52 protein-coding genes (1 of these 52 cut by a window edge) are annotated in these 55,363 nt (G+C 72.4%); 30 read left to right on the top strand and 22 right to left on the bottom strand.

What is annotated here, in order from left to right; translation table 11 throughout:
* Positions 1 to 107: 107 nt before the first annotated feature.
* Together ACWEJ6_RS22515 and ACWEJ6_RS22510 are read right to left on the bottom strand one after the other, a co-directional pair.
* Positions 108 to 314, bottom strand: a complete 207-nt coding sequence (locus ACWEJ6_RS22515; RefSeq protein ID WP_358293814.1) for a 4-oxalocrotonate tautomerase family protein — start codon at positions 312 to 314, stop codon at positions 108 to 110.
* Positions 315 to 606: 292 nt separating this feature from the next.
* A complete protein-coding gene (locus ACWEJ6_RS22510) occupies positions 607 to 1,341 on the bottom strand; it encodes an SDR family oxidoreductase (protein WP_452425916.1) in 735 nt (244 codons plus the stop codon).
* 111 nt (positions 1,342 to 1,452) lie between these two features.
* On the opposite strand from ACWEJ6_RS22510, the gene ACWEJ6_RS22505 reads away from it, so the two are divergent.
* The 3 genes from ACWEJ6_RS22505 (at position 1,453) to ACWEJ6_RS22495 (ending at position 5,484) form a co-directional block, all read left to right on the top strand.
* Positions 1,453 to 2,157 carry a TetR/AcrR family transcriptional regulator gene (locus ACWEJ6_RS22505; protein WP_387666605.1) on the top strand — a complete coding sequence of 235 codons (705 nt, stop codon included), beginning with the start codon at positions 1,453 to 1,455 and terminating at the stop codon, positions 2,155 to 2,157.
* A gap of 421 nt (positions 2,158 to 2,578) precedes the next feature.
* A complete protein-coding gene (locus ACWEJ6_RS22500; protein WP_452425914.1) occupies positions 2,579 to 4,930 on the top strand; it encodes an alpha/beta hydrolase in 2,352 nt (783 codons plus the stop codon).
* A gap of 98 nt (positions 4,931 to 5,028) precedes the next feature.
* Positions 5,029 to 5,484, top strand: coding sequence for a GNAT family N-acetyltransferase (locus ACWEJ6_RS22495; protein ID WP_452425912.1), 456 nt, complete (start codon positions 5,029 to 5,031; stop codon positions 5,482 to 5,484).
* Positions 5,485 to 5,869: 385 nt separating this feature from the next.
* Here ACWEJ6_RS22495 and ACWEJ6_RS22490 read toward each other — a convergent pair whose 3' ends face one another.
* A complete protein-coding gene (locus ACWEJ6_RS22490; RefSeq protein ID WP_452425910.1) occupies positions 5,870 to 6,442 on the bottom strand; it encodes a TetR/AcrR family transcriptional regulator in 573 nt (190 codons plus the stop codon).
* 72 nt (positions 6,443 to 6,514) lie between these two features.
* Here ACWEJ6_RS22490 and ACWEJ6_RS22485 point away from each other — a divergent pair, with 72 nt between their 5' ends.
* The 3 genes from ACWEJ6_RS22485 to coaE are packed head-to-tail and all read left to right on the top strand — an operon-like array spanning position 6,515 to position 7,922.
* Complete coding sequence (locus ACWEJ6_RS22485; protein ID WP_387666616.1) at positions 6,515 to 7,087, top strand: dihydrofolate reductase family protein; 573 nt, start codon at positions 6,515 to 6,517, stop codon at positions 7,085 to 7,087.
* Positions 7,088 to 7,112: 25 nt separating this feature from the next.
* Positions 7,113 to 7,271 (top strand): hypothetical protein, encoded by a 159-nt coding sequence (locus ACWEJ6_RS22480; protein WP_387666619.1) that lies wholly within the window; start codon positions 7,113 to 7,115, stop codon positions 7,269 to 7,271.
* Positions 7,272 to 7,319: 48 nt separating this feature from the next.
* Positions 7,320 to 7,922: a dephospho-CoA kinase gene (gene coaE / locus ACWEJ6_RS22475; RefSeq protein WP_364331190.1), complete on the top strand. Its 603-nt coding sequence runs from the start codon at positions 7,320 to 7,322 to the stop codon at positions 7,920 to 7,922.
* Positions 7,923 to 7,939: 17 nt separating this feature from the next.
* Here the strand turns inward: coaE and ACWEJ6_RS22470 are convergent, their stop codons facing one another.
* Positions 7,940 to 13,534, bottom strand: coding sequence for a TIR domain-containing protein (locus tag ACWEJ6_RS22470; RefSeq protein WP_452425907.1), 5,595 nt, complete (start codon positions 13,532 to 13,534; stop codon positions 7,940 to 7,942).
* Positions 13,535 to 13,609: 75 nt separating this feature from the next.
* Here ACWEJ6_RS22470 and ACWEJ6_RS22465 point away from each other — a divergent pair, with 75 nt between their 5' ends.
* Positions 13,610 to 14,764 carry an SLC13 family permease gene (locus ACWEJ6_RS22465; protein WP_452425905.1) on the top strand — a complete coding sequence of 385 codons (1,155 nt, stop codon included), beginning with the start codon at positions 13,610 to 13,612 and terminating at the stop codon, positions 14,762 to 14,764.
* 12 nt (positions 14,765 to 14,776) lie between these two features.
* Here the strand turns inward: ACWEJ6_RS22465 and ACWEJ6_RS22460 are convergent, their stop codons facing one another.
* Genes ACWEJ6_RS22460 through ACWEJ6_RS22450 form a run of 3 tightly spaced genes read right to left on the bottom strand, consistent with a single transcriptional unit; the run spans position 14,777 to position 17,285 of the window.
* Positions 14,777 to 15,556: an inositol monophosphatase family protein gene (locus tag ACWEJ6_RS22460; RefSeq protein ID WP_452425903.1), complete on the bottom strand. Its 780-nt coding sequence runs from the start codon at positions 15,554 to 15,556 to the stop codon at positions 14,777 to 14,779.
* Between the two features lie 34 nt (positions 15,557 to 15,590).
* On the bottom strand, positions 15,591 to 16,211 hold the full coding sequence (locus ACWEJ6_RS22455; protein ID WP_358293794.1) for a hypothetical protein: 621 nt from the start codon (positions 16,209 to 16,211) through the stop codon (positions 15,591 to 15,593).
* Positions 16,212 to 16,220: 9 nt separating this feature from the next.
* On the bottom strand, positions 16,221 to 17,285 hold the full coding sequence (locus tag ACWEJ6_RS22450) for a hypothetical protein (RefSeq protein ID WP_364331178.1): 1,065 nt from the start codon (positions 17,283 to 17,285) through the stop codon (positions 16,221 to 16,223).
* Positions 17,286 to 17,464: 179 nt separating this feature from the next.
* Between ACWEJ6_RS22450 and ACWEJ6_RS22445 the strand changes: the two genes are divergently transcribed.
* Positions 17,465 to 18,349, top strand: a complete 885-nt coding sequence (locus ACWEJ6_RS22445; RefSeq protein WP_452425900.1) for a PIG-L family deacetylase — start codon at positions 17,465 to 17,467, stop codon at positions 18,347 to 18,349.
* Between the two features lie 34 nt (positions 18,350 to 18,383).
* Here the strand turns inward: ACWEJ6_RS22445 and ACWEJ6_RS22440 are convergent, their stop codons facing one another.
* From ACWEJ6_RS22440 to ACWEJ6_RS22430, 3 genes are read right to left on the bottom strand one after another with little or no spacing between them, the layout of a single operon-like run.
* A complete protein-coding gene (locus ACWEJ6_RS22440) occupies positions 18,384 to 19,157 on the bottom strand; it encodes a sporulation protein (protein WP_387666638.1) in 774 nt (257 codons plus the stop codon).
* Between the two features lie 10 nt (positions 19,158 to 19,167).
* The gene (locus ACWEJ6_RS22435) at positions 19,168 to 20,409 is read right to left on the bottom strand and encodes an SPFH domain-containing protein (RefSeq protein ID WP_387666640.1); all 1,242 of its coding nucleotides are present in this window, start codon (positions 20,407 to 20,409) and stop codon (positions 19,168 to 19,170) included.
* The gene (locus ACWEJ6_RS22430; protein ID WP_358293784.1) at positions 20,406 to 22,022 is read right to left on the bottom strand and encodes an SPFH domain-containing protein; all 1,617 of its coding nucleotides are present in this window, start codon (positions 22,020 to 22,022) and stop codon (positions 20,406 to 20,408) included. The genes ACWEJ6_RS22435 and ACWEJ6_RS22430 overlap by 4 nt, the downstream gene beginning before the upstream one ends.
* A gap of 140 nt (positions 22,023 to 22,162) precedes the next feature.
* On the opposite strand from ACWEJ6_RS22430, the gene ACWEJ6_RS22425 reads away from it, so the two are divergent.
* The 4 genes from ACWEJ6_RS22425 (at position 22,163) to ACWEJ6_RS22410 (ending at position 26,492) form a co-directional block, all read left to right on the top strand.
* A complete protein-coding gene (locus ACWEJ6_RS22425) occupies positions 22,163 to 22,396 on the top strand; it encodes a helix-turn-helix transcriptional regulator (protein ID WP_452425897.1) in 234 nt (77 codons plus the stop codon).
* A 35-nt stretch (positions 22,397 to 22,431) separates the two neighbouring features.
* A complete protein-coding gene (uvrB, locus tag ACWEJ6_RS22420) occupies positions 22,432 to 24,540 on the top strand; it encodes an excinuclease ABC subunit UvrB (RefSeq protein WP_352358255.1) in 2,109 nt (702 codons plus the stop codon).
* Between the two features lie 184 nt (positions 24,541 to 24,724).
* Positions 24,725 to 25,348 carry a PepSY domain-containing protein gene (locus ACWEJ6_RS22415; RefSeq protein WP_452425894.1) on the top strand — a complete coding sequence of 208 codons (624 nt, stop codon included), beginning with the start codon at positions 24,725 to 24,727 and terminating at the stop codon, positions 25,346 to 25,348.
* A gap of 199 nt (positions 25,349 to 25,547) precedes the next feature.
* Positions 25,548 to 26,492 (top strand): COX15/CtaA family protein, encoded by a 945-nt coding sequence (locus ACWEJ6_RS22410; protein ID WP_452425892.1) that lies wholly within the window; start codon positions 25,548 to 25,550, stop codon positions 26,490 to 26,492.
* Positions 26,493 to 26,549: 57 nt separating this feature from the next.
* Here ACWEJ6_RS22410 and ACWEJ6_RS22405 read toward each other — a convergent pair whose 3' ends face one another.
* Positions 26,550 to 27,422 carry a serine protein kinase RIO gene (locus tag ACWEJ6_RS22405; protein ID WP_452425890.1) on the bottom strand — a complete coding sequence of 291 codons (873 nt, stop codon included), beginning with the start codon at positions 27,420 to 27,422 and terminating at the stop codon, positions 26,550 to 26,552.
* A 249-nt stretch (positions 27,423 to 27,671) separates the two neighbouring features.
* Between ACWEJ6_RS22405 and ACWEJ6_RS22400 the strand changes: the two genes are divergently transcribed.
* Complete coding sequence (locus ACWEJ6_RS22400) at positions 27,672 to 28,229, top strand: hypothetical protein (protein ID WP_387666654.1); 558 nt, start codon at positions 27,672 to 27,674, stop codon at positions 28,227 to 28,229.
* 39 nt (positions 28,230 to 28,268) lie between these two features.
* On the opposite strand, the gene ACWEJ6_RS22395 is transcribed toward ACWEJ6_RS22400, so the two are convergent.
* Positions 28,269 to 28,592, bottom strand: a complete 324-nt coding sequence (locus ACWEJ6_RS22395) for a winged helix-turn-helix domain-containing protein (RefSeq protein WP_358293772.1) — start codon at positions 28,590 to 28,592, stop codon at positions 28,269 to 28,271.
* Positions 28,592 to 29,065: a hypothetical protein gene (locus ACWEJ6_RS22390; protein ID WP_452425888.1), complete on the bottom strand. Its 474-nt coding sequence runs from the start codon at positions 29,063 to 29,065 to the stop codon at positions 28,592 to 28,594. The genes ACWEJ6_RS22395 and ACWEJ6_RS22390 overlap by 1 nt, the downstream gene beginning before the upstream one ends.
* Positions 29,066 to 29,241: 176 nt before the next feature.
* On the opposite strand from ACWEJ6_RS22390, the gene ACWEJ6_RS22385 reads away from it, so the two are divergent.
* Positions 29,242 to 30,732: a hypothetical protein gene (locus tag ACWEJ6_RS22385; protein WP_452425886.1), complete on the top strand. Its 1,491-nt coding sequence runs from the start codon at positions 29,242 to 29,244 to the stop codon at positions 30,730 to 30,732.
* An 87-nt stretch (positions 30,733 to 30,819) separates the two neighbouring features.
* Positions 30,820 to 31,383, top strand: coding sequence for a dihydrofolate reductase family protein (locus ACWEJ6_RS22380; protein WP_387666662.1), 564 nt, complete (start codon positions 30,820 to 30,822; stop codon positions 31,381 to 31,383).
* A gap of 72 nt (positions 31,384 to 31,455) precedes the next feature.
* Here the strand turns inward: ACWEJ6_RS22380 and ACWEJ6_RS22375 are convergent, their stop codons facing one another.
* Both ACWEJ6_RS22375 and ACWEJ6_RS22370 read right to left on the bottom strand, forming a co-directional pair.
* Positions 31,456 to 32,019: a Uma2 family endonuclease gene (locus tag ACWEJ6_RS22375; protein ID WP_452425883.1), complete on the bottom strand. Its 564-nt coding sequence runs from the start codon at positions 32,017 to 32,019 to the stop codon at positions 31,456 to 31,458.
* 59 nt (positions 32,020 to 32,078) lie between these two features.
* Positions 32,079 to 32,684, bottom strand: a complete 606-nt coding sequence (locus ACWEJ6_RS22370) for a hypothetical protein (RefSeq protein WP_387666666.1) — start codon at positions 32,682 to 32,684, stop codon at positions 32,079 to 32,081.
* 161 nt (positions 32,685 to 32,845) lie between these two features.
* On the opposite strand from ACWEJ6_RS22370, the gene ACWEJ6_RS22365 reads away from it, so the two are divergent.
* The 3 genes from ACWEJ6_RS22365 to ACWEJ6_RS22355 are packed head-to-tail and all read left to right on the top strand — an operon-like array spanning position 32,846 to position 35,347.
* A complete protein-coding gene (locus tag ACWEJ6_RS22365; protein ID WP_452425881.1) occupies positions 32,846 to 33,643 on the top strand; it encodes a glucose 1-dehydrogenase in 798 nt (265 codons plus the stop codon).
* Positions 33,633 to 34,541, top strand: a complete 909-nt coding sequence (locus ACWEJ6_RS22360) for an alpha/beta hydrolase (RefSeq protein WP_452425879.1) — start codon at positions 33,633 to 33,635, stop codon at positions 34,539 to 34,541. The genes ACWEJ6_RS22365 and ACWEJ6_RS22360 overlap by 11 nt, the downstream gene beginning before the upstream one ends.
* An 11-nt stretch (positions 34,542 to 34,552) precedes the next feature.
* The gene (locus ACWEJ6_RS22355; protein ID WP_452425877.1) at positions 34,553 to 35,347 is read left to right on the top strand and encodes an alpha/beta fold hydrolase; all 795 of its coding nucleotides are present in this window, start codon (positions 34,553 to 34,555) and stop codon (positions 35,345 to 35,347) included.
* A gap of 113 nt (positions 35,348 to 35,460) precedes the next feature.
* Here ACWEJ6_RS22355 and ACWEJ6_RS22350 read toward each other — a convergent pair whose 3' ends face one another.
* Genes ACWEJ6_RS22350 through ACWEJ6_RS22340 form a run of 3 tightly spaced genes read right to left on the bottom strand, consistent with a single transcriptional unit; the run spans position 35,461 to position 38,191 of the window.
* Positions 35,461 to 36,615 carry a ScyD/ScyE family protein gene (locus ACWEJ6_RS22350; protein WP_452425875.1) on the bottom strand — a complete coding sequence of 385 codons (1,155 nt, stop codon included), beginning with the start codon at positions 36,613 to 36,615 and terminating at the stop codon, positions 35,461 to 35,463.
* 60 nt (positions 36,616 to 36,675) lie between these two features.
* Positions 36,676 to 37,281, bottom strand: a complete 606-nt coding sequence (locus ACWEJ6_RS22345) for a DUF4126 domain-containing protein (protein WP_397166174.1) — start codon at positions 37,279 to 37,281, stop codon at positions 36,676 to 36,678.
* 4 nt (positions 37,282 to 37,285) lie between these two features.
* Positions 37,286 to 38,191, bottom strand: coding sequence for a phosphotransferase (locus ACWEJ6_RS22340; RefSeq protein ID WP_452425873.1), 906 nt, complete (start codon positions 38,189 to 38,191; stop codon positions 37,286 to 37,288).
* 68 nt (positions 38,192 to 38,259) lie between these two features.
* On the opposite strand from ACWEJ6_RS22340, the gene ACWEJ6_RS22335 reads away from it, so the two are divergent.
* Positions 38,260 to 40,638, top strand: coding sequence for a GcvT family protein (locus ACWEJ6_RS22335; protein ID WP_452425870.1), 2,379 nt, complete (start codon positions 38,260 to 38,262; stop codon positions 40,636 to 40,638).
* Here the strand turns inward: ACWEJ6_RS22335 and ACWEJ6_RS22330 are convergent.
* The 3 genes from ACWEJ6_RS22330 to ACWEJ6_RS22320 form a co-directional block, all read right to left on the bottom strand.
* A complete protein-coding gene (locus ACWEJ6_RS22330) occupies positions 40,595 to 41,374 on the bottom strand; it encodes a GntR family transcriptional regulator (protein ID WP_452425868.1) in 780 nt (259 codons plus the stop codon). The genes ACWEJ6_RS22335 and ACWEJ6_RS22330 overlap by 44 nt on opposite strands.
* 35 nt (positions 41,375 to 41,409) lie before the next feature.
* On the bottom strand, positions 41,410 to 42,528 hold the full coding sequence (locus ACWEJ6_RS22325) for an NAD(P)H-dependent flavin oxidoreductase (RefSeq protein WP_452425866.1): 1,119 nt from the start codon (positions 42,526 to 42,528) through the stop codon (positions 41,410 to 41,412).
* 68 nt (positions 42,529 to 42,596) lie between these two features.
* Positions 42,597 to 43,259: a DapH/DapD/GlmU-related protein gene (locus ACWEJ6_RS22320; RefSeq protein WP_387666688.1), complete on the bottom strand. Its 663-nt coding sequence runs from the start codon at positions 43,257 to 43,259 to the stop codon at positions 42,597 to 42,599.
* A gap of 131 nt (positions 43,260 to 43,390) precedes the next feature.
* On the opposite strand from ACWEJ6_RS22320, the gene ACWEJ6_RS22315 reads away from it, so the two are divergent.
* From ACWEJ6_RS22315 to ACWEJ6_RS22275, 9 genes are all read left to right on the top strand, one after another.
* Positions 43,391 to 45,055, top strand: coding sequence for a CTP synthase (locus ACWEJ6_RS22315; RefSeq protein WP_364331099.1), 1,665 nt, complete (start codon positions 43,391 to 43,393; stop codon positions 45,053 to 45,055).
* Positions 45,052 to 45,663, top strand: a complete 612-nt coding sequence (locus ACWEJ6_RS22310; protein WP_397166184.1) for an NUDIX domain-containing protein — start codon at positions 45,052 to 45,054, stop codon at positions 45,661 to 45,663. Before ACWEJ6_RS22315 ends, ACWEJ6_RS22310 begins: the two co-directional genes overlap by 4 nt.
* A 15-nt stretch (positions 45,664 to 45,678) precedes the next feature.
* A complete protein-coding gene (locus tag ACWEJ6_RS22305) occupies positions 45,679 to 46,584 on the top strand; it encodes a site-specific tyrosine recombinase XerD (RefSeq protein ID WP_352358212.1) in 906 nt (301 codons plus the stop codon).
* Between the two features lie 123 nt (positions 46,585 to 46,707).
* Positions 46,708 to 47,643, top strand: coding sequence for a ParA family protein (locus tag ACWEJ6_RS22300; protein WP_387645452.1), 936 nt, complete (start codon positions 46,708 to 46,710; stop codon positions 47,641 to 47,643).
* A complete protein-coding gene (locus tag ACWEJ6_RS22295; protein WP_452425863.1) occupies positions 47,640 to 48,461 on the top strand; it encodes a segregation and condensation protein A in 822 nt (273 codons plus the stop codon). The genes ACWEJ6_RS22300 and ACWEJ6_RS22295 overlap by 4 nt, the downstream gene beginning before the upstream one ends.
* A 349-nt stretch (positions 48,462 to 48,810) precedes the next feature.
* Complete coding sequence (gene scpB, locus ACWEJ6_RS22290; RefSeq protein WP_387667477.1) at positions 48,811 to 49,332, top strand: SMC-Scp complex subunit ScpB; 522 nt, start codon at positions 48,811 to 48,813, stop codon at positions 49,330 to 49,332.
* Positions 49,329 to 51,398, top strand: a complete 2,070-nt coding sequence (locus tag ACWEJ6_RS22285) for a pseudouridine synthase (protein ID WP_452425861.1) — start codon at positions 49,329 to 49,331, stop codon at positions 51,396 to 51,398. Before scpB ends, ACWEJ6_RS22285 begins: the two co-directional genes overlap by 4 nt.
* 72 nt (positions 51,399 to 51,470) lie before the next feature.
* Entirely contained in the window at positions 51,471 to 51,830 is a 360-nt protein-coding gene (gene aroH, locus ACWEJ6_RS22280) for a chorismate mutase (protein WP_357968329.1), read from the top strand.
* Positions 51,831 to 51,921: 91 nt separating this feature from the next.
* Positions 51,922 to 53,016 (top strand): prephenate dehydrogenase, encoded by a 1,095-nt coding sequence (locus tag ACWEJ6_RS22275; protein ID WP_397166190.1) that lies wholly within the window; start codon positions 51,922 to 51,924, stop codon positions 53,014 to 53,016.
* A gap of 63 nt (positions 53,017 to 53,079) precedes the next feature.
* Here the strand turns inward: ACWEJ6_RS22275 and ACWEJ6_RS22270 are convergent, their stop codons facing one another.
* Positions 53,080 to 53,934, bottom strand: coding sequence for a glycosyltransferase family 2 protein (locus ACWEJ6_RS22270; RefSeq protein WP_364331084.1), 855 nt, complete (start codon positions 53,932 to 53,934; stop codon positions 53,080 to 53,082).
* A gap of 118 nt (positions 53,935 to 54,052) precedes the next feature.
* On the opposite strand from ACWEJ6_RS22270, the gene ACWEJ6_RS22265 reads away from it, so the two are divergent.
* Together ACWEJ6_RS22265 and ACWEJ6_RS22260 are read left to right on the top strand one after the other, a co-directional pair.
* Entirely contained in the window at positions 54,053 to 54,658 is a 606-nt protein-coding gene (locus ACWEJ6_RS22265) for a TetR/AcrR family transcriptional regulator (RefSeq protein ID WP_358293737.1), read from the top strand.
* Positions 54,659 to 54,671: 13 nt separating this feature from the next.
* Positions 54,672 to 55,363: the 5' portion of a carotenoid oxygenase family protein gene (locus ACWEJ6_RS22260; protein WP_387666701.1), read on the top strand. It continues 667 nt past the right edge of the window; 692 of the gene's 1,359 nt are visible here — the first part of the coding sequence; it begins with the start codon at positions 54,672 to 54,674; its stop codon lies off the right edge, out of view.

Raw genomic sequence — 55,363 nt, 5'->3', positions numbered from 1 at the left:
CGACTTGGTTGGGCGATTCGGGACAGGTCACACGGTCTCTGCGCTGGGGGCCGGGGTGAGGCTCGGCGGTGGGACCGGGCCGGGGGCGGCCCGGTGCCCCGGACGGGTCAGCTGCGGCCGAGCATGTCCGCGGTGAGGATGTTGCCACCCAGACCCCAGCCGCCGTCCGGAACCTCCTCCAGGAGGACCAGGGTGGTGGCCCGAGCTCGTTCTCCGTAGACGGTGGCATAGGCGTCGGTGACTGCGTCGATGAGCTTCTTCTTGGACTCGGGGGTCAGGGTGTCGGCGGGAACCTTGAGGTTGGCGAACGGCATGTCGGTTTCCTTTCGTGTGGAGATTCAGAGTGAGGCCGCGGCTGGCCGGAGGTCTGCGCTGCCGGCGCGGCGGTAGAACCCGGCGCGGATACGGTCGGATATGGTCGGCGACGATCGAGACGACCTCGCTACCGTCCTGACGGCTCCGGCCCTGGCGCGAGCCGGGCACACCGTCGGCGTCGGCATGAGGCGAATCGCGGACCGCCACGCGCCCGCCGCCACTCCGGAACGGCTCGCCGGCCGAACCCGCTGGAGGTCCCGGTGGCGACGATGGCCTGTCGCGCGGCGGCCATCAGATGATCCCGCCGTTGGCGCGCACGACCTGGCCGTTGACCCAGTGCCCGGCCGGGCTCGCCAGGAAGGCGACGACCTCGGCGATGTCCTCGGGGGTGCCGAGCCGTTCCAGCGGCGGCTGCTTGGCGAGCTGCTGGATCGTCGCCTCGCTCTTGCCGTCGAGGAACAGGTCGGTGGCGGTCGGGCCGGGCGCGACCGCGTTGACCGTGATGTTCCGCCCGCGCAGTTCCCGGGCGAGCACCAGTGTCATCGCCTCGACGGCTCCCTTGCTGGCGGCGTACGCCCCGTAGCCCGGGAACTGCAGGCCGACCACGGAGGTGGACAGGTTGACGATCGCGCCACCGTCGCGTATGCGGCGCGCGGCCTCCCGGGCCATCACGAACGCGCCGCGGATGTTGGTGCGGTGCAGAGCGTCCAGCTCGTCGAGGTCGAGGTCGGCGATGGGGGACAACGACAGCCGCCCCGCCGCGTTGACGACCACATCGACCCCGCCGAAGGACTTCTCGGTCGCCTCGAACATCTCCGCGACGGCGTCCTCGTCGGCCACGTCGGCCTGGACCGGGATCGCCCGGCCGCCGGATGCCGCGATCTCCTCGACCACCTGCGCCGCGGCGGAGGCCGACCCTTGGAAGCCCACTGCGACCGCACAGCCCCGTGCCGCCAGCGCCACCGCGATCGCCTTGCCGATTCCCCGGGAGCCGCCGCTGACGACGGCCACACGCTGGTCACTCATGGAAAACTCCCTGGTTTCTATCGGTGATACGGATTCCCCGTATCGGCGTTACGTGAATCGACGGTAGCACACTTCGTATCGCCGCTATTGATTGGCGCTATCATCGATCGCATGGCAGAGACGGACGCGCTTCGCGCGGCGATGATCGAGGCCGCGGAGCGGCAGCTGGCGTCGTCCTTGGACCATGAGGTGGCCACGCGTGCGGTCTGCGAGGCCGTCGGCGTGAGCCAGCCCGTGCTTTACCGGTTGTTCGGTGACAAGCGCGGGTTGCTGGACGCCGTCGCCGACCACGGCTACGAGCAATATGCCGCGCTCAAGGCCGCCCAGGAGCAGACCGGCGACCCGGTCGCCGACCTGCACGCCGGCTGGGACGGCCACATGGCCTTCGCCCGGGCGAAGCCGGCCCTCTACCAGTTGATGTTCACTCCGCGGCCGTGGTCACACTCGACGGCGCGAGATCGCGTGATGGACCTGCTGGTGGCGGCGCTCACGCGGTGCGCGGCGGCGGGGGCGTTGAAGGCCGAGCCGCAGACCGCCGCTCGGCTGATCCTGTCGGCGAACGTCGGCACCGCCCTCGACCACATCGCCAGACCGGCTCTGTTCGACGACCCCGCGCTGTCCCACCGCATGCGAGACGCCGTGTTCTCCCACGTCCTGACCGGGCCGGCCGCTCAGAACGACGCCGACCCGCTGTACGCCGCCGCGCTGCGCCTGCACGCACAACTCGATCTCACCGGGACCGAGGCCCTGGAACCGGCCGAGACCGCCCTTCTGCGGCGATGGCTTGAGCGCATCACGCAACCCGTCCAAGGATGACGGCCGCGCTCAAGAACACGCTGCCCGCTCGGTCGCCGGCTTTCGCGGCGTAGCGCCCGCTGCCCGGGTCTGCCTTCTCGCTGTTTCCCGACCAGGTACGGACGGCAACGACGCGGAGGCGCTGGTGCCACCCTGGCATGTGGCGCGTCGCCTCCCTCAAGGAGGGGAGGCCGAGCCGCAGGGTGGGCTGGGCAACCCTTGAGGGTCTGATTACAGCCGATCTGTCTTTTCCCTCCTCTGGCCCGAGCGGGGTTCTGTGAGGGGGCGGAGGTTCGGTGGCACGGAGAATCGCCGAGCGGGCGCGAGATTTTACCCATCCACCTTTTACGACTTCTCTACCTGCGAAGACGGCCGCTGGGAAACTGACATGCGGCTGGAGGTACGAGCGTTCGGGGGCGATGCGGTGCGTATGGTTCGGCGCGTGATCCCGGTGGTGGCGGCGGTCACCGTCCTGGTTCCGGCGGCAGGCGGGGGAGTCGGGCAGGCGATGCGCCTGGTCGCCTCGCCGACCCCATGGCCGGAACGCGACGTGACCGAGCTCGCGGAGCCGCGACCCGAGGCGGCCTGGCCGGAGAAGCCCAGGCAGGACACGGCCGGATCGGCTGGGGCGGACGTGGGGGCGACCAGAGCGGCAGGCTCGGAGTTCGGAGCGGCCGGATCGGCGGCGTCGGAGCTCGGGACGGCCGGGTCGGCGGAGTCTGATCTTGGGACGGCCTGGTCGGCAGGGCAGGGGCTCGGAGCGTCTGAGCTCGGGGCGGCGGGGCAGGAGGAGCGGGGCGTTGCCGGGGCGGTGCGGCCGGCGCCTGGGCGGGAGAGGCTCGTCTGGTCCGAGTGCGGCGGTGGGCTGCGGTGCTCCACGTTGCCCGTCCCCGCCGACTGGGCCAGGCCGCGCGAGGCCCGCGTGGCCGTCCGGCTCGCCATGATGCCCGCCCAGGACCCGCTGCGGCGGCTCGGCGCGCTGGTGGTCAACACGGGGGCCGCGTCGGTCGTCCGAGAGGTCGTGGCGCGGCCGGACACCGTGGGCGAACTGGCCAGATGGTTCGACGTCGTGCTGGTCGAGGCGCGCGGGGCCGGGGATGGGGGGCACGCGGGGGCGTGCCCCCGACCCCGGCCGGACCCGGCCCGGCTGCAGGTGGCCGAGGGACGGACGGCCTGGCGCGCGTTCGCCCGGGACAACGCCGTCCACGACCGGGCCTGCCGCGCCGCGCTCGGGCCCGCCTACGCCGGGCTGACGTCCTGGCAGGTCGCCCACGACCTCGATGCCGTACGTGCCGCGCTGGGGGAGTCGCGGCTGCGCTACCTCGGCAACGGCTACGGGAGCGTGTACGGGCAGGCGTACCTGGAGCTGTTCCCCGGCCGGGCCGGGCGGATGTACCTGGAGGGGCTGCCCGACCACACCGAGACCGGGCTCGAACGGCGGCTGCTCGCCCATGCCCGCGCCCAGGAGCGGCAGCTCGGGTACTTCCGCGACTGGTGCCGGAACCGTCCCGGCTGCCCGCTCGGCCGCGCCGACGCCGTCCGGGTGTTCGACGGTCTGGTCAGGCGCGCGCCTCTGCGGCTCGGTGGCGGCGAGCGTACGGTCAGCGGGCACGAGATCGCCGCCGCCGTATGGGCGGGCCTCATGCCCGCACGGTGGCCGGCGCTCGCGCAGGCCCTCTCCAGAGCCCGAACGGGCGACGCCACGGGCCTGGCCGCCCTGCTCCCCGCCGAGCCCCCACAACCGACCCCTCCCGCCCCGAAGGCAGCCACCCCCGGCCCGGGCCAGACGCCCCCCGCAGGGACGGCCGAAGCCCGCCTCAGCGCAGGACAGGTGCCTCCCGGCATGACGGAGGCAACCCCTGGCGCAGGACAGACGCCTCTCGGTACGGCGGGGGCAATCCCCGGCGCGGGGCAGGCCGCTCCCGCAGGTACGGCCGGAACACGCCTCGGCGCGGGACAGGCGGCCCCCGCAGGTACGGCGGGAACACCCCTCGGCGCAGGGCAGACGCCTCCCGCACCGGTCAGCACCCGGCCCTCTGAGGCGCTGCCGGGGAGGTCGGGGGCGACACCTCAGGGACCGGCTGGGGCGACCTCTCGACGCGGAGCGGCAGTTCCTGGAGCGGCGGTCCCGGACACGGCAGTCCCGGACACGGCAGTTCCTGCAGCGGCGGCCCCTGGTGCCGCGGCCCCTGGGGCGGCCTCTGGGGTGGCGGGGGGAGGCGTCGCGTCCGATGCGCGGGCGGCTTCAGGGACGGCGGGGGCGGTGTCGCAGCCTGGGGAGGCGGCTCCCGGTGTGGTGGGGGGAGCGGCGTCCGAGGTGGGGGAGGTGGGGCTGGCAAGTGCGGAGGGGGTCAGGTGGTGTCATGACTTCGGGTTGGCGGCGCCCGGTTATCGCCGGTTCCTTCAGATGGAGGCGCGGCTGCGGAAGGCGGCCCCACGGGTGGGGTGGCTGAGCGGGCGGGCGGAGGTCGCCAGGTGCCTGGGTGCGGCGCGTTCGCCGGCCTGGGCGCCGCACCCGTTGCCAGCCGGGCTCAAGGTGCCCCCGGTGCTGGTCGGCGTGGGACGGCTGGACAACGAGACGCCGTCCTCCGGGGCGGCAAGGGCGGCCGGGCAGATCCCCGGGGCGAGGGTCCTGTGGCACGGGGACGGGCAGGGCGCGTACCTGGCGCAGGGCGTGAGCAGGCTACGCGCCGCCTGCCTGCGTACGAAGGTGCACGACTACCTGGTCAACGGCGTCCTGCCGAAGCAGGGCACGTTCTGCCCGGGCGAGCTCACGGCGGGCAACGCTCCCTAGCCGGCAGCGCGGGAGGACCGTCCAAGGCCGGGCGGCGGGCGGTCGGAGGGCGGGGAAGTCGGCGGTGGCGGTGGGAAGGCAGCAGATAGGGTGCTGGCGTGAAGATCGAACGGGCGGTGGCGGCGGACGCGGGCGAGATCCTCACCCTGCAGCGGGCGGCGTACGTGAGCGAGGCCCAGCTCTACGGCGACCCCTACATCCCGCCGCTCGTGGAGTCGCTGGAGCAGGTGCGCAAGGCCGTCGAGACGGGCGTCGTGCTCAAGGCCGTGGACGCCGGCCGGATCGTCGCCGCAGTGCGCGGGCAGGTGGCCGGTACCACCTGCCTGGTCGGACGGCTGGTGGTCGCGCCCGACCGGCAGGGGCAGGGGCTCGGCACGGCCCTGCTCACGGCGCTGCACGAGCAGGTGCCGGAGGCGGGGGCGTTCGACCTGTTCACGGGGCATCTGTCGGAGGGGAACCTGCGGCTGTACCGGCGGCTCGGCTACCGCGAGACCCGGCGGGAGCGGATGGACGACCACCTCACCCTGATCCACCTGCGCCGCAGCGCAGACTGATCGTTTCTTCGGGGCCTGTCCGGCGCCACGGCGTCCGGGCGGGCGGGGTTGTGGTGATTCCAGGGACGAAGAGCTCGACTCGCGGCCCGTCTCATCACCCAGGACGCCATGACGGCCCCCGACGGGAGCGCCACCGACCCGATCGGTGAGCAGTCGCAGGCGGGTGACCGCTTCGGGCAGAGCCCTGGACGTCACGGCCGACGACAAGGCCGAGGTCGTCGCAGGAGCCCCGGCCCAGAACGGCCGCGCGGGCAGGCCCGCCGTCCCGCGCGGCTCGTCCGGCGGCGTTCCTCGCCACCGGCACCCAGGTCTGCCACGCGGACCAGTTCGGCCCAGCCTCGCCCGACACCGCCTTCGGCAAGCTCCTGGCCCGGTGAACGCGTTGTCAGCCGTGCAGTGATCTCCGCACGGCGGCGTCCACGAGCTGGCGGACCTCCTGCTCGCTGAAGATGTCCGGCAAAGTCAGCCGTTCGACGATCAGCCAGTTCAGGGCGAGGTAGAGCAGGACCACCGAGGTCGAGTCGCCGGGCAGGCCCGACGTCGCGTGGTAGCCGATGTTGGCGTCGATGTCCTCGCGGATGCGCTTGGTGAGCACGGCGCGCAGCTCAGGACGCCGGGTGGACTCCAGCCGCAGTTCGAGCAGGGCCAGGTAGCCGGAGTTGAAGGCGGTGACCCGGTCCACCAGCTCGTGCATGAGCTCGGCGTAGCGGGCCTCGTCCTGCACGCCCTCCTGGCCGCGGGCGAGCGTGGCCTCGTCGGGCAGCAAACGTTCGTAGATGCGTCCGCCGACCTGGGTGAACAGGTCGTCGCGGTTGGCGAAGTAGTTGGAGGCCGTGCCGGGGGGCACCGCCGCCTCGGCGTCGACGGCCCGGAACGTCAGCCCGCGGGCTCCCTCCCTGGCCAGCACCTCGATGGCCGCGTCGATCAGCGCCTGCCTCCGCTCGGGATTCTTCCGCACTTGACACCACTCCAGACGTAGTACTATGTTCAAACCACTTCAGTCATAGTACTACAGTAGGAGTTGCTCCGAATGCGAAAGCTTGTCTACTACATCGGCGTCTCCCTCGACGGCTACATCGCCGGGCCCGGCGCCGAGTTCGACTTCTACCCCGTGTCCGCCGAGATGGCCGACTGGATCAACACCCGCTATCCCGAGACGCTGCCCACCCACGTCCGCAGGCTCGTCGGCCTTGAGGGCGTGCCCAACAAGGTGTTCGACACCCTGGTGATGGGCCGCGGCACCTTCGAGCCGGCCCTGGAGGTGCCCACCACCAGCCCGTACTCCCACCTGCGCCAGTACGTCGTCTCCAGCACGCTGACGATCGACGACCCCACGGTGCACGTGGAGAAGGGCGACCCGATCGAGCTCGTCCGGCGGCTGAAGGCCGAGGACACCGGCATGGACATCTACCTCTGCGGCGGCGGCAAGCTCGCCGGCTCCCTGCTCCCGGAGATCGACGAGATCATCCTCAAGCGCTACCCCGTGGTGGCCGGGGCGGGCATCTCCATGTTCTCCGGCCGGTTCAGCCCCACCCTGTTCACCCCGACCAGGCGCGAGTCCTTCGACAACGGCGCCCAGGTCACCTGGCTCACCCGCGCCTGACCCCCACCCCCCAAGGAGGAAATGTATGCAGATCAAACTTCCCGCCACGATCACCCAGGCCAGGTCCGACCAGCAGGCCCGCTCTCCGCACCGGCACGACCAGCCGGCGCGCGACCTCAAGCCCACGGGCCGGGCCAACCCCTCCCGCCGTCCGACCGCCGCGCCGCGCCGCGGCGGGTACTGAGCGAGCCGGCGGGATGACCGGGTACGCCGGGATGGGTAGTCTTTTCCGGTGCTGAAGATTGGGCTGACCGGCGGCATCGGCTCCGGCAAGAGCGAGGTGTCCAGGCGGCTGTCGGCCAGGGGCGCCGTCGTCATCGACGCCGACAAGATCGCGCGAGAGGTGGTCGAGCCCGGCACGGTGGGGCTGTCCCGGGTGGTGGCCGCGTTCGGGGAAGGGGTGCTGCGCCCCGACGGCTCGCTGAACCGGGAGCGGCTGGGCGCGGTGGTCTTCGCCGACCCCGACCGGCTGGCCGCGCTCAACGCGATCGTGCATCCGCTGGTGGGGGAGCGGGTGGCCGAGTTGCAGGGCCAGGCGGCCGACGACGCGATCGTGGTCTACGACGTGCCGCTGCTCGTGGAGAACAAGCTGGCCCCCATGTACGACGTGGTGATCGTGGTCGACGCGGCCGACGAGGTGCGGATCCGGCGCCTGGCCGACCACCGCGGCATGCCGGAGGCCGACGCCAAGGCCCGCATCGCCGCCCAGGCGAGCCGGGAGGACCGCCTGGCCGCCGCCGACCTGGTGATCCCCAACGAGGGCTCCCTCGACGACCTGGAGGCCCGGGTCGACGAGGTCTGGCACGAGCTCGTACGCCGCGCCGCCCGCGGATAGCAGTCACTCCCCTGCGGTCAGAAGGGCGAGTCGAGCGGCACCTGACTCACCTCCGGCAGGTACGGATCCAGCTCCCCCAGCTCGAACCGTGACATCCCGATGACGTGCCAGAACTGCCCGCCCGGCTCGCCGTGCACCTTGTACCGCCCGTCCGGCGCCAGGGCGGCCCAGCCCTCGGGCAGCCCCAGCAGCGTCGCCCGCCGCTCGCCGCCCTCCCAGAGGATCACCACGCCGTCGTCGCCGGCGCTGGCCAGCAGGTCGGACGTGGGGCTGTAGGCCACCGACCACACCCGGCGCGCGTGCCCGGTGAGGGTGTGCAGCAGCTGCCCGGTCGCGGTCTCCCACACCCGCACGGTCATGTCGTCGCCGCCGGTCGCCAGGTGGCGGCCCGTGGCGTCGAAGGCCAGGCTCCACAGCCGGCCTTCGTGCTGGGTGAGCGTGTGCGCCAGGCGCGGCTGCCAGGGCTGGCCGGGCCGCAGCTCCCACACCAGCGCGCGGCCGTCGTTGCCGGCGCTGGCCAGGTAGCGGCCGTCGGGGGAGAAGGCCACGGAGTACACCCGGTCGGTGTGGCCCTCCAGCGTCGCCACCCGGCCGCCGGAGGAGACGTGCCACAGGCGGACGAGCTTGTCGTCGCAGCCGGTGGCCACGTAGTCGCCGAGGGGGCTGAAGGCGATCGAGCGCACCCGCCCTCGGTGGTCGACCAGGTCGACGGCCATGCGGCCGGTCGGCCGGTACCAGATCTTGACGCTGTCGTCGTCGTTGGCGGTGGCCAGCATGTTGCCGTCGGGGCTGAACGCCTCGGCCCACACGTGGTCGGTCTCGGCGTGCAGCTCGCGCTCGTAGTCGCCGGTGGTGGCGTTCCAGAAGTGCACGCCGCCGTCGTTGCTGGAGGTGGCCAGCACCGGGCCGGCGGGCGAGAACAGCGCGGAGATCAGCCGGTCGGCGGTGCCGGTGAACTCCCGCAGCCGCCGCCCGGTGCGCGGCTCCCACACCCGGACGACGCCGTCGTTGCCGCTGGTGGCCAGCATCGAGCCGTCGGCGCTGAAGCGCACCGACGAGATCCGCCGGCCGTGGCCGCGCAGCACCCGCTGGCACTGCCCGGAAATCGGGTCCCACAGCCGCACGGTGCCGTCGTTGCTGCTGGTGGCCAGCTGCTGGCCGTCGGGACGGAACGCGAACGGCCAGACCGAGCTGCGATGCCCGGTCAGCTCGACGCGCTTGCCGCCGCCCACGGGCTGCAGCCGGACCGTGCCGCCGGAGTCGCCGCTGGCCAGCGTGCGGCCGTCGGGGCTGAAGGTCACCTGGTAGACGGCCGCCGTGTGGGTGGTGTGCACGCCGAGCGGCTCGCCCGACGGCTCCCACAGGCGCACGTTGCCGGACGTGTCGCCGCTGGCCAGCATCGAGCCGTCGGGGGAGAACGTCAGGCAGTAGACGCTGCCGGTGTGGCCGGTCAGCTCGTGCCGGGGGGACCAGGTGGCGGTGTCCCAGAGCCGGATCGTGCCCGCCTCGTCGCCGGTGGCCAGCAGGGTGCCGTCGGGGCTGTGCACGGCCCGGTAGACACTGCCGCGGTGGCCGTCGAGGGTCACGGCCGTCTCCCCGGTGGCCAGGTCCCAGACCCGGACGACGCCCGCGGAGTCGCCGGTCACCAGCTGCGAGCGGCCGAAGGAGGCGGTGTAGACCGGCGCCCGGTGGCCCGGCAGCTCGTGGACCAGCCGGCCGGTCGCGGTCTCCCACACCCGGACCACGCCGTCGCCGCCGCCGGCCGCCACCAGCTCGCCCGAGGCGCTGAGGCGTACCGGCCACACGCCGTCGGGATGGCCGGTCAGGGTGTGCAGGCGCCGGCCGGTGAGGGTGTCCCAGAGCTGGACCGTGCCGTCGCTCGCGCCGGTGGCCAGCAGGTCGCCGGCGAAGGTGACGGCGTAGACGCGGCCGCGGTGGCCCTGGAGGGTGCGGACCGGGGAGCCGCCCGCGCACAGCAGCACGCCGCCGTCCTCGTTGCCGATGGCGATGGTCGAGCCGTCGGGGCTGTAGGCGATGGGCTCGGGCAGGCGGGAGGTCTGGAAGTGGTAGCCGTACGGGACGCCGATGCCGGCCGGCGCGAACTCCACCTCCACCGGCTGGCCCGGCACCACCGCCGCGCCCGGCAGGTGCGGCAGCGTGCCGGTGACGTTGATCAGGGACGCCCGGTGCCAGCGGGCGCCCTCGACCGTGACGTCGCTCAGGTCGACCTGCGCCAGCCGCGCGCCCGACAGGTCGGCCCCGGTCAGGTCGGCGCCGGTCAGCCGGGCGCCGTCGAGCCGGGCGCCGGCCAGGCTCGCGTCACGCAGGACGGCCCTGGACAGGTTCGTGCCGGCCAGGGTGGCCTCCGACAGGTCGGCGCCGGTCAGGTCGACCTCCTGCAGGTCGCGCGCCGACAGGTCCTCGCCCTTGAGGTTCGCGCCGCGCAGGTCGGCCTTGGCCGGGGTGCGCAGCCTGGCCGCGATCTTGACCGCGTTCGCCATGGCCACGTCGTCGGCGGGCGGGTCGGCCACCCAGGCGCGCAACGCCCGTACGTCGGCCAGGTCGCACAGGAACTCGACGGTCAGCGCCGACAGCGGCCTGCGGGTCAGCGGGAGGGGATTGTCGAGGTTCGCAGCGATATGGCGGGCGATGAGCCATTCCATCACCGAGGCGTGGATGAACCCGAACATGCCCTCCTCGGTGCGCACGAGCAGGCTGCCCGAGCCCATCGCGTGCGCGGCGTGCGCGGGCGAGAGCTGGCCCGAGGCCAGGTCGCTCAGCGTCTCGCCGATCTCGGTCAGCTCGTCGACGCCGAGCAGCGTCTCGCCGCTGTCCCACAGGCGCAGCGCCAGCGCGGTCACCACCCGCCACAGCTCGCCGATCGACAACGCGCCGGGCGAGCCGGGCACGCGGGCCCGCCGCTCCTCGAAGGCCAGCCAGGTGCTGAGGATCTCCTCGTACAGCAGGGCCGGGCTGAGGGTGTGCTGGGCGCCGGCGACCGTGCGCAGGCGGTCGGCGTCGAGGTCGGCGATGAAGCTGAGCATGCGCGGGTTCTGGGCCAGCGCCAGCAGGTCCTTGATCTCGCCCATGAGCGACATGCGGGCGCCGGCCTCGTCGCCGTCGTCGAACCGGTTGGCCAGGTAGGAGCGGATCTGGTCGTGCGTGAAGTCCTCCACGCTGAGCACCCGCCGCTGCGGCAGCACGCCCACCATCTCGCCGAGCGAGGTCAGCACCTGGCTGTGCGACTTGAAGTGCTGCGTACGGCTGGCCACCACGATCTTGGCCTTGTCCTCGGCCGCGGCCAGCAGGGTGGCCAGGTGGTCGGCCGCCCGGTCGTAGGTCAGCCGGGTGACCAGCTCGTCGAACCCGTCGAACAGCAGCACGATGCGCCCCTGCCGGAGCAGGTAGCGGAACGCCTTGAGGTCGATGAACTCCTCGCCGTGCCCGGCCAGGTGGGCGGCGACCAGGGCGTCGACCGAGTGGGCCTTGTCCAGGGCGCGCAGCTCGATGAAGATCGGCGTCAGGTGCGGCAGCTCGGCCGGGATGCGCCTGGCCAGCTCGCGCAGCGCGAACGTCTTGCCGTGGCCGAAGTCGCCGAGCAGCAGCAGGAACCGGCCGTGGTCGGCGGCCAGCAGCCGCATCAGCTCGTCGGTGAGCCCCTGCCTGATCTGGCTGCCCGGCCGGTCGAGCTCGCGGTAGCGCTGGGGGACGTACAGGCCGGGCGGGTAGCGGCGGTCCCCGGTGAGCCGGGCGGTCTGCTCGGCGACATATCCCGACAGGTCGAGCAGGCCCTGGAACTCCAGGAAGCTGCGCACCCGCACGCCCTTGCGCATGAGGTCGTCGCGGAGCGCGCGGGAGGCCGGCGGACCCTGGTAGATCAGCTCGGCGGCCAGGTCGGCGGCGTGGGCGCGGCGGGCGAACCCGGTCGCTGCGGCCTCGGTCAGCTCGCCGACGTGCGCGCCGATCATGAGCTGCCGGACGAACCCGTCCTCGGGATGGGTGACCACCAGATGGTCGGGGAAGCGCCGGATCTTGGCCCGCTCGTGCCGGGCCTCGCAGACCTCGGTGATGCGGTCGAGCAGCAGCTCCACAGGGCTCGGCTCGCGCTCCTCGGGCTGGGGGGCGGGCGGCGGGGTGCCGGGGGTCTCGCCGGTGAACGTGGCCCGCACCGCCCGCCAGCCGTGCCGGGCGCGCGCGGGCTTGCCGGTGTCGGGCGTCCAGGTGCGCATGCCGTCGGGGGAGATCTCGATCACCTGGTGGCGGCCGGAGCGCGGGGCCGCGACCGCTGCGAAGCCCGGCCGCGGCTCGGCGGCCGGGACGCCCGCGCCGGACCCGTGGAAGAGCAGGTTGAGCCGGTGGGTGAGCAGCCGGTCGAACGTGGGCGCGTCCCGCAACGCGGCGGGCGGATGGCCGATCGCGCCCAGCCGCAGCCAGGCGCTCTCCTCGTAGGGGCGCAGCCGCTCGGCGAACCACGCGGCCTGCGCCTCGCCCAGCAGCGCGTACGCGTCGCGCTCCAGATGGCTCATCGCCATCGTCGAGTTGAGCCCGGCCACGACCACCCTCAGGTCGGGCACCTCGAACAACGTCCAGGGCTGGCCGCCGTCGAACACCCGGTCGTCGAGCCCTTGGTACACCTCGCGGAACAGCCCGGCGAAATGCCGCCACTTGGGCCAGTAGGGGGGCTGCGGGCTCACGTCGTCGGCCTCGCAGGTCATGAAGTACGCGCTGGCCGCGGCCTTGGTGACGTCGCGCGGGCCGGGCAGCAGCACCAGCCGGTGGGGCTCCAGCCCGATCAGCAGCCGCATGTCGGTGACGAACTGGGTGGCCTGCGCGAACTGCCCCAGGCTGCCGGACTCGGTCAGGTCGCCGCTGACCACCATGAGGTCGGGACGCGGCATGCCCCGGTCGTACATGGCCGTCAGGTCGGCCCAGATGCGGGCCTGCATGTCCTCCGGCGTGAACGGCTCGCCGGGATCGGGCAGCGCCCGCCCGAACCTCGGCCCGCCGATGTGCAGGACGTTGACCGACTCGCGCCCGCGGTCGTCGCCGCCCGAGGGCGGGAACTTGGGGGCCGTCACCGGGGTGCGGCGGGCCCTGGCCAGGTCGGTCGTCGGGGGCAGCGTCGGGACGGCCGGAGGCGGCACGACCCGGCCGGAGGGGAAGGCGGGGGCGGCCGCCGGCTTGGCCCGCCCGGCCAGCGCCTCGCCGACCCGGCCCAGCAGCAGCGCCCTGGCCTGCCCGGAGTCGGTGACGCCGAGCAGGTCGACCCAGGTGATCGTGGACAGCAGGCCCTCCAGCTGCACGTCCTCCAGCCGGATCGTGACGAGCTTGTTGGAGGGGTTGTCGGGGTCGGCGCGCATGGCCGCCTGCCACTCCATGCGCCCGTAGCGCGAGGTGAGGTAGTTGCGCGAGAGCACGGCCACGACGAGCTGCGCCTCGCTGACCCCGCGGTCCATGAAGTCGATGAAGTTGGTGCCGGGCACGAAGTCCCAGGCTTGGATCATGGTCCGGTAGCCGGCCGCCTCCAGCTCCCAGGCGATCCAGGTCGCCCAGGCGGTGTCGGCCGGGGAGTAGCTGACGAAGATCTCGGTCGGCCTGCCGTCACGTGCCATCTGCTCAGTATCCACCGAGGAATCGGTGATTTGGAGTCAGTGTGCGATCATCGTCGGGTGTGGCGGCGTCTGGCTGTGCTCGATCTGATCCGGATCGGGCTGCTTGCTCTCGGTCTGGTCTTCGTGGCGACCGGTCTGCTGCCGTGGCGCGACGCCGTCGAGAGCCTGGAGACGATCGGGCCGCTGCTGATCTTCCTGGTCGCCATCATCGTGCTGGCCGAGCTGACCAAGGAAGCGCAGGTCTTCGACGCCATCGCGGCCAGGATGGCGGTGCTCGGCTGCGGTAACTATGCCGCACTTTTCTTTCTTTGTACGGCTTTCGCGTCATTTGTCACGATTTTTCTGAACCTTGACACCACCGCCGTCCTGCTCACCCCCGTCATGCTCGCCCTGGCGCCGCGGGCCCGCATCGCCGCCCTGCCGCTGGCGATGACCACCATCTGGCTGGCCAACACCGCGAGCCTGCTGCTGCCGGTCTCCAACCTGACCAACCTGCTCAGCGTGGACAAGCTCGGCCTCGACGCCCAGGGCTTCGCCGCCCGCATGTGGGCCCCGCAGATCGCCTCGATCGCGGTGACGATGGTGTTCCTGTGGGTGTTCTTCTGGCGCCGGGGCGAGCGCCGCGACCTGCGCTACACGCCGCCGGTGCTGGAGCCGGTGGCCGACCGCGTGCTGTTCGGCGCGGCCTCGGCCGGCTGCCTGCTGTTCATCGCCCTGCTGCTGCTCAAGGCGCACGTCGCCGTCGCCGCCACCGCCGCGGCCGTGCTGGTGGTGGCCGCCTTCCTGCTGCGCGACCGGCCCAAGCTGACCTGGAGCCTGCTGCCCTGGCAGCTCGTCATCTTCGTGACCGGGCTGTTCCTGGTGGTGCCCACGCTCAGCGCCCACGGGCTCGACGCGCTGATGACGTGGATGATCGGCACGGAGGGCGACCCGTACCGGACGGCCGCGGTGGGCGCGGGCCTGTCCAACGCGATCAACAACCTGCCCGCTTACAAGGCTGTCGAGGCGGTCATCCCGGCCGCCGACCAGGACCGCCTGCTGGCCCTGCTCGTCGGCACGAACGTGGGCACGGTGATCACCCCGTGGGCCTCGCTGGCCACGCTCCTGTGGTTCGAGTCGTGCCGCCGCCACGGCGTCGCGGTGCCGCTGCGCCGCTTCCTGCTCACCGGCGCCGGCCTGGCCGTCACCGGGCTGCTGGCCACGGTCTGGGCCCTGGTCACGTTCGGCTGAGCGCCGGAGGCGTCAGCCGGGCAGCAGCGACATCAGCCCGGGCAGCGCGCGCGGGTGGGCGGCCACGAAGCTGCGGTCCTCGGCCGTGCCGTCGATGCTCTCCTCGAACGGGCCGCCGTCGAGCGCCCTGATCTCGATCCCGGCCTCCTGGGCCAGCAGCGCGCCGGCCGGCAGGTCGACCGCCTCGGCGCGGTAGCCGACGATGCCGTCGATGTCGCCGCGGGCCAGCATCGCCCACGACAGCAGCGGCGCCCACAGTTGCAGCACCCGCCGGGCGCCCGCCTCCAGCGCCGCCTTCAACGCCAGCACGGTGGCGTCGCCCCTGCTCACGCCGTACCCCTGGGTCCAGGCCAGCAGCGGGCCGTGCGGGCTGGCCGTGTACGGCGGCGCCAGCCGCGCCCCCGTGGACGCCACGGCCCCGCGCCCCCGGATCGCCGACCAGGTCTGGGCCGTCACCGGGTCGTGCACCACGCCCAGCACCGGCCGCCCGCCCCGGCACAACGCCACCCCCACGACGTACGTGGGCAGCCCGATGGCCACGTTGTTGGTGCCGTCGAGCGGGTCGACCAGCCACGTCCACTCGCCGCCCGCCGCGCCGATCAGCCCGGACTCCTCGGCCACGATCGTGTGCGACGGGAAGGCCGTCAGGATGCGCTCGACCAGCAGCTTCTCCGAGGCCAGGTCGAGATCGGTGACGACGTCGCCGGCCTCGCCCTTGGCCCGGATGCCGACGGCCCCACGCGTGCCCGCCGCGAGCAGCGCCCCGGCGGCCTGGGCGGCCTCGACGGCCACAGAGCGAGCGTGATCCAGGTCCATCGGGCACCCCTCAGGTCAGGTGGGCGGTGATCAGCCGGACGGCCAGCGCCGTCTCCTCGGCGTTCAGCGGTTCCCGGGGAACGTGGTGGCCGCCCGCCCCGAGCGGGCCGAGCGACAGGTCGCGGCTGCCGGGCCGGCCGCGCCCGAGCGCGATCGTGGCCGCCTCGCCGCCCTCCGGCACCACGCTGCTGTGGAAGCGGTCGGCCGGCAGGGTGTAGGTGTCGCCGGGGCCGAACAGCTCCACCAGCCCGGTCGCGTGCCGCACGGTGCGGCGGGTGGGCGAGATGCGGTCGCCGTCGGCGCCGCTGACCACCTCGAACACCCGGTGCGTGGCGTCGGGCCCCGCGTCGGTGACCACCGCGTGCACGTTGCGCACCTGGCCGTAGAGCACGTGGCTGACCAGGTCCCAGCTGTGGCAGTGGATCTGCGAGGTGGTGCTCTCGGCGTGCTGGAGCGAGTCGGACCACAGGTGGAGGCATACCCCCTCGCCGCCCTCACGCTCCAGCGGCAGGCAGACGAAGCCGAGCGGATGGCGTACGGCCCTGGGGCGCGCGGTTTCCCGCAGCACGCCGAGCGCCCACGACCTGGCCTGTCCGTCGCGGACCCGCTGGAAGACCGACCGGTAGCTCATGAGTCGCACTCACGTTCCGTCTCGTCGGAGGGCCGCAGGACGCGCCTCGCCGTAGGGATCGACGGCGCGCAGGGCCTTGCGCGCGATGTCCACGACGTCGCGGCCGTCGTAGGCCTTGGGAAGAGGCACCCCGATGCGACCGAACAGGTCCTGGACCTCCTCGATCGTGGGCTCGTCGCCGAGCGGCGCCTTCTTGTACATGTCCATCGGCACCCGCCGCGCCTGCTCGAAGCTGAGCCGCAGCTCGGTGTCGCAGTTCTCGTAGTAGAACGTGCCGGCCAGCGCGGTCATGGCGCGGTTGGGGTCCTCCACCGTCATGATCAGCCGGGTGGCCGACAGGTCCCAGCGGAACGTCGTCATCGACGACGACAGACCGACCTCGATGTCGAGCAGGCCGTAACGCTGGCGGTACCAGAAGGCGGCCAGGATCGTCGCGTACGACTCCTTCCTGACCCGGTCGGTGGTCCACGTCTCGCCGGTCGCGTCGGGGGAGTCCGACAGGGAGCGCCGGTAGTGGGCGTACGTCTCGCACACCTCGACGTTGGACGGGTCGATCACCTCGACCCGCACCACGAGGTGCCGTTTGTCCCGTCGGGCGGCGGCCACGCACTCGGGCAGGGTGACCGCGCGCAGGTAGGTGCCGGTGCCGCCCTTGAAGCTCCACCGGGTGGTGTCCTTGCGCGCCTCGGCGTGCATCTGGGCGATCTCCTGCTTGCTGCCCAGCACCCTGACCAGCTGCAGCGCGTCGAGGGCCTTGCGGGTGCCGTGGACGAGCGTCTCGATCTCCTCCAGCCGCGACAGCCGGACGGGGAGTTGGGCCAGCGCGCCGGAGGTGATGGTCTCCTCGACCGGGGCCTGACGGGCGCGGTCGCGCAGCAGGGCGGTGGCCACCAGCGCCATGATCACCAGCGTCGCGGCGTTGACGAGCTGGGTCTGCACATCGGTCGGCACCACCGTGTCGGGCATGATGCCGAGCACGCCGATCACGATGGCCAGTAACAGCGCGATGGCGCCGTCGGCGTTCTGGGCCGCCCATGGGGCGACCCGCTTCAGCGCCGCCATGAACCGTGCCATCGTTCGCCCACCCGTCCGACGATCAGTCAATCCCTAGGTCATCGTAACGACCGCCGGCATGCGACTTCCAGCGCACGGGAAGGAGGTATCTCCTACCCGGGAATGACATGACATCTCCCCCTGGCAGCTCAGGACCGGGACCTGACCAGGCTCGATACTGGAAGCGCACGGGGGTGGGGATGAAGGGGATCAGGATGTTCTCGGCGGCCGCGCTGGCGCTGGTGCTGGTGGCCGTGCTGGCGTGCCCGGCCCCGCCCGCGGCGGCGTGGGCGGAGGTCCACCGGCCGTCGTCGTCGGAGCGGTTCCTGCAGGTCGTGGCGCATCCGGACGACGACCTGCTGTTCATGAGCCCCGACCTGTACGGCGCCGTCCAGTGGCACCGCCCGACGGTGACCGTCTACCTGACCGCGGGCGAGGGCCAGGCCGGCTGGGACGACGACCGCGACCCCGTCGCCTACACCCGCGACCGCGCGCGGGGCCTGCGGGCCGCGTACGCCTTCCTGGCCGGCGCGCCCGACGTCTGGCGGGTCACCACGATCACGGCGGGCGGCTTCCCCGTCCGCCTGGAGGAGCTGGCCGACAGGCCGGCGGTCAGGCTCGCCTTCGTCGGGCTGCCGGACGGCGGCGACCCGCGCGCCGACGGCGGCCGCGACGCGCTGACCAGGCTGTGGCAGGACCGCTCCTGCGTGCGCCGGTTCGGCGCCGGCCCCGAGAGGCGCTGCGTCGGCCGGCGGGACGTGGTCGGCGTGCTGCGCGCGCTCTACGCCCGCTTCCGGCCGACGGTGCTGCGCACGCTCGACCCCGAGCCGCCCACCGGCCGGGGGTTGTGCGACCACCCCGACCACGTCGCCTCGGCCCGCTTCGCGCTGGCCGCGGCGAGCGGGCTGGGGCTGCGGGCGGTCTCCTACCGTGGCTACCCGATGACCGGCTGGGCCCCCAACGTCGCGGGGGCGCTGCGCGAGCTCAAGCGCCAGGTCTTCGGCGTCTACCTGGGCCACGACTACCGCGTCGGGCACACCTGGCGCTACCGGGCCTGGACCGAGCGCATGTACCGGGTCCCCTGAGCCGGGACGCCGCCCGGCTCAGGGGAGCGCCCGGCTAGAACCAGCCGCGGCGGCGGGCCATCTGCTCCAGGCCGTGCTGCAACGCCTGGTCGGCCGCGCCGGGGTGGTCGTCGTAGCGCACGGTGAAGCGGTTGTAGGTGTCGTGGCTGGAGGTCAGGAAGCCGCCGCGCTTGTCGGCCTCCAGGATGACGTCCATCTGCCGCGGACCGGCGATGAACGTCAGCTCCAGCTCGTTGAAGTGCCGCCGCCACTGGCCGCCCGCGTAGTACTCGATCTCCTGGAAGAACGGCATCGTCGAGCCGTACAGCGTGCCGCGCTCCAGGTCGGCCTTCTTGAAGCCGAAGCCCAGCCGGTCGAGGGCGGCGATGACGTGCTCCTGGGCCGGCAGCGGGCTGACGAACAGCGGGTCGAGGTCGCCCTTGTCGATCGCGCCCGCCAGCGCCAGCTCCGTCTGGACGCCGAGCCGCATGCCGTGCAGCGGGTGGCCGCCGATCGCGCTGATCGGCGTCTCCCACGGCACCATGATCTCGAACGGCTGCTGGTGCTGGGCGCCCGAGGCGAGCTGGAACGTCCCGGCCACCTGCTGGCGCAGGAAGCTGTAGGTCGTCTTGTACTCGTTGTCGCCGCTCTCGACCTCCACCACGGCGGTCAGGTCGAGGTAGATGCCCTCGACCTTGTAGTCGGAGCCGCCGCCGCGGAAGTGCACGACGCCGCGCAGCGGCTCTCCGGGACGCACGGTCGCGTCGGTCAGCACCGTGTCGACCTCGACGCCCGCGCCGAAGGCGGCCATCAACTTGCGGAACACCATGGGGTCTCTCCTATGCGGTGGGGGTCTGGCCGTTGGCGGCGAGGTGTCCCGTGCCCGAGATGCGGGGGAGCAGCTGGGCCAGGACGAGGGTGGACAGCGCCGAGTCGGCCTGGCCCTGCTGGGTCCGTACGACCAGCGGCTGGGGGGCGTTCTCGGCGAGCTTGGCGCCCACGTCCAGGCGCCGGCGGGCCAGCTCGTACTGCAGCACGGCCCGGTTGTCGCGGTACGACTCGGCCAGCCTGCGCAGGGCCTTGGCCTCGTTCTCGGCGGCGGTCAGGTCGGCCCTGCCGCGCGCCTCGATCTCCCACGTCACGCGCTGGGCCTCGGTCTCCTGCTCCTCCAGCATGCGCGCCACGTTCTTGCGCGCGGTGTTGTGGGCGGCCTTGACCTCGACCACGCGGGCGTCGCGGGTCTTCTTGGAGCGCTCGATCTCCATGAGCAGCGTGTCGATGCGGCGCTTGCGGGTCAGCTCCCACTCACGCTCGTAGGCCGACAGCTCCTTGGCGACCTTCTCCCGGGTGGCCAGGTGCTGCTGGTACTGGTCGGGGAGCTGGACGTCGGGGATGTTGGCGCCGGTGACGCGCACGCCGTACCGGCCGAGCTGGCGGTTGAGCGCCTCCTGCATGTCCCCGACGTCGGAGCCGCGCAGGTCGTAGGCGCGCTCGGTGTTGACCCGCCGGCTGCGCTGCCTGATCGCGTCCTGCACGGCGCTGGAGAGCACGAGGTCGAAGTTGCCCGCGCCGATCGTCCGGACGAACGCCACCGGGTCCACGATGCGGAACTTCAGGAAGAACTCGATCGACTTCAGCGGCACGTTCTCGGCCGTCGGGCAGGCCACGATCGGCGCCGAGTACGGGATCTCGGTGGAGGTGTCCACGACCGCGTCCACCCGGTCCCACGGCAGCCACAGGTAGTGGCGGCCCGGCGGGAGCGTGCCGGTGATCGCGCCCCAGCGGCTGCGCACGCCGGTGGTGCCCTCCTCGATCTCGATGATCGCCTGGCGCCAGATCGTGACCAGCGCCACGACCAGGAAGAACAGCGAGGCCAGCGCGGCGGGCAGGGTGAGGTCGGTGAGCGCGGCCATCCCGGCGAAGTACAGGGCCAGCAGGACGAGCGCCACCCAGGCGAAGCCGCGCCGGTCCTTGGGGATCACCACCGGCACGAGCTGGCCCTGCTCGCCGCCGCGCAGCAGCTGGCGGATGTCGGACCAGGAGGCCAGCGACTCCTTGATCTTCGAGAACTCGCGGGTCATCGGACCTCACCCTCGCTCAGGCGGCCGGGCAGCAGGCGCTCGACCGTGCTTTCCAGGTCGTGGTCGGGCTCAGGCGTCGCCTGCGGCTCGCTCACGTCGGCGGCGGCCTTCTTCAGCAGGGCCGCGATCTCGTCCTCGCGGCTGCTGACGCGGGCGGCGATCTCGCCGAGCCGGCCGCGGATGGCGGCCATGTCCTCGGCGGAGAACAGCGCCGCGCCCTTGCCGCCCACGAGCTGCTGGGCCAGGGCCAGGAAGTCGATGTCGGTCTGCTCGCCCACCTGCACCACCTGCGGCAGCCGGGTGGCCACCGACTCCAGCTTGGTCAGCAGGTCCTGCTGGAAGCGGTAGTCGAGGATCTCGGGGGCCTCGGCGGCCGACAGCGCCCGGATGTCCAGGGCCTGGGCCTCCAGGAGCGCGGCGTTGGCGTTGGCCGTGGACTCGGCCTCGACCAGACGCTGCCTGGCCTGCGCGGTGGCCTGGTGGCTGGCGCGTTCGAGCGCGGTGTCCATGCGGGCCTGGTAGCCGGCGATCTCGGCCTGGATGGCGCTGAGCGTCTCCTGGAGCCCCGCCAGCTCCTTGACCAGGTCGCCCTCGTTCTGCTCCTTGCGGAGCTGGAGCTCGTACTCGTAGGTGTAGGCCTCCTTGGCCACCCGGACCATCTCCGGGGCGGCCAGGTCCATGCGGTACTCCTGGCTGGACGGCTCGGCGTGGGTGATGTTCACGTCGGTGAGCCGTACGGCGGGCAGGAACTGCTGGTTCAGGTTCTCCAGCATGCCGAGGGTGCTCTCGCCCACCAGGTCGTAGATGTCCTCGGCCCGCTGGGCGTAGATCAGCGAGCGGGTGACCTCGCTGATGGCGTTCTGCAGCTTGGACTGGAAGCCGCTGACCGAGCCGAGCACGAAGATGAACTCGGCCGGGTTCTCGATCCTGAACTGCAGGAACAGGTCGACGCTGGCCTTGACGCCCTGCTGGGTCGGCGCCTCCCTGATGGGGGCGTTGAACGGGTACTCGCGGGTGGTGTTGACGATGTAGCTGACCCGCTTCCATGGGTTGAACAGCGTCACCCGGCCCGGGTCGGCGATGTGCACCAGCTTGCCGAACTTGGTGATCAGCGCCTTGCAGCCCTCGGGGACCATCACCACGCTCCGGCGCCACCACAGGAACGCGGCGGCCAGCACCAGCACCACCCAGTAGTGCGGGCCGAAGAAGATGTCCGACCCCGGCACGATGCCGCCGAGCGCGCCGATCAGGCCCAGGACCACCAGCACCGTCAGCGGGATGACCACCTTGGCCGTGCTGCCCTTGGGGATCACCACCGGTGAGATGACGTGCATGCCGTTCTCGGCGAAGCTGCGGTTGACGATCTCGCCGGCCTCGTTCAGCGAGGCGGACCTGGCCTCGATCAGCGTGCCGACGGAGGCGCCGCCGTCGCGGGCGGCGGCGAAGTCGTGCGGGTTGAGCGCGAAGCCGGGGGCCTGGCCGGTGAGCTGGCCGGCCTGGTCGGCGACCTGTCCGATCGCCTGGCTCATCGCCTGCCGTACGTCACCTCCTTGAGCGACCGCTTGGGCTATGCCCTGACCTGCCTGGATCAGTGCCTCTCGGGGTCGTGACATCGAACCTTCCTTTTCCGCTACAGGCGAATCCGACCGTATCGGGTATGACTTGCTGTTCGCTTGCAATGTGTCGTCATATGACTGTTACGTCCCATAGCAGGGGTGTTATGGATGGAGCAGGTCTGCTACCTGGAGGGTTGATGAGCGAGACCGTCCACAACCGCATCGCGCTGCTGCGCGCCGAGCGGGGGGTGAGCCGCAGGCAGCTCGCGCAGGCGCTGGGGGTGCACTACCAGACCGTGGGATACCTGGAGCGGGGCGAATACAGCCCGAGTCTTCACCTGGCGTTGCGCATTGCCGGATACTTCGAGGTGCCGGTCGAGGTGGTGTTCTCCACCACGCCGTTCCCCCGGATCGGGCAGCCCATGGCCTGACGGTTTCTGTCGGTGGCGCCGCCTACAGTGGCAGCATGCGTCCGGTCACAGATTTGCAGCGGAAGGTGGCGCCTTTCGAGGTCGTCACCGAGATGACTCCATCCGGCGACCAGCCGACGGCCATCGCCGAGCTGGAGCGCCGCGTCCGGGCCGGGGAGAAGGACAGCGTCCTGCTCGGCGCCACGGGCACCGGCAAGACGGCCACGATCGCCTGGCTGATCGAGCGGCTGCAGCGGCCCGCGCTGGTCATGCAGCCCAACAAGACGCTCGCCGCCCAGTTCGCCAACGAGCTGCGCGAGATGCTGCCCAACAACGCGGTCGAGTATTTCGTCTCCTATTACGACTACTACCAGCCCGAGGCGTACGTGCCGCAGAGCGACACGTACATCGAGAAGGACTCCTCGATCAACGACGAGGTCGAGCGGCTGCGCCACTCGGCCACCAACTCGCTGCTCACCCGCCGCGACACCATCGTGGTCGCCTCCGTCTCGTGCATCTACGGCCTGGGCACCCCGCAGGAGTACGTCGACCGCATGGCCAGGCTCCGCGTCGGCATGGAGGTCGACCGCGACCAGCTCCTGCGCCGCCTGGTCGACATGCAGTACACGCGCAACGACCTGGCCTTCACCCGGGGCACGTTCCGGGTGCGCGGCGACACGATCGAGATCATCCCGAAGTACGAAGAGCTGGCCGTGCGCATCGAGATGTTCGGCGACGAGATCGAGAAGCTCGCCACCATGCATCCGCTGACCGGCGAGGTCATCACTGAGGACGAAGAGCTCTACATCTTCCCCGCCTCCCACTACATCGCCGGCGAGGAGCGCATGGCGGCGGCAGTGGCCGGCATCGAGGCCGAGCTGGCCGCGCGCCTGTCGGAGCTGGAGCGGCAGGGCAAGCTGCTGGAGGCCCAGCGGCTGCGCATGCGCACCACCTACGACATCGAGATGATGCGCCAGATCGGCACCTGCTCCGGCATCGAGAACTACTCCCGTCACCTCGACGGCCGCGCCGCCGGCACCGCGCCCAACACGCTGCTCGACTACTTCCCCGAAGACTTCCTGCTGGTCCTCGACGAGTCCCACCAGACCGTGCCGCAGATCGGCGCGATGTACGAGGGCGACGCCTCGCGCAAGCGCACGCTGGTCGACCACGGGTTCCGGCTGCCGTCCGCGCTGGACAACCGGCCGCTGAAGTGGGAGGAGTTCCTGGAGCGCATCGGGCAGTCGGTCTACCTGTCGGCCACGCCCGGGCCGTACGAGCTGGGGCGGGTCAAGGGCGACGTCGTCGAGCAGGTCATCCGGCCCACCGGCCTGGTCGACCCCGAGATCGTCGTCAAGCCCACCAAGGGGCAGATCGACGACCTGGTCCACGAGATCCGCGAGCGCGCCGAGCGCGACGAGCGCGTCCTGGTCACCACGCTGACCAAGAAGATGTCCGAAGACTTGACCGACTATCTCCTGGAGCTCGGCATCCGGGTGCGCTACCTGCACAGCGAGGTCGACACGCTGCGCCGCATCGAGCTGCTGCGCGAGCTGCGCATCGGCGAGTTCGACGTGCTGGTCGGCATCAACCTGCTGCGCGAGGGTCTCGACCTGCCCGAGGTGTCGCTGGTGGCCATCCTCGACGCCGACAAGGAGGGCTTCCTGCGCTCGGAGACCTCCCTGATCCAGACCATCGGCCGCGCCGCCCGTAACGTGTCCGGCCAGGTCCACATGTACGCCGACAAGATCACGCCGTCGATGGAGCGGGCCATCGACGAGACCAACCGGCGCCGGGCCAAGCAGATGGCCTACAACGAGGCCAACGGCATCGACCCGCAGCCGCTGCGCAAGAAGATCGCCGACATCCTCGACTCCCTCCAGCGCGAGGACGCCGACACCGACAAGCTGCTCGGCGGCGGCCGTCAGCAGTCGCGCGGCAAGGCCCCGGTGCCCGGCTTCGCCGCCCGCCAGGCGGGCCAGCACGCCAAGGCCATCGCGGGCGAGATGCCGCGGGCGCAGATGGAGTCGCTGATCGAGTCGCTGACCGAGCAGATGCACCAGTCGGCCGCCGACCTTCAGTTCGAGGTGGCCGCCCGGCTGCGCGACGAGATCAAGGAGCTCAAGCGCGAGCTGCGCGACATGCGCGAAGCAGGCGTCAAGTAGGGGCCGGCGACATGCGCGAAACGGTCGTCCAGTAGGGGCCGACAGCATGCGTGAAGCGGTCGTCCAGTAGGGGCCGGCGGGCCGGCGGCGGGTCCCCGCGTGGCGCGCCCTCGCCGGCCCCGGCCGTGGCTCAGGGTTCTGACCTGCGGGAATGAAGGCGGGTTCCTGGGGCAGCGGTCCAGGTATGAACAAGTCGATCATCGGGGCACTGGTCGGTGCGGCGCTGCTCGCAGCCGGCTGCGGCGCCGTACGGGAAGTCGGCCAGTTCGCCGTCGAGCCCACGCCGGGCCCCACCATGGGAAGCCCGTCTCCGTCGATGGAAAGCCCGCCCGAAACGGGGACCATGTCCCCCTCGCCGGGCACCACGTCCATGAAGCCAGGAGCCGGAGAGCTCAAGGACGCCGCCAAGGTCGCGATGGCGGCGGTGCCCGGATCCAAGGTCGTCTCCGTCGAGAGCGAGGAGAACGGCATGGTCTGGGAGGTCAAGGTCGTCGGCTCCGACGGCACGGAACACCAGGTCGACGTGAAGTCCGGCAAGGTCGTCAAGGGGCCGACCGCCGAGCAGATGGACGAGCAGGAGAAGGCCAAGATGCACACCCGCATCACCGAGGCCAAGCTCGACTACGCCCAGGCCGCCGACAAGGTCGCCGCGGCCGTACCGGAGGGAAGCGTCACCAAGCTGAAGCTCGACACCGAGAACGGCAAGACCGTCTGGAAGTCGGACGTGATGACCCCGGACGGGACCAAGCACGAGGTGATGGTCGACGCCGCCACCGGTGAGGTCACCAAGAAGAACGAAACCAGCTGACCCGCGGGGGAAGCAGGCCACCTCCGGCCATCGGCGGAGGTGGCCGTCCCGGGCCGCAAGGGGGTGCCGCACGGCTCTGGACACCTGCCGAGGAAAGTGGAGCCGGGAGGGGTGCTCTACGGGCTGTAGAGTAAGGTCTTGATCGTGTTTTCGGCCGCCCCGCGGCGGTTCGCCGAGCAGCAGAGAGACCTCTTCCCCCATGACCACTCCCTTCCAGTGGCTCGCCGCCCGGGTCGCCTTCGAACGAGCCGCCCTGCGCCGGGCCGCGGGCGCGGCGCTGGCCACCAGCCTGATGATCATCGTGACCGGCGGAGTCGTCCGGCTGACCGGGTCCGGGCTGGGCTGTGACGGGTGGCCGCGCTGCTCGGAGGCCGGTTTCGCGGCCACGCCCGAGCTCGGCGTCCACGGCGCGATCGAGTTCACCAACCGGGTGTTGTCCGGGGTCGTGTGCGTCGCCGTCGGCTGGCTCATCGTCGTGGCCCGGCTGCAGCGCCGTCCGGTGCCCGAGCTGACCCGGTGGGGGTGGGTGCAGTTCTGGATCGTCGTGCTGAACGCGGTCGTCGGCGGCCTCACCGTGTGGGCGCGGCTGAGCCCGTACCTCGTCGCCGCGCACTTCCTGGCCGCCGTGCTGTTCCTGACCGCCACCACGGTCGTCTGGCACAAGGCCCGCCTGCTCGACCGGCCCGCGCGACCGCTCTCCGTGCCGGTGGGCCGCCTTCCGGCGGCGCTGGTGGCGTCCGTGGCGCTGGTGGTCGCGGCCGGCACGATCGTCACCGGCACCGGGCCGCACGCGGGTGACTCCTCCGACGTGCCGCGCATGCCGTTCAACTGGACGGCGATGGTCTGGCTGCACGGGGTCGCCGCCGCGCTCAGCCTCGGCCTGGCCGTAGCCCTGTGGCTCAGGACCCGGCGCGAGCCGGGCTCGGCGGCCCACCGGCGCACCACGTTGTTCCTCGCCGTGCTGCTCGGCCAGGGGCTCGTCGGCCTGACGCAGATCGTGACGGACCTGCCCGAGGTCGTCGTCCTCGCCCACCTGCTGGGCTCGGCGATGGTGTGGGTGGGTGCGGTACGCGTCCTCCTCGACACCCGGCTACCGGCGGTGGCAGGGGAGGAACGGCCTCTGCCCGTCCCCGCTCGTACGTAGCCGATCCGCGCGGACGGGCCCGGCGCTCCGGCGGCCGGGCCGCGCGCGTTCCGCCGGTCACGTCCGGCCGGACTCCTTGCGGAGCAGGTCGGCGAGCGCGTCGGGGTCCGCGGCGGCCACGCCCTTGGCGGCGAACCAGGTGGCCACGTTGCGGGCGTCCCGTTCCAGGTACGACGGGCCCGTGGGATGGGCGATCACGTCGACGATCTGCGGCAGGTCGATGATCACCAGCCGCCCCTGGTGCACCAGCAGGTTGTACGGCGACAGGTCCCCGTGCGCCAGCCCTTCCGCGGCCAGCGTCACCATGGCCGCCACGAGCTGCTCCCACAGGTCGTCGAGGCCGTCGGAGACCTGGGCCAGGCGCGGGGCGGCGTACCCGTCGGGGGTGCCGACGAACTCCTCCAGGATCTCCGTCCCCACGATCTGCACCGGGTACGGCACCGGCACCCCCAGCTCCCACAGCCGGCAGAGCGCCGTGAACTCGGCCACCGCCCACTGCGCGGCGATCACTTGCTTGCCGAAGGCGGTGCGGTTGGCCATGGCCCGGTTCATCCGGCTCTCGCGGGCCCTGCGGCCCTCCAGGTAGCCGGAGTCCCGGTGGAACAGGCGGTGCTCGGAGGAGCGGTAACGTTTGGCCGCCAGCAGGCAGACCCGGTCGGTGCCCGGCACGCCCCGGGAGATCAGGTGGACGTCGGCCTCCTTGCCGGTCTTGAGCAGGCCGAGCTCGGTGTCGACGGCGGCCAGCTCGGTGACCAGCCAGCCGGGGTGCGGCTTCGGCCCCTTCTCGGTGGGCGTGCTCTGGTCCCAGGTGGACCAGCGGTCGCCCTCGGGCGGGCCGTCATCGGTCTCGGGGGTGCTTTCGAGCCATTCGATGTCGTCGGCGTCGAGCGCGAACTTGCCACGGCGGCGGTGTTGCGAGTGCTTGGGCACGGTGAGATGTCTCCAGTTTCGAGGCCCCACCGGCTCGCCGGACGGATCAGGTCAGCGGACACCTGGTGGGAAGGTCTGAGGTCGCGGAAAACGGCACGCGGGCAACGGTCGTCACGGTCTCAGCCTCCCTTCGTCTCGCTGCGATCGACGCGGACGAGTATGCCGGGTCCGGCCGGGCACTCACAATCGAATAAACGGCGGCCCGATAACCGGGTGCGCCGTGACCAGCCCGGCTTGTACGGTTCGGCCATGCGGCGATGTGAGGTGTGCGGACATCAGGAACCCGCCGGCGCGCCGGACTGCGACCGCTGCGCCGGGCTGGTGGACGAACTGGTCGAGGAGGGCTGGCGTGCCTTCCTGCTGGCGGAGTTCGGCACCGTGGCCCCGCCGGACGAGCAGCTCATCGCCCGCATGGTGGTCGACGAGCCCGACAAGCACCCGTGGCGGGTCGTGGACGCCGCCTACGACCGCCTGACGTGCCCCGAGTGCGGCGGCCGGCTGAGCCGCGGCCCGGCCGGATGCGCCTCCTGCGACCTCGCGAACGGGTTCCGCTACTCGGCCGTCGAGATCGACCGCCCCGGCGTGCCGCCCGGCAACGAGCACGCGCTGCGGGTCAACGTGGCCGTGACGCGCCGCCCGTACGGGATCGCGGCCACGGAGGTGCTGGTGCGCCGGCTCTCGCTGCCCGTGCTGATCGAGGGCCGCCTGCCCACGACGGCCCAGGCCCAGGCCACCAAGGCCCTGGCCCGCAAGGGCGCCACGGAACAGGAGCTGGCCGCAGTGATCTACGCGGACTGGAACAGCTGAGCGCGACACGCGCCCTGCCGAAGGCCCCGGCGGGGCCCGTCACTTCTGGTCGGCGGCGGGACGGGCGGCGGAGTCGCGGGCGAGGGCGACGATCCGTTCCAGGGCCGCCGCATGCCGCTGGAACGCCGACCGCCCCTGCGGGGTGAGCTGCACGTACGTCCGCCGCGCCCGTTTGTCCTGGTCCTTGCGGACGACCACGTATCCGGCGGCGGCCAGCGCGGAGACCTGCTTGGACAGCGCCGAGTCGCTGGTGCCGACCGAGTCCCTGAGGAAGCCGAAGTCCACCCATTCGGCCGGCGCCAGCAGCGCCACGATGGACAGACGCGCCGGGACGTGCAGGAACTCGTCGAAGAGCGGATCCATCAGGCGACCCCGCCGTCCTGCCGCACGATCGACCTCATGACCAGGCGGTTGACGGGCGTGGCCGCGACGTACACCAGGGCCGCCACCACCGCGCCCGCGACCGCCTGCGACAGCAGCCCGTGCGACGGCAGGTCGAACAGCGCGAAGGAGGCGATCCGGCCGATGCCGAAGCCCACCATGACGCAGGCCAGCAGCACGCCGTGGAACAGGGCCTCCCGGCCGGTGGCCTTCCGCCGGACCGAGGCCCGGTGCTCGTAGACGATCCCCACGCCCGCGTACACGACCACCCCGAGCGCCGCGCCGAGGTAGAACCACGGGCTCGGCAGGTCCAAGGCCGCGAGCATGACGAAGAGGCCGAGCGCGGAGACGAGCACGCGGGGGAGCGCGAAGCTCTGGCGGACGATCTGCTGCCGGGTCCTGGCCTGGAGGCGGTGGATGTCGTCGAGCGAAGTCTGGGCGTCGTGCTGGTTCATGGGCCTTCTCCGGGGTCGGCTACTGCTTTCCTGTAAGGAAAGTAGCATCTGTTTTCCTCTCGGGAAAGTCGTCGGCGGCCGAACGGGCTCGGTGCCGGAGGTGAGACATGTCTCTTTGATCTCCGGTGCCCGCGGAACTAGGGTCGCTGCATGGTCAAGGCCAGAGGTGACAAACCGTGATCGGCCGCGCAAAGCTCGCCCTCGGGCGGCCGCTCGGCCGCGAGGGCCAGGGAATGGTGTACGAGGAGCTCAGCGGCAGGATCAACGGCCGGCCGGGAGTCGCGTACAAGGAGATCGACTACGACGTCCGACCGGGCCTCGACGTCGCCGTCCTCACCGCGATGACGCAGCTGGCCGGCCGCCTCTCCCCCTCGGACGCCGCCTGGTTGGAGGAGCGCGCGGCCTGGCCCGCCGAACTGGTGGAGGAGAACGGCGCCGTCGTCGGCTTCCTGATGCGTACCGTGCCACAGCGGTTCTTCCGCGAGACGCCCGCCCCGTCCGGCGCCGTACGCCGGCTCGCGACCCTCGACCGCCTGTTCGGCCAGGAGGACGTCACCGACCGCGACCGCCTGCTGATCCTGGCCGATCTCGCCGACACGCTCGCCCGCCCGCACGCGGCGGGCGTGGTCGTCGGCGACCTGTCCCCTGGGAACGTGCTGTTCACGACAGAGCCGCCGCCGGGATGTTTCCTCATCGGCTGCGACGCGATGGGGCTGGGCGGAGCGCGGGCGCTGCCGCCCGTGGAGACGCCGCCCGACCGGCGGATCCCCGCCGGGGAGCAGCCGGGGACGCCGCAGGGTGACGCCTACCAGTTCGCGCTGCTGGCCGTCCGCGTCTTCGCCCGTGACCCGTCCACCACCGACGTGTCCGCGTTGGCCGCCGTCCATCCCGGCCTGGCGGAGTTCGCCACGACCGCGCTCGACCAGCCGCCGTTCAGCCGTCCCATGCCCGCGCAGTGGGCCGCGCGATTACGCGAGGCCGCGCGGCCGGAGCCGGTCTCGCCGCCTGCCCGGCAGGCCGAGGCGGTTTCCGGTGCCGGACGGTCGAAAATGGTCGGCATCGGGGCCGCGGTGGTGGCCGTCGTGCTGGTGGTGCTCGCGGTGGTCGCGAAGAACGTGGTCAAGAACAACGTACGCGAGGCCCTGACCGGCTCTTCGGAGGCCACGACTGAGCCCGCCGAGACGTCGTCGTCGTCGTTCCCCGCGCCCACCGACTTTCCCACCCAGGCGCCACCCACCTCGCCACCCACCTCGGCCCCGACCGTGGAGCCGAGCGAGCCGGTGGCCGCCTTCGAGGTCGGAGACTGCCTGTCCGGACTGCCGGACGCGCCTGTGGTCGACAGTTGCAAGCAGGGCGCGCCCTATCGGGTGGCCGCCATCACCACTCCCTCCGGGCTCTGCGACGGCACGACCAACCACCGCTATCTCATCCACGACGACGTGCTCTACTGCCTGGCCTACCAATTCGGGCGGAACTACTGCTACAAGTGGTCGAAGAACGATGAGTTCGTGGACTTCGCCCGGAAATGCCGAGCGCCGAAGACGTTCACCGTGCGGCGCGTTCTGCGAGGGAACGCCGACAAGGACGCCACCGCCTGCGATGGCGTGACCAGACATTCCTGGACGTGGCCCGTCCCCGCGCTGACCATCTGCGTCGACAAGTACTGAGCGGCGGCCGGCCGGACACCGATGATTTCCGGGCGGCTCCGGTGTCGTACGTGTCACCGGACGACCCGCGACCACGGAGATGCGATCATGCGGAAGCTCATAGCGACGGTCTTCAACTACTCCCTCGACGGCCTGCTCGCCGATGAGGGCACCGACTTCTGGAAGTTCTGCTTCGACCTGCCCGAGAACAACCGGCCCGACTCCCCGGCCTACCTCGACTTCCTGCGGAGCGCGCACGCGCACGTCATGGGCCGCAACGCCTACGAGGGCATCGCCAAGGGCATGACGACCGCCACCGACCACCCGTTCGCCGACATCCTGACCGCCGGGCGCAAGGTCGTCTTCTCCCGGACCATGAAGACGGCCGACTGGGCCAACACCACCGTCGCCGACGGCGACCCGGCGGAGGAGATCGACAAACTCCGGCTGGACGGCGACGGCCACATCCTGGTCTGGGGCGGTGTCGGCCTCTGGCGGTCGCTCATGCGGCTCGACCTGATCGACGAGTTCCGGCTCAGCGTGTTCCCCTACGTCGCGGGCGAGGGGACCCGGCTGTTCGACGGCTTCCCCAAGTCCTACCGGCTCGACCTGGTCTCCAGCTTCGCCTCCGAGGGCGGGATCATGGAGCTGCAGTACCGCCGGCACCGCTGACCCCGGCCGCTGCCGGTCCGCGCCGCCGAGGGGCCCCAGGACCGCCTGGGCCCCTCATGGCCACGCCCGGAGCTAGGCGGGCGGCCATTCCAGGCCGAGGTCGATGTCCACGTCGAACCCGACGTCGAGGCGCAGCCGCCCGCGATGGACGCCGGCGGACACGTAGACCCCGGCGTCGCGGTCGAGGTGGAAGGCGTGCACCACCGGCTGGTCGTCTTCGCACTCCACCCGCCAGTAGTGCTCGATGCCCGCCCCGGCGTACCCGATCGGCCTGGCGCGGCGATCCCGCTCGCGGGACGCCGCCGGGACCACCTCGCAGACGAGGTGCACCTGATCAGGACGGAACGACGTGGTGGCCGGGCCGATCGCCGGCCTGCGGGCCACCAGGACGTCCGGCGCGAGCAGCAGGCGCGGCCCGAGGGCCACGGTCATCGAGCGGATCACCGCCAGGTGCGCGGGCGGCCTGAGCGACCGCTCGAACAGCCGGGTCGCGAACACGCGGAAGGCGCTCTGCGGCGGCCGCGTCACGAGCACGCCGTCGATCAGCTCGGCGTGCCGGGGAGCGCCTGGCGGGAGCGCGTCGAGCGGGCCGGCCGCGGTGAAGGGGCGCGACCAGGCGGGCAGGGCTGGGGACATCGGGCGGGCACCTTCCGGACGAGCGCTCGGCGCGCTCATGGTGCCACGTCAGGCGGACCTCAGGAGTGGTCTTTGCGCTGCTCCATCGAGCGGCGGTAGAGCTCGTCGATCTGGTCCAGCGGGTCCGGGGGACGGCGGCGGGCCTCGATCTCCAGCTCCGTGCGCGAGTACAGCTCGTCGATGCCGGAGGACGCGTGGTGCATCTGGTCGCCCAGAAGGTCGGCGCGGATGCGGGCGCACATGGCGGTCAGCTTGGCCTGGTGCTCGCGCAGCCGGTCGAGGGCGGCGTGGTCGACGTACGGCGAGACGCGGCGCTGCTGGGCGTACGTGGCGAGCTGGCCGTCGTGCACGTCGGCCTGGGCCGACAGGTCGGCCAGCAGCCGGGGCAGGTCGCCGAGGCCCCAGCCGCGCTGCTGGGCCTGTTCGACGGCCTGGCGGGTGAGGGTCACCTCGCGGCGCAGGTCGAGGCGGAGGCGTTCGACCTCGGCCGCGTCGCCGGTGCCCATGGCGTTGACGTGCGTGGTCAGCCGGGTGGTGGCCTGCCGGGCCTTCTTGGCCGCCTTCTTGCCCACCTTGACCAGCAGATAGACGCCCACGCCGGTCAGCAGCAGGAGAAACGCCAGGATGGCCAGCACGATGACAAGGAACTCGCTGATCTCCGCCACCTCCCGTGGGGTTGTTGCCTAGAAGGATAGTTCGACCCCCAAGGGGTTCAACGCGCGACGGGGATCCCGGGTTCCGGCGACCGTGCCGAGCAAGCTCTTGATCGGGGACGTGGGCGCGTGCTTCAGTGCACATGTTCGGTCGTCTCGGATGAGGGGTGCGCGTGCTCGACGGCAAGGTAGTGATCATCACGGGCGCCGCCCGGGGCATGGGCGCGGCCACGGCGCGCCGGTGCGCGGCGGCCGGGGCGCGGGTCGTGCTCACCGACGTGCTCACCGAGGAGGGGACGGCCACCGCCAAGGACATCGGAGGCACGTTCGTCCCGCACGACGTGACGGACCCGGAGCAGTGGGCGGCCGTGGTGGCCGCGACCGTCGAGGCGCACGGGCGGCTCGACGGGCTGGTGAACAACGCCGGGATCGTCACCGTGCGGACCATCGAGCAGCAGACCCTGGCGGAGTTCGAGCGGGTGCTCCAGGTGAACCTGGTCGGCGTGTTCCTCGGGCTGAAGGCCGTGGCCGGGGCCATGCGGGCGTCCGGTGGCGGGGCCGTGGTGAACCTCTCCTCGGTCGCGGGGCTGACCGCGCTGCCCGGCACGGGCGGGTACGGCGCGTCGAAGTGGGGCGTACGCGGGCTGACCAAGATCGCGGCGCTGGAGTTCGGGCGGGACCGCATCAGGGTGAACTCGGTGCATCCCGGGATGATCGTCACCCCGATGACGGCCTCGCTGGGCGCGGTCTCGGGCGAGGGCACGTTCCCGCTGGCCGCCGCCGGGCGATGGGGTGAGCCGGAGGAGGTCGCCGAGGCCATCGCGTTCCTGCTGTCCGACGCGGCCTCGTACGTCACGGGCGCGGAGCTGGCGATCGACGGCGGCTGGACGGCGGGGGAGACGGCCCTGCTCGGCTCCGTCCCGCGCGAGGCCGCTCCCGCCGCGGAGGAGGGGGCCGGAGATGGCCGTTGACGAGCCGACCCGCGCGGTCATCGACCTGATGAGCGAGTTCTTCCCCAAGGGCGAGGGCCCCTGGGACCCGGTGGCGGCGCGCCGCGTGCTGGCCTCGGTCCCGAGCCCGGAGCCGATGCCCGTGGGCCGGGTGGAGGACCGCGACGCGGCGGGCGTCCCCGTGCGGGTCTACTGGCCGCCGGAGGGCGCCGAGGGGCGGCCGCTCGTCGTGTACTTCCACGGCGGCGGCTTCACCCTGGGGTCGCTGGACAGCCATGACGGCGTCTGCCGGCAGATCTGCGCCGGGTCCGGGGCGGTGGTGGTCGCCGCCGACTACCGGCTCGCGCCCGAGCACCCCTATCCGGCCGCCGTCGAGGACGCCTTCGCCGTCACCCGGTGGGCCCACGAGCACGCGGCCGGGCTCGGCGCCGACCCGGGGGCGCTGGTGGTGGCGGGCGACAGCGCGGGGGGCAACCTCGCCACCGTCACCTGCCTGCGGGCGCGCGAGGAGGGCGGGCCGCCGATCGTGCTGCAGGTGCTGGTCTATCCCGCGACGGACGGCGTCCGTCACTGGCCCTCGTACGACCAGAACGGCGAGGGATATTTCCTGACGACGGCACACATGCGGTGGTTCTGGGACTGCTACCAGCCCGACCGGGAGCGGCGCGGGGAGCCGTACAGCTCGCCCCTGGGCGCGGACGTGAGGGGCCTGCCGCCGGCCCTGGTGATCACGGCCGGGCACGACCCGCTGCGCGACGAGGGCGAGGCGTACGCCCGCCACCTGCGCCACTCCGGGGTCGAGGCGGAGTGCGTCCGGTACGAGGGCCTGTTCCACGGCTTCTTCGGCACGGGCGCGATCCTGCCCGCCGCCGCCGACGCCACGGACCGGGTGTGCGCCGCCATCCGCGCCGTCAAATAAGGGGATTTTTCATGCCGTACGCCGAAATTTCGGCAACCATCAGCCTCTTCTACACCGACGACGGCGCCGGCGACCCGCCGCTGCTGCTCGTGCACGGCTGGGGCGCCGACTCCCACCAGTGGTCCTGGCACATCGACGCCCTGGCCGCCCGCCACCGCGTCATCGCCGTGGACCTGCGCGGCCACGGCTACTCCTCGGTCCCGGAGACCGGCAACACCCCCCAGGCGATGGCCGAGGACCTGAACACGCTGCTCGACCGCCTGGACGTCCCCGAGGTGGTCGCGGTCGGCCACTCCATGGGCGGCCAGGTCGTCTCGATCCTCGCGGTCGAGCATCCGGGCCGCGTACGGGCGCTGGTCACCCTCGACCCCGGCTACGGCATGGGCCAGGACCTCGCCGCGGGCTTCCCCGGCATGATCGCGGGCCTGCGCGGCGCGCACCCGCACGCCGCCGCCGAGGAGATCGACCGGTGGTGCACCACCTCCGCGACGCCCGCCGTCATCCGGCGCTGGCACAAACGCCGCCTGTACGGCATGGCCCCGCACGTGCTGGCCGAGGCGTTCGAGGCCATGTTCACCGTCCCAGGGGCCATCGGCGTGCGGCCGGTCAGCGACGAGTACCTGGCCCGCCGGCGCTGCCCGGTGTTGTCGATCTGGGCCGACCCCGGACGCGCGGCCTGGGAGTCCGGCCTGCTCAAGCATCCGGGCTCGAAGGTCGTGTGCTGGGAGGGCTCGGGCCACCGGCTGCACGAGGAGCGCCCGGCGGAGTTCGTCCGCGTGCTGGAGGGCTGGCTCAGGGCGCGTTGACCGGCGATGACCGGCGTTGACCGGCATGGTGAAGGGCCCGGCAGCGCGGACGCTGCTGCCGGGCCCTCCGTGTGAGCGCGCCACGGGGGTTGGGGGCCATGGCGCTCACACGTCTATGCGGGCGGCTCCACCCGGACGATCTCGCCCTTGCCGGGGGTGAAACCCTTGTTCGACACGTAGACCGAACCGTCGCCGGCGACCGCCATGCCCAGCGGCACGGTCAGCGTGCCCGGCTTGAGCAGCTCGGTGCGCGTGCCGTCGGCCTCGATGCGGTAGAGCGACGTACGGGGCTGGTGGTCGGCGGGCACCGGGCCGACCGAGCCCAGCACGAGCAGGCGGCCCGAGGCGTCGAAGGCGACGTCGACCGCGGTGGTGAAGCCCTTGACGGCGGTCTCGGCCTTCTTCCCGGCCAGCCTGAACACCCTGGCCACGCCCTCGGGCTGCGGGAACCCGGCGTGCTCGGCCACGTAGTAGGAGCCGTCGGGGGCGGCCGCGATGCCCATCGGCACCGACTGCATCGGCACCTTGCTGCCCTTGGGCAGCTTGAGCATGGCAGGGGCCGCGACCTTGCGCGCGTGGAACACCGCCCGCAGCGTCACCTTGCCCGACGCGCTCACCTGGAGCACGTCGTTGCCGCCCACGTCCGTGACCAGCGCGCCGCCCTGCGGGGTCGGCACGACCGCGAACGGGTACGAGTCGATCGCGCTGCCCTTGTCCTTCTTGTCGGGGTTGTGCTTGACCTCGAACGCCAGCAGGTCGCCCATGACGGACGGCTTCCCGTCCTTGATCTTCAGCAGCGTGCCGAGGGTGCGGCCCTTGGGGCCGAGGTCGGCCCGCAGCTTGCCGTTGCCGCCCAGGCCGACGGGCACCAGCATGGAGCCGTCCGCGGCGAAGGCGACGTCGTGCGGGCCGGTGCCGAGGCCGTCGGAGCCGGCCGAGGGCAGGTCCTTGACCACGGTGGTCAGCGTGCCGTCGGCCAGCTTGGAGATCTTCCCGGTGAGGCCGAGGCACACCTTGCTCGCCTCGCCGCCCGGCTCGGCGGGCACGGTCGCGCACTTGATCTTCCCGCCGGAACCGGACTCGGCGACGTACAGGGCGCCGTCGGGGCCGAAGGTCAGGCCGCGCGGGCCGTCGAGCTTGGCGGCGACGACCGTGACGCTCGCCGACGCCGACGCCGACGCAGACGCGGACGCCGACGCCGGGACGGGCGCGGCCGACGCGGCCAGGCCGAGAGCAGCGACTCCCCCCGTGATGATGACTCGCTTCATGAGGGAACACCGTAGAAGCGCCGGACGGGGCGGCGAATCAGCCCGCAGGGTGAGGCGTACTCAGCCTGCGGGTGGATTCCTCCTGATCCTGCGCCGGGCGCGCAGCCGGCGTACCCGCCGGAACGTCCACCACGCGAGCACGACGAACAGCAGCAGCGCGACGATCACCAGCACCGGCAGGAACACCGCGATCAGGCTCATGCCGAGCGAGCCGGCGTCCTCGGCGGTGCTCACCACGGGCGCGCCCACCCCGGCCGTGCCCGCGTTGATCACCGGACGGGCCGTCGCCTTCAGCGTGTGGACGGCCAGCGCCATCACGATGCCCAGCAGCCAGCCGGCCCACGGGTTCTCGGTCATCCAGGTGGAGTGGTCGAGCTCGGCGGCGGCGTTGGTGGCGGAGAAGACCACGCCGCCCGCGGCCGGGCGCACCACGGTCTGGATGGCGTCGTTGACGGTGTCGACGGCCGGCACCTTGTCGAGCACCATCTCGGCGAGCAGCAGCACCGCGATGATCGCGAGCACGCCCCAGTTCGACAGCCAGGCGTAGCCGTCGGGCAGCTTCACCTTGTCGGTGAGGTTGGCCAGCACGCCCACGACCAGGAGCGGGATGTAGGCGTTAAGGCCGGCGGCGGTGGAGAGGCCGAGACCGGTCAGCGCGGCGAACATCCCCCTAGTCTGCCCCCGCCGCGGCCTCCATCACGCGGGCCAGGCCCGGCCGGGTGAACTCGGCCGCCGCACGCTCGTACTTCTCCATGCCCCAGGACCAGAAGTCGAAGTCGATCGTGTCGTTGGCGCCGTCCTGGATCGAGGCCCACAGGGTCCAGCCGTACTTGGACATCAGGCCGAGCAGCCGGGCGCGGGCGATCCTGTGGCGCAGGCGGCGGCCGTAGTAGGCGGTGACGAGCTCCTCCAGGTGGCCGGGCGGCAGGTCCGCCTCGCTCCAGAGGTTGCCGAGCTCGAAGCAGGGGTCGTTGTTGCCGGCGTACTCGTAGTCGATGAGATGGAGGCGGTCGCCGCACTCGACGATGTTGCCGGGAAGGAGATCGTTGTGGCAGGGAACGGTGGGCTCGGCACGTACCGCCAGACATTTCCTGATTTCTGCGGCGACGGGCATGAAATCCAGATATTTCGCAGGAAGTCGGAACCCTCGCTCCTGGACGATCCGCAGATACCCCCGCTGCACCTCGAACATGTCGAAATCGCGCACGAAGCGCGGCCCCGCGTGCAGCCGCCGGCACACCTCCGCCACCCGCGCCAGGTTCGCCGGCTCCCACAGGTCGGCCTCGGTGAACGTCCGGCCCGGCAGGAACCCGATCACCAGCACGCCCGCCTCCGGCAGGTAGCCGTGCACGGGCGCCCCGACCCCGGTCCGCGCGGCGGCGAGCGAGTCGGCGTGCTCGGCGTCCTTGTCGATGCCCAGCAGGGAGCCGTCGCTGGCGGCCACGCGCACGACGTAGACCCCGTCCGGGGTGGTGACCTTGTAGTTGCGGTTGGTCATCCCGCCGGGCAGCTCCTCGACGGAGCGCGGCAGGCCGGACAGCAGCGGGATGCGGTCGAGGACCCGGGCGATCGCCATGATCGATGCTAGCTCCGCCGTCCTAAACGGTCTAGACCTTTTAGGGTACGCGGGTTAGCCTCGCGACCATGAGCGACTCGGCCCGCATCGTGATCATCGGCGGCGGGGTGGGCGGCGCGTCCGTCGCCTACCACCTCACCCGGCGCGGCGAACGCGACGTCGTCCTGCTGGAGCGGGACGAGCTCACCAGCGGCTCCACCTTCCACTCGGCGGGCCTGGTCGGCCAGCTCCGCTCCGACCCCACCCTGACCCGGATGAACCAGTACTCCGTCGAGCTCTACCGCACCCTGGACGCCGGCTGGACCGAGTGCGGCGGACTCAAGCTGGCCTCCACCCCCGAGCGGATGGCCGAGATCCGCCGCCAGATCGGCTGGGCCAGGACGTTCGGGCTGCCGCTGGAGGAGATCTCGGTCGCCGCGGCGGTGGAGCTGTTCCCGCTGATGGACCCGTCGGGGGTGGTGGGAGCGGCGTACCTGCCGACCGACGGCCAGATCGACCCCTCGATGCTGTGCTACGCCCTCGCCGCCCGCGCCCGCGAGGGCGGCGCCCGCCTGCGCACCCGTACGCGGGTGCTGGGCATCGACGTCGAGCGCGGGCGCGTCACCGGCGTCCGCACCGACCAGGGGGACATCGCCTGCGAGATCGTGGTCAACTGCGGCGGCATGTTCGCCGCCGAGATCGGCCGTATGGCCGGCGTGCGCATCCCGATCGTGCCGATGTCGCACCAGTACGTCGTCACCGACGCCTGCCACGACCACCCCGTCCTGCCCACGCTGCGCGACCCCGACCTGCTCGTCTACTACCGGCAGGAGGTGCGCGGCCTGGTCATGGGCGGCTACGAGCGCACCTGCGCCCCCTGGACGGCCTCCGCGACCTCCTACGACGCCGTGCCGGCCGACTTCAACGGCAGGCTGCTGCCCGAGGACTGGCCACGGCTGGAGGAGATCTCCGCCAACTCCCGGATCCGGGTGCCCGCGATGGCCGACGTCGGCATCCGCAAGCTGATCAACGGGCCGGAGGCGTTCACCCCGGACAACGAGTTCTGCCTGGGGGAGACCGAGGTGGGCGGGTTCTTCGTGGCGGCCGGGTTCTGCGCCCACGGCATCGCCGGCGCGGGCGGCATCGGCAGGGTCATGGCCGACTGGATCGTCGACGGCGAGCCCGGCATGGACGTCCACCACATGGACGTGCGCCGCTTCGGCCGCCAGTACCGGTCGCCGTCGTACACCGTCAAACGCTCGGTCGAGAACTACGAGACGTACTACGACATCCGCTACCCGGGCCACGAGCGCGCGGCCGGGCGCCCGCTGCGGGTCTCGCCCGCCTACTCCTGGCACGCCGCCCACGGGGCCGTCTTCGGCGAGAAGGCGGGCTGGGAGCGGGTCAACCACTACTCCGCCGCCCCCGACGGCACGGACGAACGCCCCCGCGGCTGGGCCGGACGCCTGTGGTCGCCCGCCGTCGGTGCCGAGCACCGCGCCACCCGCGCCACGGCCGGGCTGTTCGACGAGAGCTCCTTCGCCAAGATCGAGGTCACCGGTCCGGACGCCGCCGCCCTGCTGGAATGGGTGTGCGACAACCACGTGGCCCGCCAGGTGGGCGCCGTCACCTACACGCAGGCGCTGAACCGGCGCGGCGGCATCGAGTGCGACTTCACCGTCACCCGGCGCGGCGAGCAGGAGTTCCTGATCGTCACCGGCACCGCGTCGGGCTCCCGCGACCTCGCCTGGCTGCGCCGGCAGGCCGCGCTCACCGGCTCGACGGCCAGGATCGCCGACGTCACCGGCCAGTACGCCTGTTTCGCCCTGTGGGGCCCCAAGGCCCGGGACACCCTGGCCGGGCTGACCCCGGACCCGCCGAACCTGCCGTTCATGTCGGCCCGGGAGCTCGCCGTGGGCGACGTGCCCGCGCTGGCGCTGCGGGTGACGTTCGTGGGGGAGCACGGCTGGGAGCTGTACTGCTCCAGCGAGTACGGGCTCGCGCTGTGGGAGACGCTGTGGCGGGCGGGCGAGCCGTACGGGCTGGTCGCGGGCGGCTACCGGGCCATCGACAGCCTGCGGCTGGAGAAGGGTTACCGGGTGTGGGGCGCCGACATCGGGCCCGAGACGACGCCGTACGAGGCCGGGCTCGGGTTCTGCGTCAAGCCCGGCAAGGACTTCCTCGGCCGCGACGCCCTCGACCCCCACCCGGCCCGCCGCCTGCGCTGCCTCACCCTGGCCGACCCGCGGGCGGTCGCCCTGGGCAACGAGCCCGTCCGGGTGGACGGCCGGGTCGTGGCCCGGGTCACCTCCGGCGGCTACGGGTACACGGTCGAGCGGTCGATCGCCTACGCGTACCTGCCGGTCGGGCCGGGGGCCGAGGTCCAGGTCGAGGTCGAGGGGGAGTGGGTGCCGGGCGTCGTGGTCAGGGAGCCGCTGTACGATCCGGCGGGGTCGCGGGCGCGGTGACGCCGCTGCGCACCGACAGGCGCACCCGGTCGGGGCGGAACAGGTCGCGGGCGTACTCGACGGGGGTGCCGTCGGCGGCGTAGGCCGTGCGCTCGATCAGCATGAGCGGCGCGCCCGCCGCGATGCCCAGCTCGGCCGCCTCCTCAGGACCGGCGATCACCGGGTCCAGGTGCTCGACCGCGGTCCGCGGCTCCAGCCCGTAGCGGCCGGCCAGCAGGGCGTAGAGCGAGCCGCCGAGGTCCTCGTCCAGGAAGCCGGGCAGCGCGGGGAAGAAGGACCGTTCGAGCGCCACCGGCGACCGGCCCGCCGACCGCACCCGGGCCACCTCGTGCACCGGCTCGCCCGGCCCGACGCCGAGCGCGGCGGCCACGGCCGCGGGTGCGGGCACGGTGGCGGCCGTCAGGATCCGCGCCTCGGCCCGCAGGTGGGCGCGGCGCATCTGCTCGGTGAACCCGGCCAGGCCCGTCAGGTCGCACTCGATGCGCGGCTCGGCCACGAACGCGCCGCCCGACCGGCCGGGGAGCCTGATCAGCACGCCGTCGCGTTCGAGGGTGGCCAGGGCCTGGCGCAGGGTCATCCTGCTCACGCCGAGGCGGGCGGCCAGCTCCCGCTCCCCGGGCAGCCGGTCGCCCGGGGCCATCTCGCCGGAGGAGATCGCCGCCAGCAGCCACTGCTCGATCTGCGTGTGCGCGGGAACCCCGGTGCCACGCTCCAGCTCAGGCGGTGTCCCGACCACACGCGCATGCTATCGGGCCATACGGGAGGAACCACTCAGGACGACGAGAGGCGGGTCACGGCGTCGGTGAACTCGCTGATCATGTCGTACACCACGTCACGGGCCGGACGCACGCGATCGAGCTGGCCCACCACCTGGCCCACGTAGTAGGTGACGAGCTCCACGGCCCCGGGGTCGCCGCGGTCGGCCGCCGCGCCGATGCGGGCCATCGCCCCCTCGGCCAGCAGCAGTTGCAGGGGCATGCCCAGCGGCCCCGGGCTCTCCTGCCCGAAGTCCCACTCCTCGGTCCAGGCCGACCTGAGCTGCCGCGCCGGCTTGCCCGTGCGCGACCGGGACCGGACGGTGTCCAGCGACGAGGCGGCCAGCAGCTTGCGCCGCAGCGCGGGCGACGTCTCCGCCTCCTCGGTGGTCAGCCACACCGAGCCGCACCAGACGCCCTCGGCCCCGAGCGCCATGGCCGCGGCCATCTGGCGTCCCGAGGCGATGCCGCCCGCGGCCAGCACCGGGACCGGCGTGACCGCGTCCACGACCTGCGGCACGAGCACCATCGTGGAGATCTCGCCGGTGTGGCCGCCCGCCTCGGTGCCCTGGGCCACGACGATGTCCGCCCCGGCCGCCACCTGCCTGCGGGCGTGCTCCACCGTTCCGACCAGCGCGGCCACCGGCACGCCCGCCTGCCTGGCGCCCGCCACCATCTCCGGCGGCGGCGGTCCGAGCGCGCTGGCGATGAGCCCGATCGGGTGCTTGAGCGCCACGTCGACCAGCGCGGTCGCCCCCGGCGCCGTCACCCGCCGGCCGAACTCGTCGGCCACCGCGCTCAGGGGCTGCGGCGGCGCGTTCACGCCGTACTTGGCCAGCAGGTGGGCGACGAAGTCGCGGTGGCGGTCGGGCACGAAGTCCAGCAGGTGGGCCCGCAGGTCGAGCGCCGAGGCGTCGATCCGGCCGGGGACGAGCACGTCCACCCCGTACGGCCGCCCGCCCACCCGCTCGTCGATCCAGGTCAGCTCGGCGTCCAGCCGCTCCGGCGAGTACGCGACGGCCCCCAGCACCCCGAACCCGCCCGCGTTCGTGACCGCGGCCACCACGTCGCGGCAGTGGCTGAAGGCGAACAACGGGAACTCGACGCCCAGGCGCTCACAGATGGCGGTCCGCATGCACCGACGCTAACCTCCAGAAGCTTGTTCGGTCCATCCCCGTTTCCCGGGTCCGCGCGTCCCTGACCTCAGGACGGCCCGGCCTGCCCGTCGAGCGCCAGGGCGATCGCGGCGGCCGCCTCGGCGGCGCCGGGGGCGTGCCAGCCGAGCTCCGGCGTGTACCCGCGGACACGCTTGGCGGGCACCCCGGCGACCACGCTGTGGTCGGGGAACTCGCCGCGCACCACCGCGCCCCCCGCCACCACGCACTGCCGCCCGAGGACCGTGCCCGGCAGGATGATCGCGCCCGTGCCGAGCCAGGACCCGGCGCCGATCGAGACCGGGCTGTTGCGCGGCCACTGCCGACCGATCGGCGTCTCGGGGTCGTCGTAGACGTGGTTCTGGTCGGTGATGTAGACGTACGGGCCGGTGAAGACGTGGTCGCCGATGTCGATCGACTGGTGGGCCACGATGTGCGAGCCCCTGCCGATCGAGCACGAGCCGCCGATCCGCAGGATCGAGTCCGGGCCGAGCTCGACGCCCGGCCACATGCCGCAGGAGATCGACACGCGCTCGCCGATCAGCGTGTGCTCGCCGATCTCGATCCACCGCTCGCCGAAGATCGCCCCCGGCGGGAAGGCGATGCTGACTCCCTCGCCGATCCGGCGGAAACGGTAACCCGCCGTGGAGTCCGGGGAGATCGCCCCGGCGTGGCGGATCGCCGCGTACGCACGGTGAATCAGTGCGCCCATGGCCCGGCGTACTAGTGACATAGGGCCCAAAGTTACCGCTAGGTCATGCCGTTCGGGCATGTGAGGGGCGTTGTTTGATATCCTGAGAGCCCGTGGACACTTCGGCCACCATTCGAGCCACGGGAGCCCCTTTGCGCAGCGCATCGCAAACCAAGCATCTGTTCGTCACCGGCGGTGTCGCCTCCAGTCTCGGCAAGGGGCTCACGGCCTCCAGCCTCGGCCGGCTGCTCAAGGGGCGCGGTCTCCGGGTCACCATGCAGAAGCTCGACCCTTACCTCAACGTCGACCCCGGCACGATGAACCCGTTCCAGCACGGCGAGGTCTTCGTCACCGACGACGGCTCCGAGACCGACCTCGACGTCGGCCACTACGAGCGGTTCCTCGACACCGACCTGCACGGCTCGGCCAACGTCACCACCGGCCAGGTCTACTCCAACGTCATCGCCAAGGAGCGGCGCGGCGAATACCTGGGCGACACCGTCCAGGTCATCCCGCACATCACCAACGAGATCAAGGACCGCATCCGGGGCATGGCCGGCCCCGACGTCGACGTCGTGATCACCGAGGTCGGCGGCACGGTCGGCGACATCGAGTCGCTGCCGTTCCTGGAGGCCGTCCGCCAGATCAGGCACGAGGTCGGCCGCGACAACGTCTTCTTCCTGCACGTGTCGCTGCTGCCCTACATCGGCCCGTCCGGCGAGCTGAAGACCAAGCCGACCCAGCACAGCGTGGCCGCGCTGCGCAGCATCGGCATCCAGCCCGACGCGATCGTGCTGCGCTCCGACCGTCCGGTCCAGACGGCGATCAAGCGCAAGATCAGCCTCATGTGCGACGTCGACGAGGACGCCGTCGTCTCGGCCGTCGACGCCGCCTCCATCTACGACATCCCCAAGGTGCTGCACGCCGAGGGCCTCGACGCCTACGTCGTGCGCCGCCTCGGCCTGCCCTTCCGCGACGTCGACTGGAAGGAGTGGGAGCAGCTCCTGCGCCGCGTGCACCGCCCGGCCAAGGAGGTCACGATCGCCCTGGTCGGCAAGTACATCGACCTGCCCGACGCGTACCTGTCGGTCACCGAGGCGCTGCGCGCCGGCGGTTTCGCCAACGACGCGCGGGTCAACATCCGCTGGGTCAAGAGCGACGACTGCGAGACCCCCGAGGGCGCCGAGCGCGAGCTCGACGGCGTCGACGGCGTGCTGATCCCCGGCGGGTTCGGCGTGCGCGGCATCGAGGGTAAGATCGGCGCCATCCGGCACGCCCGCGAGGGCCGCATCCCGCTGCTCGGCATCTGCCTCGGCATGCAGGGCATGGTCATCGAGGCGGCCCGCAACATGGCCGGCATCGAGGACGCCAACTCCGCCGAGTTCGACCCCGACACCAAGCACGCGGTCATCTCCACCATGGCCGACCAGGAGGACGTCGTCGCCGGCGAGCGGGACATGGGCGGCACCATGCGGCTCGGCAGCTACACCGCCAAGCTGGGCGAGGGCACCCTGGCCAGGCAGCTCTACGGCGGCAAGGCCAAGGCCGACGAGCGCCACCGTCACAGGTACGAGGTCAACAACGCCTACCGTGAGCGCCTGGAGAACGTCGGCCTGGTCTTCTCCGGCCTGTCGCCCGACGGCCGCCTGGTGGAGTACACCGAGCTGCCCGTCGACGTGCACCCGTTCTTCATCGGCACGCAGGCGCACCCCGAGTTCCGCTCCCGTCCCACCCGGGCCAACCCGATGTTCAAGGGCCTCATCGGCGCCGCCCTGACCTACGCCGACAGCCGCGTGAGCACCAAGGTCGGCAAGTGAACGTTCAGGACACGCCCGAGGCGTGGGACGTCGTCGCGTCCAAGGAGCACTTCCAGGGTTACGTGATCAAGGTCGTCACCGACACGGTCAGGATGCCCCAGGACGAGGTCGCCGACCGCGACTACGTCGTCCACCCCGGCTCGGTCGCCGTGCTCGCGCTCGACGACCACGACCGCGTCCTGATGATCAGGCAGTACCGCCACCCCACCCGGCAGCTCATGTGGGAGCTGCCGGCCGGCATCCGCGACGTGGCGGGCGAACCGCTCGCCGACACCGCGGCCCGCGAGCTCGCCGAGGAGTCCGGCTACCGCGCCGACACCTGGCACACCCTGGTCGACCTGCGCTCCTCTCCCGGCATGACCGACGAGCGGATCAGGGTCTTCCTCGCCCGCGGCCTGAGCAGGATCCCCGACGAGGAGAACACCTTCGTCCACCGGCACGAGGAGATCGGCATGCCGGTCGAATGGGTGCCGCTGTCCGACGCGGTCGAGAAGGCGCTCATGGGAATGATCCACAATTCCCCGGCCGTGGCCGGTATCCTCGCCGCATATGCGGCTTCGGTTGAGGGATTCGCCCTGTTGCGCCCCGCCGACGCCCCGGAGGCGTGACGGAAGGACCATGTCGTGGAGGCGGTGCTCTCCAGCTACCTCGCCCATCTGGCGGTGGAGCGGGGCCTGGCTGCCAACACGCTCGCGTCCTACCGCCGTGACCTGCGGCGATACTTCGAACATCTGCAGGCGCGCGGGCGGCTGAAGCTCGACGAGGTGGGGGAGGCCGACGTCCAGGCCTTCCTCGCCGCGTTGCGCGAGGGCGACCGGGAACATCCCGCCCTCGTGGCCAGCTCGGCCGCGCGGGCCGTCTCGGCCGTACGGGGGCTTCACCGGTTCGCCCTGCGCGAAGGCGTCACGGCCCACGACCCCGCCCACGAGGTACGCCCGCCGCGCCAGCTCCGCAGGCTGCCCAAGGCGATCGCCGTCGACGAGGTCGAACGCCTCATCGCCGCCTCCGGCCCCGACGGCGCCCCGCTCACCCTGCGCAACCGCGCCCTGCTGGAGGTCCTGTACGGCACCGGCGCCCGCATCTCCGAGGCCGTCGGCCTGGCCGTGGACGACCTCGAACCCGACCAGGTGCGACTGCGCGGCAAGGGCGGCCGCACCCGCGTCGTCCCGCTCGGCCGCTACGCCCGCTCGGCGCTCGACGCCTACCTCGTCCGCGCCAGGCCCGGCCTGCTGGCCCACGGCCGCGGCACCCCCGGGGTCTTCCTCAACGCCCGCGGCGGCCGGCTGACCAGGCAGGGGGCCTGGGAAGTGCTCCAGGCCGCGGCCGAACGCGCCGGCCTGGCCGGCATCAGCCCGCACGTCCTGCGCCACTCCTTCGCCACCCACCTGCTCGACGGCGGCGCGGACGTCCGGGTGGTCCAGGAGCTGCTCGGTCACGCCTCCGTCACCACCACGCAGGTCTACACCCTGGTGACGGTCGACAAACTCCGCGAGGTCTACGCCGCGGCGCACCCGCGCGCCCGGCAGTGATCTATAGTCTTTTGCGCGTGCGCGGTGCCCCGGCGTGCCGCCTTGCCGCGTTTAGTGGTGACGCCATAGTGTCCGTCCGGACGGTCCGGTTCGGGATCGTCAGGGAGGTTCGAGCTGGTGACTGTGACGACCAAGGGTTCGACCCCGGGGACCCCCGACAACCCCTGGGGTGACACCAAGACCAACGCGCCTTCCAACGGCGTCAACCTGGGCCCCACCCAGCGCCCGCGACCGGTGTTCCCTGAACCGGTCCCGCCGCAGGTGCACGGCCCGGCGCGAGTGGTCGCGATGGTCAACCAGAAGGGCGGCGTCGGCAAGACGACCACCACCATCAACCTGGGCGCGGCGCTGGTCGAGTGCGGGCTGAAGGTGCTGCTGGTCGACTTCGACCCGCAGGGCGCGCTCTCGGTCGGCCTGGGCATCAACCCGCTCCAGCTCGACCTGACCGTCTACAACCTGCTGATGGACCGCGGCGTCACCGCCGAGGACGTCCTGCTGGAGACCGGCGTCGAGGGCCTCGACCTGCTGCCCAGCAACATCGACCTGTCGGCCGCCGAAGTGCAGCTCGTCACCGAGGTCGCCCGCGAGCAGGTGCTCGGCCGGGTCATCAAGCCGCTGCTGCCGCACTACGACGTCTGCCTCATCGACTGCCAGCCGTCGCTCGGCCTGCTCACCATCAACGCGCTGACCTGCGCCCACGGCGTCATGGTGCCGCTGGAGTGCGAGTTCTTCGCCCTGCGCGGCGTGGCGCTGCTCATGGACACCATCTCCAAGGTCCAGGAGCGGCTCAACGAAGACCTCGAGATCGAGGGCCTGCTCGCCACCATGTACGACGCCCGTACCCTGCACGGCCGCGAGGTGCTGGCCCGCGTGGTGGAGGCGTTCGGCGACAAGGTGTTCCACACGGTGATCAACCGTACGGTCCGCTTCCCCGACGCCACCGTCGCCGGCGAGCCGATCACCACCTTCGACCCGTCGTCCCTCGGCGCCAATGCCTACCGCGAACTGGCCCGCGAGGTGCTCTCGCGCTGGCCGGCTCCTGCGACAATGGCCAGGTGACCGCAGAGCAGACCGAGGCCCCCCAAGGCTTCCAGGTACACCTGGACGTCTTCGAAGGCCCCTTCGACCTGCTCCTCGGCCTGATCGCCAAGCACAAGCTCGACATCACCGAGGTCTCGCTCTCCAAGGTCACCGACGAGTTCATCGCCTACATCCGGTCCAAGGGCCCGGAGTGGGACCTCGACCAGACCAGCCACTTCCTGCTGGTCGCGGCCACGCTGCTCGACCTGAAGGCGGCCCGGCTGCTGCCGTCCGGCGAGGTGGAGGACGAAGAGGACCTCGCGCTCCTGGAGGCCAGAGACCTGCTGTTCGCCCGGCTGCTGCAGTACAAGGCGTACAAGGAGGTCGCGAAGGTCTTCGCGGGGCGGATGGCCGAGGAGAGCCTGCGCTTCCCCCGCACGGTGTCGCTGGAGCCGCAGTTCGCCAACCTGCTGCCCGAGCTCATCCTCGGCATCGGGCCCGAGCAGCTCGCCCGCATCGCGGCCAGGGCGTTCACCCCGAAACTGCCGCCCACCGTCAGCGTCGGCCACATCTACCAGCCGCTGGCCAGCGTCAAGGAGCAGGCGGCCATCCTGGTCATGCACCTGCGCAGGCTGCGCCGGGCCACCTTCCGCGCGCTGACGGCCGACTGCGAGGGCACCTTCCAGGTCATCGCCCGCTTCCTGGCCGTGCTGGAGTTGTTCCGGGAGTCCGCGGTGACGTTCGAGCAGGTCGAGGCGCTGGGAGAGCTCCACGTGACCTGGACGGGCGCCGACGACGGCGACGTCGCGGTGGGGGACGACTACGAGGAACCCGCGGAGAAACCATCGAATGACTGACAACCCCAACCCCCTGCCGGGCCCCCGCAAGGCCCCCGACTCGGGGTCGCCGCTGCCCGCCTGGATGACGCTCCCGGGCTCTCTCGTCCAGCCGTCCTCGCCGGAGGAGGCGTCCGCCCTGCCCGCCGGCCCCGAATTGCCGGTCGCGCCGCCGAAGCCCTCGCCGTCGCCCGAGTCGCCGTCCTCTGAGTCGCCGGCCCCTGAGTCGCCGGCGCCCGAGTCGTCCTTCACCGAGTCGCCTTCCGCGGGCCCCGAGCGGCCCGCGGACACCGCCGCCGACCGGGAGGAAGACCAGCAGGACACCCCGGAGGGGGAGGTTCAGGCGGAAGGGCCCGCTCTTGAGGCGGCCCTGGAGGCCATCCTGATGGTCGTCGACGAGCCCGTCGCCGAGATCACGCTGGCCCAGGTCCTGGAGCGCCCCACTCACGAGGTCGCGGCGGCACTCAGGGGGCTGGCGGCGGAATATACGGCCGCCGGGCGGGGTTTTGATCTGCGGGAAGTCGCGGGTGGCTGGCGTTTCTACACGCGGGCCGACTGCGCGGCGCTGGTCGAGCGGTTCGTCCGCGACGGCCAGCAGACGCGGCTGACCCAGGCCGCGCTGGAGACCCTCGCGGTCGTGGCCTACCGGCAACCGGTGAGCCGCGCCCGTGTCGCCGCCGTACGCGGCGTCAACAGCGACGGCGTCATGCGGACGCTCGTCGCCAGGGGGCTGGTCGAGGAGGCCGGCACCGACCCGGAGAGCCAGGCAGTGCTCTACCGGACAAGCTCATACTTCCTGGAACGTCTGGGACTGCGGGACCTGAGCGAGCTTCCCGAGCTCGCCCCCTTCCTCCCCGACGACGTGGAGAACCTCGAGGAGACAACAAAGTGATCAACAGGCGCAGCACCCCGTCCGGTGATGGACGCGGTCGTGGACGTACCGGCGGCTCCGGCCGCGGCGGGCGTCCCGCCTTCCGCTCCGACGACAACCGCCGCGACGGCTCCGGCGGCGGCTTCGGCGGGGACGACTCCCGCCGCGACTCCCTTCGCGCCGACCGCGGCGGCGCCCGCGCCCGCTTCGGCGACCGCGACGACCGGCCCCGCCAGGACTCCGGCTTCCGCGGCGGCGACCGCTCCGGCCGTCCCACCTCCGGCGGCGAGCGCTCCGGCTTCGGTGGTGACCGTTCGGGTCGCTCCGGCGGCGAGCGCTCCGGCTTCGGTGGTGACCGTTCGGGTCGTCCCGGTTTCAGTGGTGACCGTTCGGGTCGTCCCGGCTTCGGCGGTGACCGTTCCGGTCGTCCCGCTTCAGGTGGTGACCGCTTCGGGCGTTCCGGCGGCGACCGTGACGGCTACTCGCGCGGCGACCGCGCGGACCGTCCGGCGCGTGACGACCGCGGCGACCGCTACCAGCGCGCCGACCGGCCCGCCGGTGGCGACCGCGGCGACCGCTTCCGCGACGACCGTCCCCGTGACGACCGCGGTGACCGCGGCCCGCGCGGCGGCGACCGTTTCGACCGTCCCCGCCGTGAGGGCGGTGACCGTTTCGAGCGTCCGCGCCGTGAGGGCGGCTTCGAGCGTCCGCGTCGTGAGGGCGGGGACCGGCCGCGTGGTGAGGGCTTCGGCGGGGCTTCCCGGTCCGGCGACCGGGGCAGGCTCGGCGACGACCGGCGCGGCGGCTACGGCGGCGACCGGCGCGGTGAGCGCGGCGGCTACGCCGGTGGCGAGCGTGGCGGGTATTCGAGCGACCGCGGCGGATACTCCGGCGACCGTGGCGGCTCCGGCGAGCGCGGTGGCTTCTCGGGCGACCGTGGCGGCTTCTCCGGCGGTCGTGGCGGATCCTCCGCGGGCCGCGGCGGCTACGCGGGCGAGCGGCGCGGGGAGCGTAGCGGTTACGCCGGCTCCCGTGGCGACGGGCGTCCCGTACGCGGCGGCGACGGCGAGCGTCAGGAGCGCGGCGGCTTCCGTGCCGACCGCGGCGGGCGCAGGGACGACGCTCCCAGGTCCGCCTCCGCCGGCAACACCCGCGCCCGTTTCGGCAGGCGCGAGGACAACCCCCGCGGGCAGCAGCCGCGCACCCCGAGGCGCGACGACGTGCAGACGCTCGGCGGCGGACGTCGTACGGCCGGCGCTGAGAGCCCCCAGGCCAGGCGCGTCAAGGCCGCCCGTCAGCCGCTGCGCGACCGTGCCTTCTACGACGACGACTACACCGACGAGCGCGACACCACCGAGGTGCCCAACGGCGTTCGCCTGCAGAAGGTGCTCGCCCAGGCGGGCGTGGCCAGCAGGCGCGCCTGCGAGGAGATGATCGGCGACGGCCGCGTCACGGTCAACGGCCAGGTCGTGCGCCGCTTCGGCGCCAAGGTCGACCCCGCCGCCCAGGTCATCCACGTCGACGGCAAGCGCATCCCGACCGCCCCCGACCTCGTCTACTACGCACTCAACAAGCCGATCGGCGTCGTGTCCACCATGGACGACCCGCAGGGCCGCCCGTGCCTGGCCGACTACGTCGAGGAGCTGGCTCCCCGCCTGTTCCACGTCGGCCGGCTCGACACCGAGACCGAGGGCCTGCTGCTGCTCACCAACGACGGCGAGCTGGCCAACCGGCTGACGCACCCGAGCTACGGGGTGCAGAAGAAGTACTGGGCCAAGGTGCCGGGGCCGATCCCGCGCGACCTGGGCCGCAGGCTCAAGCAGGGCATCGAGCTGGAGGACGGCATCGCCAAGGCCGACAGCTTCGCCATCGTCCAGGAGCACGGCCAGCAGGCGCTGGTCGAGGTGGTGCTGCACGAGGGCCGCAAGCACGTCGTGCGGCGCATGCTGGAGGAGGCCGGTCACCGGGTGATCGACCTGGCCCGGATCGAGTTCGGTCCGGTGAAGCTGGGCCGCACCAAGGCCGGCACGGTCCGCGCGCTGAGCCTGAAGGAGGTCGGCGAGCTTTACGCGGCCGTGAAGCTGTAATCTGGCCGGAACGCAGGGGCCCGTGCGCATTCTCCGCACGGGCTCTCCCGCTATGGAAGGGGAACAGGGCGCATGGTGCGGGCGATCCGCGGGGCGATCCAGGTGGATGCCGACGACCGCGACTCGATCATCCAAGGGACGACCGAGCTGGTCCAGGCGATCATGGAGCGCAACAGCCTGACCACCGACGACGTGATCAGCGTGCTGTTCACCGCCACCCCCGACCTGACCTCCGAGTTCCCCGCCCTCGCGGCGCGCAAGCTGGGTTTCCACGACGTGCCGCTGATCTGCTGCACCGAGATCGGCGTGCCGGGGGCGCTGCCGCGCGTGGTGCGCCTGATGGCGCATGTGGAGACCGACCGTCCGCGGGCAGAGATGCAGCATGTGTATCTGCGGGGCGCGGTGGCGCTGCGGCAGGACATCGCCCAGTAGGCGACCGGCGTGAGCCGGATCGTCGTGCGGCACGTGCCTGACGGACACGGCAGGCAACACTTTCACTAGCCCGATAAATCAGGACATCGATATGGCCTCGGAACTCCGTACCGTGCTCGTCGTCGGCACCGGTCTCATCGGCACCTCGGCGGCCCTGGCGCTGCGCAAGCACGACGTGCGCGTGCTGCTCGCCGACCGTGACGCGGCCGCCGTGCGGCTGGCCAGGGAACTGGGCGCGGGCGAGGAGTGGGAGCCCGAGCGGCTGCCCGCCGGGCAGGTCGACCTGGCGGTCATCGCGGTGCCCCCGGCGCACGTGGCCGACGAGCTGCTGAAGCTGCAGAGCCGCGGCGTGGCCCGGTTCTACACCGACGTCGCCAGCGTCAAGGCCGAGCCCATCCGCATGGCCGCGCGGCTCGGCTGCGACCTGACGACCTACGTCGCCTCCCACCCGCTGGCCGGGCGGGAGAAGTCCGGTCCGGGCGCGGCCAGGGCCGACCTGTTCCTCGGCCGGCCGTGGGCGCTCTGCCCGACCGGCGAGGCCGCCGACGACGCCAGGGCGGCGGTGCTCAAGCTGGTCGAGCTGTGCGGCGCCAACCCCGTCGAGGTGGGCGCGGAGGAGCACGACCGCGCGGTCGCCGTCGTCTCGCACGCCCCCCACGTCGCCGCCTCGGCCGTGGCGGCCCGCCTGGCCGACGCCACCGAGGTCGCGCTCGGCCTGGCCGGGCAGGGGGTGCGCGACGTGACCAGGATCGCGGGCGGCGACCCCGGCCTCTGGCTCGGCATCCTGTCGGGCAACGCGACCCCGGTCGCCGAGGTGCTGGAGGCGGTCTCCCGCGACCTGGCCGAGGCGGCGACCGCGCTGCGCTCCCTGGCCGAGGGCGACGGCACCGCGAGCGGCGACCTCACCCAGCTCCTCAAGCGCGGCGTCGCCGGGCACGGGCGCATCCCCGGCAAGCACGGCGGCCCCGCTCCCGCGTACGTGGTCGTCCAGGTGGTCATCGGTGACCGTCCCGGCCAGCTGGCGCGGCTGTTCCAGGTGTGCGACGAGGTCGGCGTCAACGTCGAGGACGTGCGGCTGGAGCACGCGCCCGGACTGCCCCTGGGCATCGCCGAGCTGTGGGTCCAGCCGGACGCGGCCGCCCCGCTCGCCGACGCCCTGCGCGAACGCGGCTGGCAGGTCCCCTGACGTTCCCAGACCGGGGACACTGAGCACGACGAGACGGGCGGGCGCCGAGCCCCGCCCACGGCGTCAGCCGGCCGTGCGTTCCAGTCTGCGGCGGGCGCGTTCCACGGCGACCGGCAGGCCGCGCCGGGCGGCCAGGGCCCTGGGCAGCCGCCGTACGGCCGTGCGCAGCCCCTCCCGGCCCGCCGGACCGCCCAGCAGCGCCTCCAGGGACCGGCGCGCCACCACCGGCCAGGGGCGGCGCAGCACGGCGGTCAGCACGGCGTTGCGCGCCGCCAGCGCCTGCCTGCCGCGCGGGTCGCGGGCGGGGGAGGGGTGGTGGTGGGCGACGACGTCGTCCACGTAGGCCAGCCCCCAGCCGCGCGCGGCCAGGTCCACGGCCAGCCGCTCCTCCTCGCCGAAGAAGAAGATCACGTCGTCGAAGCCGCCCGCCTCCAGGAACGCCTCCCTGCGCACGACGGCCCCGCAGGCCAGGAAGCCCAGCACGCTCGGCCCCGGCAGGTCGTCCTCGACGCCGAGCGGGGAGTCGCGCATCGCCTCCGACACCGCGTCCAGCCGCTCCTGCGGCCCGACCAGCACGCGCGCGCCCAGCACGGCCAGGCGAGGGTGGGCGTCCAGCACGTCGGCGGCCAGCTCCAGGGCGCCGGGTGCCCACCAGGAGTCGTCGTCGGCGAAGGCGACGTAGGGCGTCTCGGCCAGCCGCACGCCGACGTTGCGGCCCGGCGCGCCCAGGTTGGCCCCCGCCTCGACCACCTGGACGTCGGGGAAGTGCTTGCGGACGAAGCCGGCGGTCCCGTCGGAGGAGCCGTTGTCGACGAGGATCACCGGCCTCGGGTGGCGGGGGATCGTCCGGGCCAGCGTTCTGACCCGGTCCCTGGTGGCCACCACGACCGTGACCCGCGCTCGGTTCGTCTCCGTCACGCCGGACCTCCTTACCTGGGCGGACGCCCTTACTCCTCGTCGGCGGCATTGACGGCGGGACGCGGGAGGCGTACAAAGGTCGGTAACAGCGTTACCGAGAAGAAACGGTGTTACTCACATGGCGGTCACCGCGTACCGGCAAGCCCAGCAGGAAGGCCAGAGCGTGGTCAGGACGGCCATCCTCGACGCCGCCAAACACCTGCTCGTCGCCGAGGGCCCGGCGGCGCTCACCGTCCGGCGCATCTCCGGCGAGGTCGGCTGCTCCACGAAGGTGATCTACACCCTCTTCGGCGGCAAGGACGGCCTCAGCGAGGCGCTGTGGCTGGAGGGCTTCGCCCGGCTGGAGGCGCGCCTGCTCGCCGTCCCCGCCGAGGAGGACCCGCTCCCGGCGCTGCACGCGGGCCTGGCGGCCTACCGCGAGTACGCGCTGGACGAGCCCGACTACTACCGGGTCATGTTCCAGAACGCGATGCACGGCTTCCAGCCCGCCCCCGACGCGGTCGCGGCCGGCCGGCGGACCTTCGACATCCTGGTCGAGGCCGTGGCCGCCTGCCTGGAGGCCGGACGGCTGCGCGGGGCCGCCGCCGGCGAGATAGCCGACGTGCTGTGGATGGCGATCCACGGCGCGGTGAGCCTGGAGATCTCCGGATTCTTCGACAGCGCCGAGGCGGAGCGGCGCTACCGGCTGCTCTACACCTCCGTGCTCACGCCGTTCCTGACCTGAGAGGAAGCGCACGATGACCAGCACACCCTTCCGCAACGGCTTCGCACCCGCGACGGAGGAGATCACGGCCTTCGACCTGGAGGTCACCGGCCGCATCCCCGCCGAGCTCGACGGCCGCTACCTGCGCAACGGCCCCAACCCGCTCAGCCTCGACGACCCGGCCGCCACCCACCTGTTCATGGGGCAGGGCATGGTCCACGGCGTGCGGCTGCGCGGCGGGCGGGCCGAGTGGTACCGCAACCGGTGGGTGCGCAACGCCGAGGTGGCCCGCCGGCTGGGCGAGCCGCCGGCGCCGGGCCCGGTGCACGCGGGCATGGACTTCGCGGCCAACACGCACGTCATCGGCATCGCCGGGCGCACGTTCGCGACCGTCGAGGCGGGCGGGCTGCCGTACGAGCTGAGCTACGAGCTCGACACGGTCGGCGCGTGCGACTTCGTCGGCGGCCTGCCCGGCGGGTACGCCGCCCACACCCATCTCGACCCGGTGACCGGCGAGCTGCACGCGATGGCCTACTTCGCCGGCTGGGATCACCACCAGCACATCGTGATCGACCCCAAGGGCGTGGTGGCCCAGGTCAGGGACATCCCGGTCGCCGACCGCCCGATGCTGCACGACTTCGCGCTGACCCGCCGGTACGTCGTGATCTACGACCTGCCGGTCACGCTCAGCATGGCCCACGCCGAGCGCGGCGCGCCGCTCCCGTA

This window comes from Nonomuraea sp. NPDC004702, assembly GCF_053601695.1.
The sequence above is the reverse complement of the archived record's forward strand: the minus strand, read 5'-3'. Positions and strand labels throughout refer to the sequence as shown.

Excerpts from the sequence above, each read along its gene's own strand:
- ACWEJ6_RS22515 (WP_358293814.1), bottom strand. The coding sequence starts at position 314 with ATGCCGTTCGCCAACCTCAAGGTTCCCGCCGACACCCTGACCCCCGAG.
- ACWEJ6_RS22510 (WP_452425916.1), bottom strand. The coding sequence starts at position 1,341 with ATGAGTGACCAGCGTGTGGCCGTCGTCAGCGGCGGCTCCCGGGGAATC.
- ACWEJ6_RS22505 (WP_387666605.1), top strand. The coding sequence starts at position 1,453 with ATGGCAGAGACGGACGCGCTTCGCGCGGCGATGATCGAGGCCGCGGAG.
- ACWEJ6_RS22485 (WP_387666616.1), top strand. The coding sequence starts at position 6,515 with ATGCGAAAGCTTGTCTACTACATCGGCGTCTCCCTCGACGGCTACATC.
- ACWEJ6_RS22480 (WP_387666619.1), top strand. The coding sequence starts at position 7,113 with ATGCAGATCAAACTTCCCGCCACGATCACCCAGGCCAGGTCCGACCAG.
- ACWEJ6_RS22470 (WP_452425907.1), bottom strand. The coding sequence starts at position 13,534 with ATGGCACGTGACGGCAGGCCGACCGAGATCTTCGTCAGCTACTCCCCG.
- ACWEJ6_RS22455 (WP_358293794.1), bottom strand. The coding sequence starts at position 16,211 with ATGAGCTACCGGTCGGTCTTCCAGCGGGTCCGCGACGGACAGGCCAGG.
- ACWEJ6_RS22450 (WP_364331178.1), bottom strand. The coding sequence starts at position 17,285 with ATGGCACGGTTCATGGCGGCGCTGAAGCGGGTCGCCCCATGGGCGGCC.
- ACWEJ6_RS22445 (WP_452425900.1), top strand. The coding sequence starts at position 17,465 with ATGAAGGGGATCAGGATGTTCTCGGCGGCCGCGCTGGCGCTGGTGCTG.
- ACWEJ6_RS22440 (WP_387666638.1), bottom strand. The coding sequence starts at position 19,157 with ATGGTGTTCCGCAAGTTGATGGCCGCCTTCGGCGCGGGCGTCGAGGTC.
- ACWEJ6_RS22435 (WP_387666640.1), bottom strand. The coding sequence starts at position 20,409 with ATGACCCGCGAGTTCTCGAAGATCAAGGAGTCGCTGGCCTCCTGGTCC.
- ACWEJ6_RS22430 (WP_358293784.1), bottom strand. The coding sequence starts at position 22,022 with ATGTCACGACCCCGAGAGGCACTGATCCAGGCAGGTCAGGGCATAGCC.
- ACWEJ6_RS22425 (WP_452425897.1), top strand. The coding sequence starts at position 22,163 with ATGAGCGAGACCGTCCACAACCGCATCGCGCTGCTGCGCGCCGAGCGG.
- uvrB (WP_352358255.1), top strand. The coding sequence starts at position 22,432 with ATGCGTCCGGTCACAGATTTGCAGCGGAAGGTGGCGCCTTTCGAGGTC.
- ACWEJ6_RS22415 (WP_452425894.1), top strand. The coding sequence starts at position 24,725 with ATGAACAAGTCGATCATCGGGGCACTGGTCGGTGCGGCGCTGCTCGCA.
- ACWEJ6_RS22410 (WP_452425892.1), top strand. The coding sequence starts at position 25,548 with ATGACCACTCCCTTCCAGTGGCTCGCCGCCCGGGTCGCCTTCGAACGA.
- ACWEJ6_RS22400 (WP_387666654.1), top strand. The coding sequence starts at position 27,672 with ATGCGGCGATGTGAGGTGTGCGGACATCAGGAACCCGCCGGCGCGCCG.
- ACWEJ6_RS22395 (WP_358293772.1), bottom strand. The coding sequence starts at position 28,592 with ATGGATCCGCTCTTCGACGAGTTCCTGCACGTCCCGGCGCGTCTGTCC.
- ACWEJ6_RS22390 (WP_452425888.1), bottom strand. The coding sequence starts at position 29,065 with ATGAACCAGCACGACGCCCAGACTTCGCTCGACGACATCCACCGCCTC.
- ACWEJ6_RS22380 (WP_387666662.1), top strand. The coding sequence starts at position 30,820 with ATGCGGAAGCTCATAGCGACGGTCTTCAACTACTCCCTCGACGGCCTG.
- ACWEJ6_RS22375 (WP_452425883.1), bottom strand. The coding sequence starts at position 32,019 with ATGTCCCCAGCCCTGCCCGCCTGGTCGCGCCCCTTCACCGCGGCCGGC.
- ACWEJ6_RS22360 (WP_452425879.1), top strand. The coding sequence starts at position 33,633 with ATGGCCGTTGACGAGCCGACCCGCGCGGTCATCGACCTGATGAGCGAG.
- ACWEJ6_RS22355 (WP_452425877.1), top strand. The coding sequence starts at position 34,553 with ATGCCGTACGCCGAAATTTCGGCAACCATCAGCCTCTTCTACACCGAC.
- ACWEJ6_RS22350 (WP_452425875.1), bottom strand. The coding sequence starts at position 36,615 with ATGAAGCGAGTCATCATCACGGGGGGAGTCGCTGCTCTCGGCCTGGCC.
- ACWEJ6_RS22345 (WP_397166174.1), bottom strand. The coding sequence starts at position 37,281 with ATGTTCGCCGCGCTGACCGGTCTCGGCCTCTCCACCGCCGCCGGCCTT.
- ACWEJ6_RS22340 (WP_452425873.1), bottom strand. The coding sequence starts at position 38,191 with ATGGCGATCGCCCGGGTCCTCGACCGCATCCCGCTGCTGTCCGGCCTG.
- ACWEJ6_RS22335 (WP_452425870.1), top strand. The coding sequence starts at position 38,260 with ATGAGCGACTCGGCCCGCATCGTGATCATCGGCGGCGGGGTGGGCGGC.
- ACWEJ6_RS22325 (WP_452425866.1), bottom strand. The coding sequence starts at position 42,528 with ATGCGGACCGCCATCTGTGAGCGCCTGGGCGTCGAGTTCCCGTTGTTC.
- ACWEJ6_RS22320 (WP_387666688.1), bottom strand. The coding sequence starts at position 43,259 with ATGGGCGCACTGATTCACCGTGCGTACGCGGCGATCCGCCACGCCGGG.
- aroH (WP_357968329.1), top strand. The coding sequence starts at position 51,471 with ATGGTGCGGGCGATCCGCGGGGCGATCCAGGTGGATGCCGACGACCGC.
- ACWEJ6_RS22275 (WP_397166190.1), top strand. The coding sequence starts at position 51,922 with ATGGCCTCGGAACTCCGTACCGTGCTCGTCGTCGGCACCGGTCTCATC.
- ACWEJ6_RS22265 (WP_358293737.1), top strand. The coding sequence starts at position 54,053 with ATGGCGGTCACCGCGTACCGGCAAGCCCAGCAGGAAGGCCAGAGCGTG.